The sequence below is a fragment of the Allobosea sp. RCC_152_1 genome, from assembly GCF_041360765.1.
Classification (GTDB): domain Bacteria; phylum Pseudomonadota; class Alphaproteobacteria; order Rhizobiales; family Beijerinckiaceae; genus Allobosea; species Allobosea spartocytisi.
Window position 1 is genome coordinate 318877 of sequence record NZ_JBFUPU010000006.1, and the last position, 56177, is coordinate 375053.

Consider the following 56177-nt stretch of genomic DNA (forward strand, 5'->3'; position numbering starts at 1 on the left):
TCAGCCAGGGTGTCGTCGATCCTCAGATGTGCGGGATCGGCGGGTTTGGCGCGATGCAGATCAGCATGCCGAAGCGCGGCGTGCACACGGTTCTGGAGTTCCTGGCCAGGGCTCCGTTCTCGGCCACGGCCGAGATGTGGGCGGACCGTTTCGTCGGTCAGACCCGCGACGGTTTCGTATTCCTGCTCGACGGCCACGCCAACGAATGCGGTCATCTCGCCGCCGGCACGCCCGGCAACGTCAAGGGCTACTGCGAGGCCCTGGCACGCTTTGGCACGATGAGCTGAAGGATGTCATGGCTTCGGCGATCCGCAGGCCCGTCAGGGCTTCATGGTCCGCCCCTACGTCCATCATTATTGGGCGATCGACCAGCGCGCGATGGGCCAGGTCAACACGGAGGACAAGCTGCGCCTGAGCGAGACCGGTCGTGCGATCTATTTCCACCCTGACGGATCGCTGAAGCGGCCGGGCGACATCGTCTCGAACCCCGACCTCGCGCAGACGCTCGAGCGCATCGCGGCGGCCGGCCCGGCTATTTTCTACACCGGAGAGATTGCCGAGCAGGTCGCCGCCGACATGGCGGCCCCTGGCGGTCTGATTTCGCAAGCCGATCTGGCCGCCTACCAGGTGCGTGAGAAGGCCCCCGTTTGGGGGGAGTATCGCGGCCTGCGCATTGCCGGCAACCCGCCGGCCGCGGGCGGTGTCTCGTTGATCGGTTTGATGCAGATCCTGCAAGAGGAACTTGCCTCGCTCACCCATAATTCGGCCGAGCATCTGCGGATCCTGGCGGAGGCGATGAAGTGGATGACCCGCGCCGCATGGGATCAAGGTCGAACCGTCGGGCTGGGCCGGTGGTGCCGATCCTCAGCGCGACGGCATGGCCATTCGCGTGTGAGAGGTGCTCCGGCTGGACTGCAGCCGCCCCGGCTTCGGCTCATGGAAATGGTCATTATCCCGCATTTCAGATGCGTGATAATTCTTGACATAGTAATGGTTATTGAGGAATGATCGCGCATCTGAAATGCGGGATCATTCCGTGCTCCATCTGGTCGGCGAGACGATCGACGCCAAGCGCGCCCATTTGCGGGCGCAGGCAGGCGAGCTCACTCAGTTGGTCCGCGGCATCTATGTCGACGCGACGGATGACATCGAGGCCACCGTGCTTGGCCATGCGGTGCGGATCGCCCGCTATCTCTATCCAGCTGCCTATCTGGCGTCGGCCAGTGCGAGCCTGCTGGGGCCGACGCCGGATGGGCGGTTGTTCATCAGTGGGCGGCGCAACCAGCGCACGCGTCTGCGCATGCTTGAGATCGTCCAGAACGAGGCGCCCACGCAGCCGTCGACCGTCGTCGTCGTCGTCGGTGACGACATGGGCGAATTACGCGTCGAGGCGTCGTCCCCGCGTCAGCGCTTTCTGGAAGCCTTCCGGCTGCGCAGCGAGCACGCAACCGCGATCACCGAGCCGATGCGGGCGCAGATGGCGGCGCGCCTCGTCGAGGAATACGGGACGCCCCGAGGTGCTGCAGACGCGGTCTGGGGGCTTGCTCGTGAGAATGGCTGGTATCGCGAAGGCGAGGGGGCAGAGCGCTACCTGCTGGCGCGATTAGGCGCGGACAAGATCGTCGGCAACAAGGCGGCACTGGAATTCCGCGTTGCCTGGCACGGAACGCTGCTCGGGCATCTGAGCCATGACGGCTTCGAATGGCGATGGAAGGCTTCCGGGCGAGGCGGCGGTCCACCGCTCATCCGCGAGACGATGCCGGGCAGGCTGCCGCCATTCATCGAGTCCCTCTTGCCGGAGGGGTGGCTCGCTCAGGTCCTGCATCAGCGTGACGAGCGTGGCGTGCTGCGCTCGGGCCGGCGCTATATATCCAACATTGCGATCGTCCGAAACCCTGAGGAACTTACAACGATCGCCGCGGACGTTCTGCAGGGTGAACTCGCGGCCTTCTCGACGGGTGGTTGCTTCACCGGACACTATCAGGGCCCGGGGCGGGGCGAGATCGAGGAGACCTTCGAGCAGAATCTGGCGCGGCTCTATGCTCAGACCCAAACCCCACGCCTGTCGGGCGTCCAAATCAAGGCGCCGATGTGCCTGACCACCGACGGCCTGCTGGTGCCGGCCATCGAGCGGCCGTTTACTCATATCTTCAAGCCGGCCGGCACCGCCGGCTTCGAGACGCTGCCCGTCGTCGAGTGGCTTTGTCTCGAACTCGGCAGGGCGGTGGGCTTCGAAGTGCCCGAAGCCGCTTTGGTCGAGATGCCCGACGGCATGCCGCCGGCGCTTCTTGTCGAGCGCTTCGACATCCGTCGGAGCGCCGATGACCATCGCATGCTGGCGATGGAGGACTTCTGCTCGATCTTGGAGCTCCCGGCCTCGGCGAAATATGACGGCACGATCGAGCGCATGGCACGGGGATTGCGCTCGTTATCGACCGATCCGGCCCCCGATCTCGAAATCTTGTTCCGGCGCGCCCTGTTCGCTTGGTTCATCGCCGACGGCGACATGCATTTGAAGAACCTGGCGCTGTTGAAGTGTGCCGAGCCAGGATCACGTCGGTTCGCGACCGTGAGGTTCGCGCCGCTTTATGATGCGGTCACGACCCGTGTGTTCCCGGGCCTTGCCGGCGATCGGATGGCGTTGAAACTCAATGGCAAGGACGATCGCCTGACGCGTCAGGATTTCCTGACGCTGGCTCGAACCATCGATCTGCCGGCGGCCAGGGCTGAGGCGGCGATAGGGGAACTGGCTACGCGCTTGCGTGACGCAGCACTTCGCATGGCGCTGCCGGAGCGAGTGGCGGAAGGAGCAACTAAAACTGCGGAGGATGCGATGCGTGGCATCATTATCGAACGTATCGGAGTCTTCCTATGACAGATTGTGAATCGGCGCGCCGGCAGGGGCAGAAGCTCGCCGGAGCAAGCTTGTGAGATAGGCATAGCATCACTTCCGGGGCAGAAAGAGGTTCACACTCGTGCCCCGTCCGACTTCGCTATCAATTCGGACATGTCCGCCCGATTGCGTCACGAAACCGTAGACCTGGCTCAAGCCCAGACCGGTTCCGTTGCCACTGGGTTTGGTCGTAAAAAATGGCTCGAACACCTGGGCAAGGGTTTCCTTGCTCATTCCGCAACCTGTATCTGTTACGGTCACGCGGATGAAGGGAGCCGGATTGGCGATCCCCTCCGCTCCATCGGGCGCATTGCTCGTTTCGATGGTAAGCTTGCCTTTTCCCGCCATGGCATCGCGCGCGTTTACAGCCAGATTGAGGATGGCGACTTCTAGTTGATTTGCGTCGATATGGACGTGCTCAAGAGCCGGGTCGAGATTTTTGCAAACGAAGATTCCGCTCCCGAGCGTCTGATCAAGCAGGGTGCTTAGGCCTTCGAGCCGCTCGTTCAGATCGACGGTCTCGGGCGACAACTCCTGGCGTCGCGAAAACGCCAGAAGCTGCTGGGTTAGCGCACTGCCATTCTGCGTGCGTTTCAGTAATTCGCTCAACAACAACTCCACCTTCGGACCCGAGGGGTTGTCGGCGATCTGCTTTTGAAGCAGGCGTACCCCAGCCTGGACGACAGCGAGGATGTTGTTGAAATCGTGCACGATGCCCGCCGCCAACCTGCCGATCGCCTCCATCTTTTGGGATTGACGTTGAATCTCTTGAGCGGCGCGCTGAGCCGAAACGTCGCGCAAGCTGGCAAGAAGCGCGTCGTCGCCGTCCCAGCCAATCTCAACGACCCGCATTTCAACTTCAGCGGGTGATTTACCCGGACGTCTTACCTGGATTTCTGCAATATCTCCAGAGACGACCGGCCGACCCAGCGGTACGTGTAGCAGGCTCTCCACCGGCTTTCCAAAAATGGCGGCTGCGGCAGGATTGGCGTAGAGCACGGATCCATCCAGATCGACGACGAGTATGCCATCGGCCATGTTTTCCACGAGCCTCTGAAAGGACCCCTGGCTGAATCCTGCCAACGGGGCATCCCCACCAGTCGTAGCTTTGACCCCCTGGTCGGATTGCGAAGGAGCAAAGTTCATCGCGTCTGGTCCGCTGCTGCGGCATCGCCGAATACATCCGGCGCAGTGGTAAAGTGCTCGCCCAAATGCATGCCCTTGCCGTCAATGGTGAAGCGTCGAATGTGCTTATCATGCTCGCTTCCGCGCATTTTAAGCACCATCAGACCACGGTGCATCATGTCATGCTCCTGAATATAGCGGAGCAGGATGATTGCATCGGTCAACGTAGAAATGTGCTGCTCGCTGGCACTTTGACCGCCGATTAGGGACTTGTTGGTCGCTGTACACAGACCAGCGATCTCACGCTTCTTGATGAACGAGGTCAAGCCGATGAGGAATTCGCGGAAGCCGGTCTCACCCGCAATCCGTTCGAGCGCTGATAGGCTGTCGACAGCAAGCCGATCGGGTTTGAACTCTTCGACGAGCTGCTGGATCGTGAGCAGGTGATCGGGCAGGCTCTGGGCCTCGGGATAAAGACAGATCACCTTTAGCAGGCCCTGGGCCTCCATTGCTTCGAAATCGACACCCCAGCCGCGAGCATTGCGAAAGAGCTGGCCTCGGCTTTCTTCGTAACCGACGAGCAAAGCCTTCTCGCTAGCAGCAACGCCGCCTGCGAGGAAATTTGTCACAAGCAGCGTTTTACCTGTCCCGGTCGCGCCGCTCACGAGCGAGACACTGTCGCGGAAGAAGCCGCCGTTGGTCATGCGGTCGAGCTCGGCATTGCCGCTCGTTACGCGCTTGGTGCTGGATTGCTGCTCGAGGCGTAGGGATGACAACGGAACGGCCACCAGCCCCCTGTTCTCGACGAGAGTAATCGGTACCTCGCCCTCAACATGGCGGCTGCCGCGCATTTTCAGGACTTCAATGGTTCGGCGGCGCCGCTCTTTATCGAGCGCATTGCGCAGGATAACGACATTGTCAGCAACGAACTCTTCGATCCGATGACGAGAAATGTCCCCATACTCGCTGTTCCGTTCTGCCGTCATCAGAACAGTCAAGCCCTCCTTCTTGAGCGCCCCGGCGACCCGTAACAGCTCACGCCTCACCGTCGTCTGATCGGCTACGAAGTGATCGAACAGCTGCGTCAACGAATCGAGCACGACACGCTTGGCATTAGCGCTGCGAGCCGCATGGAGGATGCGCGCCAGCAGACCGGCGAGGTCGAAGTCGCCAACAACGATCTCGTCGCGGTCCTTGGGGCTCGCGTCGACGAACACGAGTTTGTTCTGCTCGCGCCAGCGGCGGATGTTCCAACCGAAGCTCGCCATATTGACTTCGATCTCGCCAGGCGATTCTTCGAAGGTGACAAATACACCAGGCTCATGCAGATCCGTGATGCCGTGAGCCAAGAATTGGGTGGCAAACACGGTTTTGCCGCTTCCGGGCGTTCCCCCGACGATAGTGGTGCGTCCGCGCGGCAGACCACCCATTACCAAGTCGTCGAAGGCCTCGATGCCTGTCTTTACCCGTTCGAGGACGGGATCAATGACTGTTTGACCCGCTGCGATCATGAGTTTACGTCCCTGCGGTAGCCGAAATATTCCAAGACCTGAGTGATGTTGCTGATGTCGCCAACCAGCCGACGCGGCGGCGTCACCGTCTCGTCCGAAAGCGTCGGTGTCGCCAGAATGCCAGCGAGCTCGGCGTCTGCCGGTCGATCGAGAATATCGATGAGTTCGATAAAAATCTGGCCACTTGCCGCATCAATAATGCGACCTCGACTTTCGACCGCGCGTCGCGCTCCGGGGCCATCGCCCGCTATGTAGAGACGTAAATTGAGCTGACCAGGAGTTGTGCCGCCCTCAGTTGTACTCATGTTGCAACCCAGCCTCTGAACCCATTCGGTGAAGGCGTGCATGGGTGCCCCGCCCGGGGTGACATTTCGGCATTGGTCCCTCCCCAGCGGCTGGTCATTCGCTCGGGAGTCGATGCGCTACCGCGTTCGATGAGGCCCGATCGGCGCCCTGTGTTGCCTTGTAGACAGATTCAAAAATACCGTCTGCCCACTAGTGAACATTTCTCCGCTCAGCTCGTTAGAGCAGAGTTTGGATGGAGATTTCGACAAGATGGATGCAAGAGCCCCGAACGGAGATCTTATCGGCAACAACCTCTTGCGTGCTCTTCGGACCGAAGATTGGGCGATCCTTCAGCCGATGATGGAGGAATGGTCGGCTCCAACAGGCACGCTGCTGCACGACCCCGGGGACACCGTACGCTATGCCTACTTCCCCTGCGGTTCGAGCCTGATCTCCTATTTAGTCGTGCTCGGTGATGGGCGCGCGATCGAGACAGCGTTGGTTGGTCGGGAAGGAGCGATTGGAGGCATCGTCAGCCAAGGAAGGCTTCCGGCTTACGCCCGAGCCGAAGTCCAGCTGGGGGGATCGTTCTGGCGAATTGATCTTCATAAACTCGAAGCAGCAAAATCGCGCTCGCTGACGTTGCGCTACCTGTTCGCACGGTACGCCGACTGTCTGATGGCCCAGGTTTTTCAGTCGGTCGCTTGCAATGCCGCGCACTCGATCGAGCAACGGACGGCAAAATGGCTGCTGGCGGCCATCGAAAGAACCGGCGCCCTCGATGTTGCGCTGACACAGGAGCAATTGGCGGCCATGCTTGCCGTAGGGCGGAGCTACCTGAGCCGGGTCATTCAGGACTTCAAGGCAAAAGGCGTCATCCAAACCAAACGAGGCCGCATTGGCATCAACAACCTTGAGGGTTTGAGAGCCCTGGCCTGTGAATGCAACACCTGTGTGAGCCGCCATTTCGACGATGTCTTGAAAGGCGTTTACCCGGCCGAGGAAAACGGAGTCGTTTGCAAAGAGGATGCCGTTGCACCCCACCGAGGTCAGTGAATAGTGGTCGGGTTGAGCGCAGATCGCTTATTCCCTCGCGCTTGCCAGCTGATCGAACCGACGATTTTTCAGGACTCGTGCTGCACCGCCTTTCTGTCCACAAGTGGACAGACGCTGGGGCAAATGTTCACATTGAACATTGAAGCTGCCGCATTTGGGAATCCTCATCATGATTTCGCCGACCACCACCGAGATGCTCGATAATGAGCTTCTCGCGAAACTGAATGAGGATGATCGGCGGCGCTTGGCGGTTCATATGATGATGTTCGAACTCGCCCCCCAACACATCCTTCAGCCCGCCGGAGAAGAGGTTGTCGATACGTGGTTTCCGTGCGGGTCTTCGCTTGCCAGCTTCCAGTTATTGTCCGAAGACGGGTCGGGGGCGGTCGAGGTCGCGCTTGTCGGTCGCGAAGGTGCGATCGGTGGCATCGTCTCAAACGGGAGTTTGCCAGCCTACGCAAATGCGATTGTTCGAATTGGAGGCCCCTTTTTTCGCATTAAGACCGCAGCTCTTGAACAGGCAAAGCTCGAATCTATAACTTTGCGGCACTGGTTCGCTCGGTACTCAGACTGTCTTATTGCGCAGGTTTTTCAAACATCGGCCTGCAACGCAACGCATACGATCATGCAGCGCAGTGCGAAGTGGCTGCTAGCCGCAATGGCAAGAACAAGAAATCCGAGAGTGAATACAACGCAGGAACAGCTCGCGGAAACACTTGGCGTCGGTCGAACGTTCGTCACCCGGATCGTGCATCAACTCCGGAATGAGGGAATCATATTTACTAACCGTGGAGCAATCACGGTGTTAAACAAAAGCGCCCTTAAGGAAAAAGCCTGCCGCTGCACGGATCTGATCGAGAATCATTATGATATTGTGTTGCATGGCATCTACCATGACGGATGATTATCGGGTCGTGCAAACATAGATCCATCTCGACATTTGTTGGAAGCCGATTAGGATGACTGGGCGGATGCCTCTTTCGATAAGATTGCCGCGAGCCACTTCACTGTCATAGGCTTTGTTGGCCAGAAGCCCGCCGACTGGCGGTGCGGCGAGCATGACGGGCAGCATCTCTCGCAGTTGCGCAATGCGCGTGGTTCCCTGACCCGCTGTATTCACCACGAAATTCCGGGAATCGCGCGTAAGTTTCGCAGCTTGACTGCTTCAAGGGCAGCGGTCTACGTGCGCTTGTTGGGGTTTATGCCGCATTCACAACGGCGCGCGGCCGGGCGGGATTATCGGTAAGTGCCTCGCCTTTTCCCTAATGCGCCTCTTTTGAGCTAATGAGCGAGATGCTGGCGATGGTGAATAAGTCTGATACCTCCGGAGTATTAGGCATTTTAGGGGGCGGACAACTAGCTCGAATGATCACCCAGGCGGCGTCCGACTACGGTATCCGATGCCATATTTTGACGCCGGAGAGAGATAGTCCGGCTTCGCATGTCGCGGCACGAACGGTGGTAGGCGCTTACGAGGATGAAACGGCGCTGACCTCCTTCGCAAGTGAAGTCGGTGTTGTGACCTACGAATTTGAGAACGTCCCCGCGCCAACGGCACGCTACTTCGAGAACCGCGGAATCCTGCGCCCCGGCTCGCGCGCTCTTGCGATCACACAGGACCGATTGTTGGAAAAGGACTTCCTGACCTCTATTGGCCTCGCGGTGGCTCCCTACCGGCGAGTTGACACCGTTAGCGACCTGAAAGCGGCCGCGCTGGATTTGGGATTGCCCGCGATCCTGAAGACGCGCCGCTTCGGATACGACGGCAAGGGGCAAATCAGGATCACATCGGTTGAGGAGATAGCTCCGGCGTTTTCGTCCCTAGGAGAGGTGCCAGCCATCCTTGAGGGAATCGTTCCGTTTGCGATGGAGGCCTCTGTAATCGCTGCGCGCGCTTCGGATGGCGAAACTTCAATTTTTGACATCTGCGAGAACGAACATACCAATCACATCCTCGACGTCACGCGAGTTCCAGCCGGCATCTCCGCCAGCGCGTCGCTCGACGCGAAAAATGCTGCTCGCCTCGTGGCGTCCGAATTAGAGTATATCGGCGTTGTTACAGTGGAATTGTTCATCGAAAAGGACGAGGCGGGCGAGCGCGTCCTCGTGAACGAAATTGCGCCGCGGGTTCACAACTCGGGTCATTGGACGATCGAAGGTGCGGCGACCTCTCAGTTCCACCAGCACGTGCGCGCCGTTTGCGGGCTCCCACTAGGCTCCACAACCAGGCGGGGAGTGATCGAGATGAAAAACCTCATAGGCGAGGACGTGCACGACTGGCGCCGCATATTGGCAGAGGCAGGCACTTATCCCCATCTGTACGGGAAAGTGCAGGCTCGGCCGGGGCGTAAAATGGGCCATGTCACGCGAGTTATTCCAGAAGCCTAACAATGACACTTGTTAAGGGTCGTCGAAAGCTCGATCGCTCGCTTGCCGGTCGGCCTCGGCCTGTAGAACGTTTGCAAAAAATTCGGTCAAATTGGGAAATTCCGCCTCGATTTCTTGCGCCTCGATACCTTCGTGGAGTGCCGCCACAATGCACCTTCGCGCCAAATCCGATGCGCTCACAGCCGTCGCTGCGAGTTCCGTTGCCTGTACAGCTTGGTCCGCCCAGGAAACGACAAAAACGGTGGCTCTTCGGCTCATGACGAAATCACATTGGTTCGGGACCAGGGACCAGCCCTAGCGATCGGCCAACTGCCTCGCTCCATTTAGGTTCCTAAGTGTGCGGTCACGGCATTTTTTGCGAACGGCGGAAACTCTTCGCTCCCGAGATCGTTCAGCCGTCGCCTTCGTCCTGGAACGTGACATGCGACGATCTCACGAAATGCCCTTCGGCACTCGCGCTCTGCCACACGGGGTCGAATTCCGCCTTTGGGCGCCATCGACGCCCAGTGTTGGCCTTTGGACGCCGCAGGGCGAATTCGATATGGAATCCCAGGAAGGGTGGCATCGCCGCGTCCTAGAGGGCGCGAGGGCTGGGCAGGCATATCGATTCCGGGTGCGGGACGATCTCCTTGTTCCCGATCCGGCGTCCCGCTTCCAACCCGAAGACGTCGAGGGGCCAAGCCTGGTCGTCGACCCGGAAGGCTACGTTTGGGCGGACGGGGAGTGGAAAGGGCGTTCCTGGGAAGAGGCGGTGATCTACGAGACTCACCTGGGCAGCGCAACGCCCGAAGGTACCTTCGCCGCCTTTGCAGACAAGCTCGAAAGTCTGCGCGATCTCGGCTTTACCGCGATCGAGTTGATGCCGCTCGCCGATTTTCCTGGCAAACACAATTGGGGTTACGACGGGGTGCTCCCCTTCGCACCGGATCACACATACGGAACGCCAGACGATCTCAAAGCGCTGGTGGATCGAGCCCATGGCCTGGGACTCATGACCATACTCGACGTCGTCTACAACCATTTCGGACCGTCCGGAAACTATCTGCCAGCCTATGCCGGTGAATTCTTTACGAGCAGACACCAGACTCTTTGGGGCGCGGGAATCAACTACGATGGGATCGGCGCACGAACCGTCCGTGACTTCTTCATCCACAACGCGCTCTACTGGCTGGAAGAATACCATTTCGATGGACTCCGCTTCGACGCGGTTCATGCCATTGCGGACGACAGCGAGATACATTTCATCGCTGAGCTCGCGGAGAGGATCAGGTCCGCTATTGTTAGGCGGCCGGTCCATCTCATTTTGGAGAATGCCGACAATTCAGCGCGCTGGCTGGAGCGAACCAAAGGGGTTCCAAGCCTACATACAGCACAGTGGTCTGATGACGTCCACCATGCTTGGCATCGCTTGCTGACCGGCGAGGACGATGGCTACTATGCCGACTACGCCGATCCCGTCGCCCATCTGGGACGTTGCCTTGCGGAGGGGTTCGCCTATCAGGGCGAAATGTCGGCTCACGAACAGAAGGCTCGTGGCGAGCCCTCCGCTCACCTCCCGCCATCGGCCTTTGTCGCGTTTCTCCAGAACCACGACCAGATCGGCAACCGGGCGTTCGGAGAACGACTAGGGCATCTCGCCGAGCCGAACAGGCTCGCATTGGCGCGTGCTGGTTTACTGCTCAGCCCGCAAATCCCGCTCGTCTTCATGGGCGAGGAGTGGGGTGCGAGCACTCCCTTCCAGTTCTTCGTGGATTTCCCGGATGCGGAACTTTCCAAGGCCGTTAGAGAGGGGCGCCGGCGGGAATTCGAAAGCTTCGGCCGTTTCAAGGACGAGTTGGTGCAAGAGCGCATTCCCGACCCGACCGCATCCGAGACCTTCTCGATCTCATCGCTCGATTGGAGCGAGCCCGATCGTCCGCCTCACAGCGAAATCCTTGCCGAAACACGGGAGCTTCTGCGCATCCGCCGCGAGAAGGTCGTGCCGCTGACGAAAAGCGGGTTCGGGGGCGCGCGATGGTCAAGGCCCGCACCGGATGTGCTCGACGTGAACTGGCGCTTTGACGCCGGAACCTTACGGTTCGTCGCCAACTTCGGGAACGAAGCCTTCGAATTCGGCGGTGCGGAGGGCGAGGAACCGATCTGGCCGGGCGGAAAGGCGATTCAATCGGGATCTATCCGACTGGCGCCTTGGACCGGCGTGGTGCTGGCGAGGCTGTTATGAACTCCCACGACGCGTTGGTGCGGAAACTGGCCGATCTGGTTGGCGTCGGGGCATTCTACGCTGACGCTGCGGGCGTCCGCGTCGAGCTTTCATTTGAGGCGCGCCGCGCCGTGCTGCGCGGCCTCGGCATCGAGGTCGATACGGAAGCGCGTGCGCGTGAAGCCCTGGCTCTCATCGAGCAACGCCGAGCGTCGCCGGTGTCGCCGTTCTGCTTAGCTCGGGCAGGTCAAGCCGCGCGGGTGCCGTTATCCGGCCCACAGGACAAGGATGTACTCGATTACGTGCTGACCGACGAGACTGGCGCCACGCGCGAGGGTAGGGGACGAATCCAGTCGGATCGTTCCGGCCGGTTCCTCGTCCTGCCGGCGCTCGCGGCCGGTTACTGGCAACTGCGTCTCGCGGCGAAAGGCATCGAATACGAGAGTCTGCTGATCAGTTCACCGCGACGATGTTTCGAGCCCGCATCGGTCGCGCGAGGTGCAAGGCGCTGGGGCGTGACGGCGCAGGTTTATTCGCTGCGCTCGCAGGACAATTTCGGGATCGGCGACTATGGAGACCTGGCCGACCTAGCGGAGGGTGCGGCAAAGCTAGGCGCCGATTTTCTCGGCCTCAATCCCCTGCATGCGTTATTCTGTGCGGACCCAACGAAGAACTCACCGTACTCGCCGTCGTCGCGACGTTTCCTCGACGCACAATTGATCGATCCGACACGACTTGCCGGGTTCACCGAAAGCGGCGCGCGGGCGATGTTTGAAGACGCCGAGATGCAGGCCTTGCTCGCCGCACTCCGCAACACCGCACTCGTCGATCGTGCCGCAAGCTGGCGAGCCAAGCTTCCGATACTGCAGGCAGTCTGGCGAACATCCCGCAGAGACGAAGACCGGGGCTTCAAAGACTTCTGCTCTGCTGCTGGGCAGCCTCTCGTGATGCATGCTGTTTTCGAGGCGCTGTCCGAACATTTCGCCGCGGAAGGCGCGCAGAGGGTCGACGAATGGCCCGACGCCTTCCGCCGGGGGGACGGCCAAGCCGTCAAGCGGTTCATCATTTCTCACCGCGACCGCATCGATTTCCATGCCTGGCTGCAATGGCAGGCGGACCGCCAACTGGGCGAGGCGCACCAAGCCGCCAGGAATGCCGACATGGGCATAGGCCTTTTCCGCGATCTCGCGGTCGGCGTCGATCGCGGCGGCTCGGAACTCTGGTCAACCCCCGAGCATTTTGCGACCGGGCTATCGATCGGCGCGCCACCCGACCTTCTCGGTCCCGGCGGGCAAAACTGGGGCCTGCCGCCGTTCAACCCGTTCGTTATGGAGAAGACTGGTCTTGCGGCCTTCCGGGGAATGGTTTCCGCCAATATTCGCCATGCGGGAGCGATACGCATCGATCATGCATTTCAGCTGCGGCGACTTTATCTCATCCCTGAGGGCGCGCCGGCCGCTGACGGCGCCTACGTCTCGATGCCGTTCGAGGCGTTGCTTGCGGTGTTGAAGCTAGAAAGCCATCGCGCCCGATGCATGGTCGTCGCTGAGGATCTCGGGACGAGCCCCGAGGGGTTTTCGGACGCGATCATGGCAGCGGGTCTCTACAGCTACCGCGTGCTGACTTTCGAGCGCGAGGCGAGCGGGTATTTCAAGGCGCCGGAAGCTTATCCCGAACGCGCGCTCGCCGTGCTGTCCACCCACGATCTCCCCACGTTTAGAGGTTGGTGGCGAGGCCTAGATCTCGACATGCGCCACGCGGCCGGACGGATGTCGGCATCCGAGGCGGAAAGGATGCATGAGGAGAGGGCGCTGGAACGGGCCAGACTGACGGAGGCGTTCGTCTCCCAGTCCCTCCTGCCGGCCGGTGATCCGCCGGTGGATCCTCCGGTCGAAGCTGCGACCGCCTATCTCGGGCGCGCCTGCTCGGCCTTGACCGGGATTCAGCTGGAGGACGCTGTTGGAGAACTCAATCAAGCCAATTTGCCAGGCCCGAGCACGGGGCACCCCAACTGGCAACGCAAGCTCTCGCGCGACGTGCGAGAAGTCGTCGCACCAGGCGACAGCCTAGCTCGGCTGGGCGCATTGCTGGCCGACGAAGGCCGCAGCAGCCGGCAACACGGCGCGATGGCACTGGCTGCTCCGCCGCCGCGAGCCACCTACCGTCTGCAGTTCCATGCCGGTTTCACCTTCGACGACGCGATGCCGATCCTGCCTTACCTGGAGAAGCTGGGCATCAGCCATATCTACGCGTCCCCGCTTCAAAAAGCCCGGTCTGGCTCGACACATGGCTACGACATCATCGATCATGCCGAGATCAACCCTGAACTTGGCGGCATGGAGGGCTTTCTACGCTTCTCCGATGCGCTGAAGAGCCACGGCCTGGGTCTGTTGCTCGACATCGTTCCCAACCACATGGGAGTCGGCGGTGCGGACAACGCCTGGTGGCAGTCGGTGATCGAGTGGGGTCGGCTTTCTCCCCACGCGATCGCCTTCGACATCGACTGGGAGCGGCCAGGTGCCAATGGAAAACTGATCCTGCCATTTCTCGGGAGACGTTATAGCGAAGCGTTGGAGGAAGGAGAGCTCAAGTTGGCCTTCGATGGGAAGGAAGGCGGTTTCAGCATTCACCACTTCGAGCATCGCTTCCCGGTCAATCCTCTGGCATATCCCGTCGTCCTGGACCGGATCCTCATGCTAGTCGATGCATCAGAGCCTTCCTTCCGCGAGGTGCTGACAGTTTCGGTGCGGCTCAGGGCCCTCTCCGAGGTCGTGACAGCGGTGCCGGGCGTAGCGCTCATCGCGGAGTGCGAAGCTCTAAAACGCCGCCTCTCGGCAGCGTTCGCCACATCCGACGCGTTTGGGAAGGCTGCTGTGCGAGCGGTCGAGCTGATCAACGGGACGCGCGGTATCCCGGAAAGCTTCGATACCCTGCACCGATTGCTAGAGATGCAGAGCTATCGGCTGGCCTTTTGGCGGGTCGCGACAAGCGAGATCAACTACCGCCGCTTCTTTGACATCAACACGTTGGCTGGCATTCGCATCGAGGAGCCTTCCGTCTTCGACAAGACGCACGGCCTGATCTTCGATCTCGTCAAGACCGGTCGGGTGCACGGCCTTCGCATCGACCATATTGACGGGCTCGCGGACCCAGAGGCCTACCTACGCGCGTTGCAGGCGCGGGTCGGGCCGGGCTTTTACATCCTGGTAGAGAAGATCCTGGGACATGGCGAAACGCTGCGAGGCTGGCCGATATCAGGTACGACCGGCTACGATGCGCTCAACCTGATCGACGGCGTCTTGCTCGACCGCTCCGCCGCGAAGGCGCTCGAAGAGGCGTATGCGCAAGCCGCCGGCCGGCAGGAGACATACGAAGATGCTTTGCGGCGGGCGAAGCGCGAGGTCCTCGAAAGCAGCTTTGCGAGCGAGCTCGAAGTGGTCGTCTCGGATCTTGCCCGTATCGCCGCGGCCGACAGGCGTACGCGAGACTACACGATCAACGCCATGCGCCGGGCGCTTACGGAGATCGTCGTGGAGTTTCCGGTCTACCGTAGCTATGTTTCGGAAGAAGCAGCACCCGAAGACAGAACTCTGGTCGAGAAGACCGTCGCTACCTCGGCCGCCCGCAGCGCGCTACCCGACAATACCATCCACGCTTTCATTGCCGAGACGCTCCTCGGCGGCCGTCAAGTCGAAGCGGAGAGCCCACTAGCGGCTCATATTGCCAATTTCCGACGCCGATTCCAGCAACTCACCGGGCCGGTAACCGCCAAGAGTGTCGAGGACACGCTCTTCTATCGCCGCGGCCCGCTGCTCGCGCTGAACGAGGTCGGCGGCGAACCAAGCGCCTTTGGCGTCTCGCTTGACACTTTTCATGCCTCAAATATCGAACGTTCGCGGTCCTGGCCCCACGCGATGGTCGCCACCGCGACCCATGACACGAAGCGAGGCGAGGATGCGCGGGCGCGCCTGCTGGCGCTAAGCGAAATGCCATCCGAATGGGCGAACGCAGCCCACGCCTGGCAGAGGCTTTCCCGGGAGATTGCCGCGTCAGACATTCCCGATGCAAATGATCGACACTTGATCCTGCAGCAGATTCTCGCCGCCTGGCCGATGAATCTGCTAGACAGCGGCGGGACGGACGAGCTGGAAGCCTTTCGGGACCGGATGCAGGGATGGGCGGAGAAGGCGCTTCGCGAGGCCAAGCGCCATACGAGCTGGGTCAATCCTCAAGAAGGGTACGAAGCAGCCGCCAAGGACCTGATAGCGAGGGCGTTGGCGCCCGGCAGCGCGTTCTTTGAGTATTTTCGTCCGTTGGCGCAGCAACTGGCGCGCCGCGGTGTGCTGAAAAGCCTCGCCCGTACCGTTCTCAAGCTGACCTTGCCCGGCGTGCCCGATTTCTATCAGGGAACCGAGTTGTGGGACCTGTCGCTCGTCGATCCCGACAATCGCCACCCAGTCGATTACGACGCGGCGCAACGTGCGATCAGCGATCGAACTGACCTTCCGGATCTGATGGCTACCTGGCAAGACGGCCGCGTGAAGCAACGCCTTATTGAGGCGCTGCTGTCAGACCGCCGCGCGGCTCGGCGACTGTACGCCGATGGCGATTACCACCCGCTAGCCGTCGAAGGTCCTCTTGGGCGGGCGGCGCTGGCCTTCGAGCGGCGCCTTCGCTTGGAACGCCTGCTTGTCGTCGTTGCGCGACATGAGGGCAATGGCGCGGATGGAGCGCAAAATATTCTCCGGTCGCGGAACGGGTTGTGGCTGGCGAATCTGGAAGGAACGTGGCGCGACATCCTCGCCGGCGGCGAACGGACCTTCGATCGCGAGCGCACAATAATCGACGACGTTCTCGGCGAGCTACCAGTTATGGTTCTGCGCGGCACAAGACAGGCCGGTCTCGTTTCTTGAGCGAAGCGGTAAGTCACCCGCCCTCATTTTGAACGAGGACGAGTGCGGCCAGCGGCGGTAGGACGAGTTCGACTGACGCCACTTCGCCGCCGAACGGGATGTCCTGCGCATGGGCAGCGCCGCCATTCCCAAGTCCGGACCCGCCGTAGACGCCAGCATCGCTGTTGAGAACCTCCTTCCAACGACCGCCATGCGGTACGCCGATGCGATAATGCGGCCGGGGCAGGGGTGTCATGTTGATCGCGACGACGACCGGACGCCCGCCCGTCGCGTTGCGAACGAAGGCATAAACGCTGTTGTCAGAGTCGTCCTGAATCACCCACCGGAAGCCTGCCGGCTCCGCATCTGTTGCATGCAATGCCGGAAGCTCCTGATAAATGCGGTTGAGGTCCGCGACCAACGCCTGAACGCCGCGGTGGCGCGGATCGTTCAGAAGGTCCCAATCGATCTCGCTGTCGTGGTTCCATTCACGGCGCTGCGCGATCTCACCGCCCATAAACAGAAGCTTCTTGCCAGGGTGGGTCCACATGAACGCCAAATAGGCGCGAAGACCTGCGAATTTCTGCCAGTCGTCACCGGGCATCTTGCCTAGAAGCGAGCCCTTGCCGTGGACGACCTCGTCATGGGAGAGAGGCAGGATAAAGCGTTCGGAAAAGGCGTAAACAAGACCGAAGGTCATCTCGTGATGGTGATGACGCCGATGGATCGGGTCGCGCTCCAGATAGTGGAGCGTGTCGTGCATCCACCCCATATTCCATTTGAATGCGAAGCCAAGGCCGCCTTCGGAAATTGGCCGCGTCACGCCCGGCCAAGCGGTTGATTCCTCGGCAATGACGATCGCGCCGGGCTGGCGCTCCGCGATCACTGCGTTGAGATGGCGGAGGAAGTCGATCGCCTCGAGGTTCTCCCGGCCCCCGTATCTGTTCGGGATCCACTCGCCAGGCTGGCGGCTATAATCGCGATAGAGCATGGAGGCGACCGCATCGACGCGCAGACCGTCCACGTGGAAATGATCCAGCCAGTGCAAGGCGCTGGCGATCAGGAAATTCGCGACCTCGCGACGTCCGACATTGTAGATTAGCGTGTTCCAGTCTTTGTGGAGCCCCTCACGCGGGTCTTCATGTTCGTAGAGCGCGGTGCCGTCGAAGCGAGCAAGGCCGTGGGCGTCCGAAGGGAAGTGCGCCGGGACCCAGTCGACGATCACGCCGATTCCCTCGGCATGGCAGGCTTCGACGAAAATCGCGAAATCCTCCGGTTCGCCGAAGCGCCGTGTTGGTGCGAACTGCCCCAGCGGCTGGTAGCCCCAGGAGCCCGCGAAGGGGTGTTCGGCAACCGGAAGCAGTTCTACATGGGTGAAGCCCATCTCCCTGGCGTAGGGCACCAGCCTATTGGCCAAGCCGCGCCAATCCAACGTCTCGCCGTCGGCATCCCGGACCCAGGAACCGGCGTGGAGCTCGTAAATTGAAACGGGTGCCGACGCGGCCTGTCGCTCGCCGCGTCGCGCAATCCAGTCACCGTCGTTCCAAACATGCGATGGATTGCGCGGGACGACAGACGCCGTGCCGGGCGGCAATTCGGCTGCGCGCGCGACTGGGTCCGCCTTTTGGGGTAGCAAGCGGCCGTTCCGGTCAAGGAGCTCGTACTTGTAAAGCTCCCCGTGAGTGAGACGCGGCACGAACAGCTCCCAAACGCCGCTCGCGCCACGGCGGCGCATCATGTGCCGACGCCCGTCCCAGGCGTTGAAGTTCCCGACCACCGAAACGCGGCTGGCGTTGGGCGCCCAAACAGCAAAGCGGACGCCGGGCACGCCGTCGCGTTCGTCGAGATTCGCACCGAGCACGCGTGCCAGTTCGAAATGACGGCCCTCGCTGATGAGATGGAGATCGAGGTCGCCGAGGATGGGACCAAAACCGTACGAGTCTTCGGTGACCTGCTCGCCGCCCGGCCACGCGATCCTGAGCCGATACGGCCCCGCTTCAATGTCGCCGACAAACAGGCCGGCTGGTTCGACGGCGCGCAGCTGCATCATTCCCGCCCCGCTTTCGATTGCGACCGCGTTCGCACCGGGAACGAAGATCCGCAGGAAACGCCCCCGAGGGCCTTGATGGGGGCCGAGGATCGCGAAAGGATCCTGCAGACGCCCGGCTTCGAGTGCCGCCGCAGTCGCGCCGTCGAGAGGCGGGACGCGATCGACCGATGCATTATTCATCCTGTTTTCCTGTCGTCTTGGCCTGTGGCTTCAAAGTCTGGCGCGCTCGCAGGCGTTCGAGGAGGGCATTCAGCCCCGCAAGCGGAACAGCCAACCAATCAGGCCGGTTTCCGGCCTCGTAATTGATCTCGTAGGCTGCCTTCTCGATCATGAAGAGATCCAGCAGCTGGGACACGCTATCAGCCAGCGGACTGCCAGAAATCGCTTCGCGATAGCTTGCCAGCAGCGCCGCAGGCATTGCGTCGCGAAAGGCGGCCGACATCCTCTCGTACCGCTCTTCGTGCCCCGCAGCAAAGCCATGGCGTCGCGCAGCAGCCAACGCGTAATCGAGCGATCGCAGGATGCCGGCCACGTCTCGCCAGCCGCTATCCTTGGCCCGTCGTTCGGAGAGCGGCTGCGCCGGTTCACCCTCGAAATCGATGATCATCACATCGCCGCTCGCGACCAGAACCTGGCCGAGATGGAAATCACCGTGGACGCGATGGAGCAGCGCATTCTCGCCGGCCTGGCACGACCTCTCGACAAAGCTGATAAGGTCGTCTCGGGCTCCCAGAACGAGCTCCGCTAAAGCGCGATCCGCCTCTGGCAGCGAGTCGCGGCGAACGGCGAGGTTGTCGCAAGCCGCTTCCACGCGGCCGCACACGCGATCCCGCCAGCGCGCGACTTGGCCGGCATCGGCATAAACCGGTCTGAAGGCCTCATCCTCGCTCGGCCGCGACAGGACGACATGCATTTCGCCCAGGCGACGTCCCAACGTTCGCGCGAAGGCCTCGTACGGGGCAAGGAGTTCTCCAAGCTCGGCGTCCTGGCGGGACATTTCGTCCAGGACGCGATGGATCAACGCCGCTGTCCAATCCCAGGCGTCACCCTCGCCAGGGATGTAGGCCTGCACCACGACCATCGATTCCTCTCCGCCCTCCGATGGGCGATGCAAGACTTCGCCGAGCAACGTCGGCGCGTTCGCGAACCCCCGCTCCGTCAACGCGCGCGACATCTCTGCCTCGGGATGTCGGCCCGGCGCCAGTCGGCGAAACAGCTTCAGGATCAGCTTGTGATCGATAATAACCGACGAGTTGGATTGCTCGGCGGAAAGCCAGCGGATCGGATCCTCAGGCGACAGGGTGACCTCGTCGAAGGCGTCCGTTGGGCGAAAGACGATCTCGCCCGCGCTTGTTCTCACCCGCGAGCCCAATTTCAGCAGCGAAAGCAGCTCCTGAATGAAGCTTGGGAGGGTGAACGCGTCCGTGACGAAACCGGTGCGGCGGCCGCGCCGGACGCGCGCTAGGGCTAATTGCTGTGGCAGCGCGCTCGTGACCTCATCGTCCCAGCCGATGCCGATCGGAAGCAGATAGCGCTCGCTGCCGTTCCCGAGCCAGGCTTCTATCGCAACGAGCGCAACCTCGCGCCCCGCACCGATTCGAGCTGTGTAGGCAATGGAAGCGCCTTCTAGCGTTTGGTCCTTGGCCGCAAACCAGCGACGCTTGACCAGATAAGCCGGCAGAATGTTCTTCTCGAACTCCCTCCGGTACTGCGGGGTAACCATCTCGTCTGGCCCCCCGCGCAACACGAACGTCAAATAATCCGGCATAGGTTCCGGAGCCTGGGTGTGCCAGGAGGGAGCCTGCGCGTCCTTAGCCAGCACGAACCAGTAGAAGCCGTAGGGTGGCAGGGTCAGCAGATAGGTCAGCTGGCCGATGGCAGGGAAAACCGAGTTGCCGAGCATCTCGACTGGGTAACGACCGGCGAACTCCGCGAGGTCGAGTTCGAATGCCTGCGCCGAACGCGAAAGATTCGCTACGCACAGAATGGTCTCGCCATCGTATTCGCGCAGATAAGCGAAGGCCTTACGGTTTTTCGGATAGAGAAAGCGTAGCGTTCCGCGCCCGAAGGCCTTGTGCTCTTTGCGGACGGCAAGGATACGCCGAGTCCAGTTGAGGAGGGAATGAACGTCGCGCGTCTGAGCCTCGACGTTGACAGCATCGAAGCCGTATAGTGGATCCATGATGGGAGGCAGGACGAGGCTTGCAGGATCGGCTTTCGAAAAGCCGCCGTTGCGATCGGGCGACCACTGCATTGGCGTGCGGACGCCGTCCCGATCTCCCAGAAAGATGTTGTCGCCCATGCCGAGTTCGTCGCCGTAGTAGATGACTGGCGTGCCGGGCATCGAGAGAAGCAAGCTGTTCATCAGCTCGATACGGCGGCGGTCACGTTCCAGCAACGGCGTTAGCCTGCGGCGGATGCCGAGGTTGATCCGGGCGCGCCGGTCGGTCGCGTAAGTGTTCCAAAGGTAGTCACGCTCCTTGTCCGTGACCATCTCAAGCGTCAGCTCATCATGGTTGCGCAGGAAGATCGCCCACTGACAGCTATCCGGGATGTCCGGCGTTTGGCGCATGATGTCGGTGATGGGGAAACGATCCTCCTGCGCGATAGCCATGTACATCCGCGGCATCAGGGGAAAGTGGAACGCCATATGGCATTCGTCGCCATTGCCGAAGTAGGCCTGGGTGTCCTCGGGCCACATGTTTGCTTCGGCGAGCAGCATCCTGTTGGGATAGGTCCGGTCGAGCTCGGCACGGATTTTCTTCAGGACCTCGTGGGTCTCAGGCAGGTTCTCGTTCGACGTGCCGTCTCGCTCAATCAGGTAGGGTATCGCGTCGAGACGCAACCCGTCGACACCCATGTCAAGCCAGAAGCGCATGACACCCAAAACGGCCTTTAATACCGCTGGATTGTCGAAGTTGAGATCCGGCTGGTGGGAATAGAAGCGATGCCAATAATACGCGCCGGCCGTGGCATCCCAGGTCCAGTTCGAGCGTTCGGTATCGAGGAAAATGATGCGTGTGCCGGAATACAGCTGGTCGCTGTCCGACCAGACGTAGAAATTGCGATGAGCTGATCCGGGCTTGGCCAGTCGTGCCCGCTGGAACCATGGATGTTGGTCGGACGTGTGGTTGATGACGAGTTCCGTGACGACCCTCAGGCCGCGATCATGGGCGGCCTTGATGAAACGTTTAACGTCACCGACCGTGCCGTAGTCGGGGTGCACGGCCTTGTAGGCTGAGATATCGTAGCCGTCGTCAAGACGTGGCGAGGGGTAGAACGGAAGCAGCCACACGACGTTAACCCCGAGGCCGACGATATAGTCCAGCTTCGAGAGCAGGCCCGGGAAGTCTCCGATGCCATCTCCGTTCGCGTCGAAGAACGACTTCACATGGAGCTGGTAGATGATGGCATCCTTATACCAGTGCCGATCCCGATCATGCGCAGAGAATTCGGTCTGCTGTTCCGAAGGCATGGGCGCATTCACTGGCGATCTCCTCCGAACGGCGTGATGCGCCAGATCGCGAACGGCAGAGCATGCGGATCCAGATGAATCTGTTGCGTCTTGCCATGCCAGGCGAAAGAGTGTCCGTGCATCAGATCCTGCACCGATAGCGAGGCGTGATCCGGGAGGCCAAATTCCCAAAGCGGAACCTCGATCTGCGTCGATCGGGCGCTGTGCGGATTGAGGTTAACTGCGACGAGAATGATCTCGTCGGCATCCCCGGCTCGTTTGCCGAAGTACAGGATGTCGTCGCTAAAGGCGTTATAGAAGGTTAGGCCAAGGTGGCTGTGCAGGGCAGGGTGGTTGCGCCTGATCCGGTTAAGGGAAGTAATTTCCAGGACGATGTTGCCAGGGCTTTGCCAGTCGCGCGGCTTAATCTCGTATTTCTCGCTGTCGAGATATTCTTCCTTGCCGGGGATCGCTGCGCTTTCACAAAGTTCGAAGCCCGAATAGACGCCCCAAAGACCGGAAAGGGTCGCCGCCAGCGCGGCGCGGATCAAAAAGCCGGGCCGTCCCGAGCTTTGCAAGAAAACCGGGTTGATGTCGGGCGTGTTGACGAAGAAATGCGGGCGATAAACGTCCCGGGCTGGCGCCTCGTTGAGCTCGGTGAGATACTGCGTAAGCTCGGCCTTCGTGTTGCGCCAGGTGAAGTACGTGTATGACTGGGAAAATCCCACCTTGCCCAAGCGATACATGACTTTGGGTCGGGTAAAGGCCTCAGCAAGGAAGAGGACGCGTGGGTCGCGTGACCGGATGTCGGCGATCAACCACTCCCAAAAGGGGAAGGGCTTGGTATGCGGGTTGTCAACGCGAAAGATGCGTACGCCCCGATTGACCCAGAATTGGACCGAATTGCGCAGGGCCAACCAAAGATCGGGAATTGCACCGGGCGCATAAAAGTCGACGTTGACGATGTCCTGATATTTTTTTGGCGGGTTCTCTGCATACCGCATCGAGCCGTCAGGCCGCCAACTGAACCAATCCGGATGGTCTCGCAGCCATGGATGGTCGGGCGAGCACTGAATGGCGAAATCAAGCGCGATCTCCAGGCCGTGACGACCTGCTTCCCCGACGAGCCGTTCGAAGTCATCGAGAGTACCAAGACGCGGGTGGATGGCATCATGACCCCCTTCCTCCGACCCGATCGCATAAGGGCTGCCGGGATCATCTGGACCTGGCGTCAGCGTATTGTTGCGACCCTTCCGGTTCGTGCGCCCGATCGGGTGGATCGGAGGGAAGTAGAGTACGTCGAAGCCCATGTCCCGGATGGATGACAGCCGGCTGATGACGTCCCGGAACGTTCCGTGGCGGCTGGGGCTGTCTGTTATCGACCGGGGGAACAGTTCATACCAACTCGCGAAGACTGCCGCTTCCCGATCCGCTTCGATCTCGTAGCTGCGATCACGTCCCGTTGCATGGGGCCTCGGATCTGCTGCGGACATCCCCGCGGCCAACTTCAGCGACAACAGGACATCGCAGCATTCATCCTGGTCGGCCGATAGTCGGCCAAGATGCGCTTCGATCACCGGCCGCGCTTCGGCGTCGGCCAACGAGGCGAACTTTTCGAGCAGCAAACGGCCTTCCTGGATCTCCAATGTGAGGTCCAGGCCCGCTTCGCGCTTCTTCGCGAAGTCGCGTCGAAAGGTTCCGAATTCGCTCCACCATGCTTCGATCGCGAACACGTGTCGGCCTGTCTCCAAGATCGGAAAAGTCGCCTGCCACCGATCGTTTGATAGGTGCTGCATGGTCTTACGGCTCCATTCCGAGTCCTGTGAAGGTCGCCAGAGAAGCTCGACCTCGATAACGTCATGCCCGTCGCCGAATATGTCGGCCGACACCGTCACCTGATCGCCGGCGACACGCTTCACTGGAAACCGGCCGTTATCCACGACCGGGCTCACGTTTTCGATCGCAATGCGGCTGGCGGCGAGTTCCTCACGATCCCCGAGGGGCACTTGGCGCTCTCTCGCACCCATTCGATCGGTGCTCAGGATAATGACGCGGCCCGATCCAGGCGGGATCGGCGTCGTTTCCAGACCGCTTGGGAACACGGCCGCGAGCCTGGCAGCGTATTCAGACGATTGGATCGCGGTGTATTCGACAGGATTGCGGTTGATCTCAACAAGATGCGCGGCGTCCCGTCCGAACTGGCGCAGCATTACGGTGGATCTAGCATCCAGCGCGAGCGGGCGCATCGAAGGCCACCCAGCCCGGCGACTGCCCAACGCCTCGGCTTGCTCATTTACGGTGCGAATTGACGATTGCAAATTCCACGGCTGAGCTTGCGCGGCCAAGTAGTCCTCCCGCCTCGCGGAGACGAAGGGAGTATCCATGCCGTATTCGTAGCCCATTGGAAGGAGCCACCCGTCGGCGAGCAAAGCCGCATCTGCGATCCGCACCGTACCGTCTCTAGCGCCGTCCACCGCTGCGCGCGCAGGCAGCCGGTTTGCGAAAGGGTTCGCTGGGAACCCGATCAAACGCCCCTCGGGTGCGATTGCATTGTATTCGTCGACGAGCCAGGTCTCGACCCCTGTCCACCAAGCTACCGAGGAGGGCACGAAACCGAAGACCCGACCCGCTTCGGCTTTTTCCTCCCAAGACGCATTCAGTAACCAGCCGAACGACTGGAACTGAGGGTCGTTGGCGCGCGCCGATTTAATGATCTCGTCCCAGACCTTTAGCGGGACGGCCGAGGCGTTGTGGCAGCGCACTCCCGAAATCCCGAAAGACTGCCAGCGCTGCAGAGCCTCTTGCCAAAAGGGCACAAAACCCGGGTCCTCTGTCGCCGCGAAGAGCGAGCCGGACGCCACGATCTTCCGCGGGTCGAGGAACCGCTGCACGGCCGGACGATACATGGCGGCCGATTGTGAGACGAGTTCCCCCCGAGCAGCGATCCGGTCCACCGACAGGTCGAGCCAGAAATCCATTGATCTCGCGGAGCATGCCTCCGCTAGCGAGAGCAATGCTCCGTTGATCTCCATACCGCCGGCCCGATCGAACCGCCGAGTTCCGAAAAGATCGGTGGCGGAGCCGAATGGCCACCCCAACAGCAAATGCGTAAAACCGAGTGCGGAAGCTCGAATCGCGGCCGCAGGCCATGAGTGGGCCTCCTCCAGCCAAGGATGTAGATAATAAATCCGTGGGGGGAGCGAAGGGTCGAGGGAACGGTGCGGATCCGTATCGATCGATGCACCGATTTCCATGGCAGCTGTCCCTCGAACGTTCAGATGGGTTCGTTGGAACAACGGGCGCCGAACGGTGGGGTTCCTCGATCAAATCGGGCTTCGCCGGCATGGAGGGGGAGAAGCCACGCGGCAGCTCTTGGCAGCTCATTCAATTGGTGCTGGAACACGTCTCCTTGCCTCTCCGGACACCGCGAAGTGGGCGAAATCGGCCAGAAGGTGCTTGCCTCCACTTTGCGCGATCTGGAGGAGAACGGGCTCGTCTCGCGGACGGTGACGCCCGTCAACCCGCCCCAGGTCGAATATGCGCTCACCGATCTCGGCCGCGATTTCCTGCGTCCGATCCGGGGGCTTGCAGAGCGGGTGCTTGATAACGCCGCCCTTATCGAGGCGGCTCGCGCAGAGTATGCCGCCCGCGCATCAACCTGAACGACGCGGGTAGCCTGCGGGCGCCCCGGCAAGGCGGCTGATCGACAATGGCTCGGCCGGGTTCGGCACAGACTAGCTGGCGATCGGCGGGGGATCGGGGCGTGCAAATATCGCCAAGAGCGGCGACCGGCATTCTCCGACCTAGGGGTTGGTGTGATCCGCCCCACCAGCCTCCTTGATGAAGGCGAGCAGGAGCCTGCCAAGCCGGTCCGGCTGCTCCTGTTGGACCCAGTGACCGGCGCCGTCGATGAGCTCGACGCCCGCCACCCGCGTCGCCGCCTTCGTCGTCATGAGCTCGAGCGCGCCCGGTGCCGCATAGGTGCCCCAATCGCTCTTCCCGCCGACAAAGAGCGACGGGACGTCGATCGTCCTGCCCGAAAACAGGCGCAGCTCGGCGTTCAGCTCAGGATCGGAAAAGACGCGATAAGCCTGCAGGGCGCCCTGGAATCCGGTCCGGTCATACTCCTCCACGTACACGCCAAGTTCCGGCTCGGTGAGCCATTTGCAGGCTGCGATCTCGGCGGCGGAAGGATGGAACGGGCCGACGGTCTGCGACATCGTCTTGCCGAGCTCCATGACGTAGTAGGTGGGCATCTGTGCAAATTCTGTAGCGGTTCGCGCCTTCAACGGGTGCGGCTTGTTGCCCGGCCAGTCGCCGCTCTTGACGTAGAAGAAGGCGCGCAGGAACGCGTGCAGACCCTGAGGGGGATGCCACAGGTCATCGTTCGCCTCCCGGGTGCTCAAATATTGCTGATAGTATTCCCTCGGCGGGTCGAGCGCCGCCAGCGCGGCTGCCAACTTCTGGCTGTCGTTGTTCGGCTGAGCCGGCGCTGTTTCGCTGTCCGCGGTGTTGAACGGAAATGCCGGCGGACCGGGGAAGGGTGCGCTCATCAGCACCACCGAGGGGAACACGTCGGGTCGGGCGAGTGCGCAATAGGCCGCTACGGGTGAGCCGAAGTCGTGCCCGACGAGCATCGTCGTGCGCCGATAACCCAGCGCCGAAACCAGTCCGAGGGCGTCGCGCGTCATATTCAACAGGCGGAAGGGCGCGAGCGGGACGTCATAGCCGTTCACCCAACCGGTGGTGCGGCCAAAACCCCGCTGGTCGGGTGCGACGACGTGATATCCGGCGTCCGCCAGGATCGGGATCAGGTGCCGCCAGCCATAGGCCAGATCCGGGAAGCCGTGCAGAAGCAGCGCGAGCGGCCGGCCGGGGCTCTTGTAACCGGCCTCGAGAATGTGGACGTCGAGGCCGTTGACCCCGTGGATCATGCGCGAGCGGACCCCGTTGGGAAGCATTCCTCCGCCATATGGTGTTGTGGTCAAATCAGTTCCTCCCATGGGGTTCGCGCGGGCCGGTCGAAGTGAAGCCGCGATCGCGCCGACTGCGCCCATCGCCAGCACGGCCCGCCGCGACATCGACAGCTTGAAACTAACGGGATCAGTCATGCGCGGACCTCAATCTATGGCGATCACCATAGTATGGCGGTCGCCATAGCGGCGTCAAGCCGGCCGTGTTACATTCACGGCATGCCACGTAAGACCGACGCCCGCTCCAGCGCGATTGCCACGGCCCAACGCCTGTTTCGCATCCAAGGCTACACCGCGACTGGATTGACCCAGATCCTTGAAGAAAGCGGCGCGCCCAAAGGGTCGTTCTACTTCCACTTTCCGCGTGGCAAGGCACAGCTCGCCGAAGAAGCGATCGATCATTACATTGCTGCTAGACTCGCCGTGTTGCGGAATATCTCGGCGGCCACATCGAGTGACGCTCTGACTTTTGTTCGTCAGATTTTCCGTGCATTCGCCGACGAAATGGTCGCTTCCGATTTCCAGTATGGATGTCTCATGCAGAATCTGGCGAATGAGCTGCCCGCGCTCGACGCTGAGCTGACGGAACGGGTCGCACGCGGATTTGCTGCTTCGACCGAGATCATCGTGGAGCATTTCAAGGGGTGCGGTTTCACGTCCGCACGCGCATCCGCTTGCGCAGCCGCGTTGGTAGCGGCCCTCGAAGGCGCGCGAACGATCGCCCGCCTGGAGCGCACGCCGGCTGTATTCGAGGCGCTGGCGGAGGTCAGCATCCAGGGATGGGCGTCATCCGAGGATCGAGCCGTCGCGGGCACATTGGCGCGTTGACGGATAGCTGCAATTTCGGCGGTGGCTCAATCCTTATGCCGCATGTGCCGGTGCTGACGTCGCGTAGGCACTTGAACCGGCTTCTGCGACAAGCCAGTCGACGAAGCCTGTTACTAAGCTTCCGGCATCGGCGTGACGTGGGATGACCGCGACATAGCCGGTTCGCGGAACCCGGATATCCGGCAACGGTGTCATCAGTCTGCCATTGGCGACATCGATCTCCAACATCGGCAGCGGACCGATCCCAATGCCGAGCCCGTCCTCCACCGCCTGGCGCGCCACGTGGAAGTGATCGAAGATCTGGCGAGGGAGGCCGGCCAGGTGGTGGAGCCCTGCCGCTTCGAGCCAGTCCGTCCAATCGCCACCGCGCGTCTCGGCTGCAAACAGCGTATGTCCCTCGATGTCAGCCGGCTTCCGGATCGGGCGTTCGGCAAACAGTGCGGGGCTGATGATCAGCGTGTCGATATCGTCCAGCACGGGGACGACACGATGCTGAGGCCATGCATCCGCCCGGGCGGCGCCGCGCCGGATCGCCACATCGACGCCGCCGCGCAAGTCGTCGAGCACGCACGAAACCGTCGCCACCGCGACTTCGACATGCAGATGATCGGCGTGATAGCGATTGAGCCGCGGGATCAGCCAGCGCATCGCGAAGCTTGTCGGAGCGCTCACGCGCAGGATGCGGCGCGCGCCGGGCCGGCCGCAAGCCTCCGCCGCGAGCGCCAGGCGATCGAATGAAAGACCGACCTCCGCGGCGAAGATCTTCGCCATCGGCGTCGCCACCATGCGGCGGCCTTCTCTCGTAAAGAGCCGCTGCCCGAGCCAGCCTTCGAGCGCCGAAATCTGCCGGCTGACCGCGCCATGGGTGAGGCCGAGCTCGGCTCCGGCGTCGGCATAGCTCCCCGTCCGGGCAGCGACTTCGAAGATGCGCAGGGCGTTCAGAGGAGGAAGGCGTCGCATGTGGACCCGTGAGGAAAACGAACGATATCCGTGACTAGAGATAGTCTAGTCGATGAAAGCTCACATGTATACCTTGCAGTGGCTAATGAGGTCTCCTGAACGATGCGAATTGGGTATTCCGAAGATCCGTCGACAATGAACGAGAAAAGCGCACGGACGGTGCAAAGGCGCGGCCTTGTCGGCGCAAGTCTCACCCACGCGCTTCATGACGGCTATACCGACGCACTCTATGCCTTCCTGCCGATATGGCAGGCGCAGTTCGGTCTTTCCTATGCGGCGCTCGCCGTCGTTCGCGCCCTCTATTACGCCACGATGGGAGGCCTCCAGATCCCGGCCGACCATGCCCTTCGCGCGGTGTCGCCGCGTGCAGCGCTGATCCTGTCGACCATCCTCGCCTCGGCGGGCCTGGCGGTCATGGCGCTGCCGTTCGGCTTTGTGGGTCTTTGCGCGGGCCTCATCGTCGCCGGCATCGGATCGAGCATCCAGCATCCACGCGGCTCGATGCTCGTCACCGACAGCTATGGGAAGGCTGCGCGCGGACCGCTTGGCATCTACAATTTCGCGGGCGACCTCGGAAAAGCGGTATTGCCGGCGCTTGTCGCGGTGCTGCTGCCGATCCTCGCCTGGCGGCCGGTGCTCGGCATGATGGCGGTGCTTGGTGTCGTGATGTCGGTTGCGCTGGTGTCGCTGGCGCCGGCAGCGCGGGTAACCAGCATGGCCAAAGAAGAGACGGCTGCTGGCCGTGGCCGCGGCGGCTTTGGCATCCTGACCGTGATCGGCGCGCTCGATACGGCAACCCGCATGGGTTATCTGCTGTTTCTGCCCTTCCTCATCCACGGACAGGGTGGAGGCTCGCCAACGGTTGGGATCGCGCTCGCCCTGCTGTTCATCGGTGGCGCGCTTGGGAAGGCGACCTGCGGCTGGCTCGGGGAGCGGCTGGGTGTCGTCGGCAGCGTCATCGTGACCGAGGCCGCGACTTCCTTGCTGATCGTGGCGACGCTGTTCACGCCTCTCACATCAACGCTCATCCTGCTGCCGCTGCTTGGCATCGTGCTCAACGGCACGTCCTCCGTGCTCTACGGCACCGTGCCGGAGCTGTCAGACGGCGACACCGGCCGAGCCTTCGCAATCTTCTATACGAGCGTGATCGGCTCCGGTGGGATCGCGCCAATCCTTTACGGCGCGATTGCCGATCACAGCAGCAGAACGATCGGTGTGCTGGCCTCGGCGGCGACCGCCATCCTGATCATTCCGCTCGTCCTGACGCTGAGACCCCATCTGCGCGTCGCAACTGTGGGTTCGGGCGAGAGCTCCGCCTGATCTCACCACCGCAACCGGTGCGTTCGGCAGAGCTGCCCTGAGAGGCAGCATTCCGGCCGTGCCAGCCACAATCAATATCTCACAACACATGAAAGATTGGACAAATGGACACTGTCTCACAAGCGCCGGTCATCCTGATAACGGGGGGAAGTCGTGGCGTAGGCGCAGCGACCGCGCGGCTTGCCGCCGCGCAGGGTTACGATGTCGCGATCAGCTTCGTCTCCAATGAGGGGGCCGCCCTTGCGGTGGCGGCCGATGTGGAAGCGGCGGGGCGGCGGGCTTTGCCGGTGCGCGCCGACAGCGCGGACCCAGATGAGGTCGCCCAGCTATTCGCTGCGATCGATCGGAAATTTGGCCGGATCGATGTGCTGGTGAACAATGCCGCGATCATCGCGCAGCAGTCCCGGATAGAGGATCTCGCATTCGAGCGGATGCAGCGTATCTTCGCGATCAACGCGATCGGTCCCATCCTTTGTGCGCAGCAGGCGGTGAAGCGGATGTCGCATCGTCACAATGGGCGGGGCGGCGTGGTGATCAACATCTCGTCGGCATCGGCTCGCCTCGGCAGCCCCAACGAATATGTCGACTACGCCGCGTCGAAGGGCGCCCTCGAGACGTTCACCACTGGGCTTGCGAAAGAAGTCGCGCGGGATGGCATCCGCGTCTGCTGCATTCGTCCCGGGCACATCTACACCGAGATGCACGCCAGCGGCGGAGAGCCGGGACGGGTGGACCGCGTCAAGGAGTCGATCCCGATGGGACGAGGCGGTCAGCCCGAAGAGGTGGCGCGGGCGATCCTGTGGCTGGCAAGCGCCGAGGCGTCCTTCATCACCGGCACGTTCCTTGATGTCACTGGCGGCAAGTAAGCGACCCGGCGGGCTGGGGGCGCCACCATCGCCTGCCGTTCGCCGTGTTCAGCTCAACAGCGAACCATCGTTCGAGAGGGCGATCACGGACATCGCGTGATCGATGTGTTCAGGTCCGCCCTTCGGCGGCCAGGTGCCGGCGGCGTAGTGCCGCTCGCGCAGCTCGCTTCGCTGCTGGAGGCTCTCAAAACCCCAGATGTGGAGGATACGAGGGCGGCCATCGAGTGCGAACATGTTGATGACGAGGTGATCGGTATAGTCCTTGGCGGGTTCGATCGCCGCTTCCCAGCCCTCAAGCGTTGGCGGAAGACCTCCGACTGTCAGGAAATAGGTTCGAAACTCGTATATGCCGCCTGCCCGACGCGGTGCGGCCGGGGCCAGAAACGGAAAGCCCTCGTAGCTCTCCTGAGCAACGGAGATCGCAAGTCCGCCGACCCTGAAGGGATCGCGATCCAGCAGCGCGCGGCGGCGTTCTTCGCTGAGGTATTTCCAGCTGTCGAACTGCCGCAGAAGCAGCACTTGCCCGAGCTGGCCGATATCGGTTCGCCACCGGCCGAGAACGGTTCCCGCAGCGGCGTCAGCCAGCCACGCCGACGACACGCCACAGGAATAAGAATATTTGTGATTTTTGCTTATTATTGATATGATGATGGTATAGGAGGTGCCCCATGGCGACCATGACGATTTCCCTGCCTGATCCGATGAAGGACTGGATCGAGGCGCAGATCAAGGAAGGCGAGTACGCCAGCACGAGCGACTACGTTCGCGACCTCGTTCGCCGGGATCGTGAGCGCCGCGCCCATCCAGAACTCTCGCTCGACGACCTTCGCCGCATCGTCGATGAATCCCGCGCGAGCGGCATCAGCAAAAATTCCGTGTCCGACATCGTCGCCCGCGCCAAGAAGCAGGCCAAGGCCGACGGGTTCCTGAGTGAGTAGCTATAGCCTCACCGAACGCGCCGACGCCGACCTGTTCGACCTGACCCTCTACGGCATGAAGCAATTCGGAGCGCGGCAAGCTGAGGCCTATGCCGCCGACCTTGAGCGCATATTCCAATTGATCGCCGACACGCCCCGCATGGCCGCAAGGCTGACATCATCCGCCCTGGCGTGAGACGCCACGAGCACGGATCACACGTCATCCTCTATGAAGAAGCACCGAGCGGCATCACCGTTTTGGCTATCGTCCATCAGAGCAGCGTGAAGCGCCTGGCCCTGTAAGAGCGCTGGCATGACCCGCCGTACATCATCCCCGATTTGAGATCCGCAGAGCGATAAGGCAGAAGGCAAGATGTGCGGTGTAGTACCGCAATCTTGGCAGGGGGCCGCTGTGCGCCCCCGTGCACCCCCAAGCCTTTGGCGCATTCCGGCATCGAGCCAGCATCCGCCAAGCGAAACGTCCGCCGTTTCATCGCGCTCAGGGAAAGGCCTCCGTGCCCCTCCCCGAGAACCCACCCAGAACAACGCGCCGCCGTTGAATTCGGATCAGTGAGCGTTCCAGCTCCCCCGACACCCCCATGACCAAGGGCGACTCCGCTCCCCCTTGGAACCCATCGGCGAAGGGGCGTTCCTGCCCCTTCGATCCCTGATAACGGGCTTTCGCGCCCCTTGACCCACAACCGCCGTTCCGCTCCGGCATCCGACACGAGAGAATACGGCTCTACCCGTGGCCCCATGGCCAAGCCTCGCGTTAAGCATCTGCGCGCTTCAAGGCGCGGGCCAGTGTCCATCGGCCCACTTGATATGACGCCCGGATAATGCGGCAGCATGCGCCGTTCTCGTTTTTATTTCATCGAGTGTGCCAGCTTCCCGTCAGACGCCTACGGCGACCTGGTGCATTGCATGCCCTGCGGCAGGTCAACCGCGAGGGTTGACCTTCTTCCGTGAAAGGCCGTCTTCGCTCCGACGGCCGCGATCCAGTCCCGAACCGCTTTGGCGACGCTTGGGGATTCCTATGCAATCCGCCTTCAATGCGATTTCGCCGGCTACCTTCCTCAGATCGCCAACGTATACGGATGCTAAGTTCACATTCAGGTCGCCGTCCGTGAATGCTACTGCGGCAGCCGTTCGTCGCGGTGACGTCGGCAAACGACCGCTAGGCTCTCAGACCATCCCATTCCCGCAGTCGCATATTCGCAGAGGAGCGGATGCGATCAAGCAGCCACCGGGCGGCCGGGCCAGGAAGACTATCGGCCTTATAAATGGCCTGCATCGGCAAGAGCCCGGGTCCAGGCCCTTCCAGCATGATCTGGACAAGCTGTCCCGCCGCTAGATCGTCGGCAACCATCGGCAACGGCATATGTCCCCAGCCAAGGCCAGCGACCAGAAAGGCGTGCTTGGCGCCGAGATCGGAAAGACGCCATGTGTTGCTGCTCTGGACGCCGAGATCGACGCCCTTTGTCAACGCAGAGCGATCCGTAAGAACGAGTTGTGTCTCCGTTTCCGCCTGATCCAGCGGCACTGGTCCACGCCATCTGGCCAAAGCATGGTTCGGCGCCACCACGGTGACCATTTCGACCGACAGCAGGCGTTCTGACGAAAGAGACGGCGGGATCATCGGGTAGGTTCCCATGATGCCGACGCTGCACCGCCCGTCCACGACCAATTCGGCAACGGCGCCGAGTGCCTCGACGTGGAGGCGGAGCGGCGTGCTGGGATAGACCGATGCGAACGCGCTCACGGCTTCGGTTAGCAATCGCTGCGGGAACATGACATCGACCACGATCGACAGGACCGCCTCCAGGCCTGCCGAAAGGCTGCGCGCCTGGGCCTTCAATCTGTCCGCATCACGGACGATCTGCCGAGCTGACGGCAGCAGACTCTTTGCGCCGGCAGTGAGTTGTGGAAAGCGAGCGGTCCGCTCGAACAGCGTCAATCCCAATTGTGCTTCCAGGTTTGCGATCGTCTGGCTGACGACAGACTGCGCACGGCCCAGTTTGCGTCCCGCGGCTGAAAAGCTGCCCTCGTCGGCGGCGGCCACGAAGGTGCGAAGGTGATCCAGCGAAACGCCATCCAGCATGTATCGCCCAAACAGATATCAAACATCGGGTAAGATAGGCTTATCACATGGAGAGACGTCCGTATATTCCCATCCACGATAGGACGGGTCATGAAACAGCACATTTTGATATTCGGAGCAGGTGGGTTCGTAGGTGGCGGGGTATCCCGCCATCTCTCGGCAACAGGGCACGTCGTGCGCGGCGTCACGCGTTCGCCCGAGAGCGCGGAACGGCTTCGGGCCGCATCGATCACGCCGATTGTCGGCGATCTGGAAACCGGCCTGAATGCCTTGGCTGCGGCAACCAGGGATGCGGACGCAATCATATACGCCGCCCAACTCCACCCCGACGCTGAGCAACGCGCCGTCTCAGTACTGCTCGATACTATCGCCGGGACGAACAAGCGCTTCATCTTCACGTCGGGCACCGGCGTCTTCCTTCAGCGGACAGGCGGAGCCTGGAGCCAGGACAGCTTCTCCGAGGAGGATGTTTTTACGCCCGAGCCTTTGGCCGCACGCCGTATCGAGGTCGAAGCCCTCGTGCGTGCCGCCCCAAAGCGCGGCATCCATGGAATGGTCATTCGGCCGCCGCTGATCTGGGGTCCGGCCGATCATGGCCACGTCGCGATGACCTATCGCTCGGTCGCTGCGACGGGCGCCGCCTGCTACGTCGGCGAAGGGCTGGCCAGCTATTCGAACGTCCATATCGACGATATCGCCCGGCTCTATGCGCTGGCGATCGAACGCGGCGAAGCGGGCGCTCTCTATCATGGAGTCGGCGGAGAGATCCCGAACCGATGGATCGCGGAAGCTGTGGCGCGGGATCTCGGCTGTGAGGCGCGCAGCGTTACCCCGGAAGAAGCGAACGATGTTTGGGGCGAGTTCGGCGCCCTGATCATGGCCTCGTCAAGCCGGTCGCGTTCGCCGAGAGCCCGCGACGAACTCGGCTGGACGGCTGAAAGGACGGACATGCTTTCCACGATCGGCGAGCCGCGCCTGAAGGCTTTGGCCGAGAGCGCTTAGCCACTCAACTGACGGCACGTGCCGCCATCGAAACTCCGCCTCCGGCGGCCACTCGGCCACCGGCGAGGGCAGAGCTTTGTCACCAACAACGAAGGAAAACAGCCATGAGTACACATCAGGACAAGGTCGCGATCATCACTGGCGGCAAGCAGGGCATCGGGCGCGGCATCGCCAATCTTTTGGCACAGCGCGGCGCGAAAATCGTCCTCGTCAATCGCCAGGATGCCGCGAAGGAAGCGTCCGAAATCGGCAATGGCGCGGTCGCCATCGCCGCTGACGTGACGAATGAGGCCGACTGGGCGCGGGTTGCCGCCGAGGTGGAGCAGAAGTTAGGCCGTGCCGACATCCTCGTGCATGCGGCCGGCATCTACCCCATCACCGGACTTGATCAGATGACGCAGGACGAGTGGCGCCGCGTCATGGCCGTGAACCTCGATGCGCATGTGATCGGTGCCCGGGCGATCGTGCCGCTGATGCGAAAGGCCGGTGGTGGATCGATCGTCGCCGTGGGCTCCGACGCGGTGGGCATGGTGACACCGCCCGGAATGGGCTTCTCCCATTACATCACCTCGAAGATGGGCGTGGTCGGTCTCGTCCGCGCTCTCGCCAACGAACTCGCCGCTGACAACATCATCGTCAACGCCGTTCACCCCGGCATCACCGACACGGAAGGCGCGAGCGGCATGCCGAACGAGCAGAAGGCGCAGGTCTACATGATGCAGGCGATCAAGCGGCTCGGCACGCCGGCCGACATCGCCGGCCCGGTCGCCTTCCTCACCAGCGAGGACGCGCGTTTCGTCACCGGGCAAACGCTTGTGGTCGATGGCGGCCTGATGCGGCTCTGACCGGAAGTCGAGAACCCGCCAGCACGTCGGGTGAAACGGACGCGCTGGCGACCAGGAGGCGACGATGAAACGCTTCTACCATGCTGGGACCTGTTCGCTCGCGCCCCAAACCTCGTCGCGTTCTCAAATGGCGTTGACGCCGGCCAGCTTCGCCGACAGCTCCCAAAGCCGTTCGGCTTCGTCCGCGTCCGTCGCGTAGGCTTTGACCCCCACAAAGGCATCAGTGGCTGTCTCGGCGCGGATCGCCACGTCGCAATCTTCGCAATAGAGGCCGCCAAGAGCGTCAAGTTGCGGCGAGGTCGCTGCCCATAGCTGCGTCGCCGCGCCCTGCGCCGCGGTTTTGAAGGTCGGATCGGCGGGCGCTCCAGTCTCGTCGAGCCAGCCTTCTGCGGTCATCTCGATCTGTGTCAGATGACGCTGAAGCGGCGTAAAAATCTTGCCGGGATGAAGCGAGAACGCCCGCACGCCCCGATCTCGGCCGAGCCGATCGAGCTGGGCCGCAAACAATGCGTTGGCGGTCTTCGACTGCCCATAGGCAAGCCATTTGTCGTAGCCCTTTGTGAACTGCACGTCGTTCCATCGCATCGGCGAATTATGGTGGCCGGCGGAGGACACCGACACGACGCGCGCACCGCCCTGGAGCAAAGGCCAGAGAAGATTGGTCAGCGCAAAATGGCCAAGGTGATTGGTCGCGAACTGCGCCTCCCAACCGGGTCCCACCCGCGTTTCCGGGCAGGCCATGACGCCGGCGCTGTTGATGAGCATGTCGATGTGCCGACCGGATGCCAGAACGCGCTCGGCGAAGAGACGGACGCTGGCGAGGTCCGACAGATCGAGCGCGCCGATCGCGACACCGGGGATATCCTGTGTCGCTGCCTGCGCGGCTTCGGGATTGCGCGCGCCGACGAGCACGTCGACGCCGGCTGCGGCGAGCGCCTTCGTGGTTTCCAATCCGAGACCGGAATGACCGCCGGTGACGACGGCGTGTCTTCCTTTCAAGGCCAGTCCGAACAGGACGTCCGGAGCGGTGGTGCTGGCGCCAAAGCCCGAGCCGAGAGGGCATTGATGATCGGTCATATCTGTCTCCGAATTTGGCGGCAAAGCCGCTGACGTGTTTCGAAGAAGATCAGCCATCGCGGTCGAACGATCCATATTGTATAGTTCGGCGTTCTTTCGCGATCGTACGGAATTGCCGCCATGGACCCCTTATCCGATGTTCTCTCCCTGCTCAGGCCTCGGACCGCGATCAGCGCGGGCCTCGACGCGGGCGGGGAATGGGCGATCCGCTTCCCGGCGCACGACGGGATCAAGTTCAACGCGGTGATGAAGGGCGCGTGCTGGGTGAGCGTCGATGGCGAAACTGAACCTTTGCGTATCGAGGCCGGCGATAGCTTCCTGTTGACGCGCGGGCGTCCGTTCCACTTCGCGACTGACATGGCGCTTCCGGCGATCGACTCGGCGACAATCTATGACAAGGCGGTGGACGGCGTCGCGACCTGCAACGGCGGAGGGGACTTCTCGCTGATCGGTGGGCGTTTCTCGTTCGAGGGCGACCAAGCTGGATTGCTGTTCCACGCGCTGCCGGCCATCGTCCATGTCCGCGACGCGTCGAACCAGGCGGCGGTGCTCCGCTGGGCGCTGGAGCAACTGGCCGGGGAACTGAAGCAAGGCTCGCCCGGCGGCGCGTTGATGGCCGACCACCTCGCGCAGATCATGCTCCTCCAGGTGCTCAGGTTGTGGCTTGCGTCCGGCAAACCTTCCGGCTGGCTGGGAGCCATGGCCGACCCACGATTGACGCGGGCTATCGGCGCGATGCACGCCGACGCCGCGCGGCGTTGGAAATTGGCGGATCTGGCTGGGCTCGCCGGCATGTCGCGCACCACTTTCGCGGAACGGTTTCGCGAGGTTGTCGGGCAAACCCCGCTCGACTACCTCGCCGGCTGGCGCATGCGGCTCGCCGCCGATCGGCTCCATCGCAGCAGCGACAGTATCGCCAGTATCGGCTTCTCGGTCGGCTATGAGTCCGAGGCTGCGTTCAGCACGGCCTTTCGCCGTTTGATCGGGTGCACGCCAATGCAGCATCGGCGGATGTTGTCAGCCTGATCCTCTCGGGGTGCGGAGCCGGGACCGCTCGTCTCATGTCTGGCGTGCCAACGCTTTGTTCGTTCCAAAGACCACTCCGCCCAGGGAAATGGATAATATCGCGATGATGCTCCACGCAAACGAACCCGGTCCGGCTTGATCGAGCAGAACACCGCCCGAAATCCCGGCGGCGGCAACCGCGGTGTTCCAGGCGGTCGTGTACATGGACAGAGCGACATCGACGGAGTCGTCGGCCAACCGCGACAAGGCCGCTTGCGTCATCGCGGCAAATCCGCCGAAAGCCACCCCCCAGACAGAGACCGCCGCATAAACCATCACCGGCATCGAACCCCAGACCCCGAGCAACAGCGCTGCCACGGCAAAGACGAGGATGCCCGCAACGATGAGGAGCGGTAGGTGACGATCGACGGTGGCTCCCACGAGCCACAAGCCGACGAGGGAGGCCAGGCCGAACACAAGGAGGACGGCGCTCACGTTCGCCGCCATGCCGGCAGGCGCCAGGAACGGCTCAATATAAACATACAGAATGCTGTGAGCGGCGACGAACGTAACAACGACAAGGAGCACGGATCGGATGCCTGGCTTCCACAAGACCTCCGCAAGATTCGGCCGTTGATCCTTCGTCTGACCCGGAAAGTCCGGTAAGTTTGCAAGCGCGCATCCGACAAGCAGGCAGGCCATCGCGGACAGAACGCCGAACGCGCCATGCCAGCCGACTATGCGACCGAGCCACGCGCCGGCCGGAGCGCCCAGCGCCAGCGCCACGGTTGCTCCGGCACCCGAGATCGCAATCGCCCGCCCATGCAGATGCAGTGGCGTCATGCGGACCGCATAGCCTGCAAGCAGCGACCAGACGACGCCACCAAACACGCCGGCGACAAACCGCGCGCCCAACGAGATCCTGTAATCGCCGGAAAGCGCGGTGATAAGATTCACAACGGCGAAGCCGGCAATCGCTGCGACCAGCAGGCGCTGTCGGCGCATACCCTGCGTAAAAGCCGTCACCGGAATGGCGGCGATCAGTGCTCCGCAGGCATAAGCCGTGATGAACTGCCCAGCCGTGCTCTCGGATATGCTCAAGCCTTTCGCCATCGACACGAGCAATCCGGCAGGCATGATCTCGGTCATCAGCATGATGAAGGCTGCCATAGCGAGCGTCAGTAGGCCGGGGAGGGGGAGCACGCCTGCTACGTTGGCGCTGGAAGGCAATGCGACCTCGGCATCCGTGCCAGCCTGATTTCGGGATGTCATTTGGGCGTCTCCTCGATCTGTTCGCGAGACAGCACCAACCTTCCAACCTGCCCTTGCCCGAGAATGATGAAGCGGCTCGCCTGCTCGGCCTTGCAATGTAAGCATTTAACTCGGCAGAAAAATCAGCGATAATTCAACTCACTTGTGAATATTTGTCGTTCATGGAGCGGTGATGGATCGACTGGGTGCACTGAGCGCGTTCATGGAGGCGGCGGACGCCGGAGGGTTTACAGAGGCCAGCCGCCGGCTTGGCATATCGCCTTCCGCCGTCAGCAAGGCGGTGATTCGACTGGAGGAACGACTGCGCACGCGGCTCTTTCACCGGTCGACGCGCAGCATCACGTTGACGCCCGAGGGCCGGCTATTCCTCGAGCGCTGCCGGCGCATTGCAGCGGAAATGGAAGCCGCCGAGCTTGATCTCGCGCAGATTCACGAGGCCCCGCGTGGAAAGCTCAGGTTCAGCCTGCCATCCGCCGGCATGCCGTTCATGCCGATGCTGGCGGAGTTTCAGAAACGCTATCCTGAAATCGAACTCGATATCGACTGCTCCGACCGGCTGGTCGACGTGATCGAGGAAGGGTTCGATGCGGTGCTTCGAACCGGCGATGCCGCGGACTCTCGGCTGATGTCGCGGGTGATCGGTGGCTATCGCCAGGTCGTCGTCGTATCGCCGGATTATCTCAAGCGCAGGGCTATCCCCGAAACGCCCGACGATCTGAAAGAGCACGCCTGCATAATGTATCGGCAAGCCGCAACGGGGAAAGCTCTCCGATGGCCCTTCCGCCTCGGTGGCAAAGCAATCGATTTCGAGCCGCATGCGGCGACGATCACCAATCTACTCGAACCGCAACTGGTCTTCGCACGGCAAGGCGCTGGGCTCGCCTGCCTGCCGGCTTTTGCCGTTCAGGATGATCTGGAATGTGGAAGACTGGAAACGGTGCTCGATCGGTATCTTGAAGGCATTACGACGTTCCGCCTGCTATGGCCGTCGAGCCGGCATTTATCGCCGAAAGTCCGCGTCTTTGTGGACTTCATCGCTGAGCATCTGCCTTCGAAATTGCAGATGTAGGCCAGGGCTTTGCCATATCGACGGAGGCCCGCAGCTTGCGCTGAGTCCCGCTGCGAGCAGGGGAATATAGGGAAAGGTCGTCTGGCGGCGGCGCAAAGGTTTCCGGAACAGGCGCCAGGACTCCCTGCGCAAGCTCCACTTTAGCCGCACGGTCGGATGTGTAGATCAACCCCACACACGACTGGGAATTCGTCCGCGAGGGTCGTCCATCGTCCCATTGGCGCACCCGACCCAACGAAACGCCGACGACACCCCCGATGATTGTCAGATCGTTCGCGATAGATGCTCCCATGCGGGTGCCTGCGTCATAGCCACCAGGACAGTTCGACGTTCATCGCGAGCTCGGACTGAACTCCCCGACCAGTTCGCGGATCAGCGCCTGGATCCGCGCGGTCTTGTAGAGATCGGCATGGGCGACGAGCCAGACGTCAAAATCGGCCGAGCGCTCGGGCATGATCCGCACCAGCTCCGGCTCGGTGTCGGCGCGGTAGCAGGGCAGTTCGGCGATGCCGATGCCGGCTGCTGTCGCCTCGACGAGGGTAACGGATGAAGATGTTCGGAATACCACCTTGCCGCTGCCGGTCGGCTCCCCGCAGAAGGCGGAAGGCGTCGTCGGCGCCACTGACTGCTGATACGCGACGAGATCGTGGCCCGCGAACCCGTCGCCCGGGGGTGGCGTGCCACGCGCGGCGAGATAAGCGCGAGAGGCATAGATCCCAGTTTTGAGCGTAGCGAGGCGACGCACGATCAGGTCGGGCGCGTCCGGCCGGACAGTGCGAATGGCGATATCGGCCTCGCGCCTGGTCAGGTTGGCGACGTCCTGCGAGATCAGGCAGACGACCTCGATGCCGGGATGTTCGGCGCGCATGCGGACGATGGCCGGAATGACGAACCGCTTGCCAAGCGAGTCGGTCGTTGCCACCCGCACCGAGCCGGTTAGCCGCTCGTCAAGTCCCATCACCCGTCGCTCCATCTGCGCGACGGACCGTTCGATCGCTTCGACCGGTTCGATCAGCGCTTCACCGGCCGGCGTCAGCACATAGAGGGACGGCGTGCGAAGGAACAGCCGCGCGCCGAGTTCTTCCTCCAATGCCGCCAGCCTTCGGCCGACCGTCGCCTGATCGACGCGCATCTGCCGGGCGGCGCCACGCAACGTGCCCGCACGCGCAATGGCCAGAAAGAAGCGCGCATTGTCCCAGTTCATCGTGACCTTTCCCCGCGATGCAAAGCAGCTGATGCAATTTTGCGTCATCGAGGAGCAGATATACTGCTTTATCGCATCATGTGCATTCCTAGAATTGGACCTTGCAGGAGGTGTCCGATGACAGGATGCGACATATTGGAAGACAGTCATGCCTGCGCCACCGCTCTCGACGACGGCGCAATTTCGGCGAGGCGGCGCAGGCTTACCCTATGGCTCGTGGCCGGCGGTATGTTCATGGCGGTGCTCGACGCCACGATCGTCAACGTCGCACTACCGGCGATACGCGCCGATCTTGATGCGACGGTCGGCGGCCTCGCCTGGATTGTCGATGCCTACACACTGAGCATGGCGGCGCTCATCCTTGCTGGAGGCGTTCTTGCGGATCGCTGGGGCGCGAAGCGCATCTATCTCGCAGGGCTGGCACTGTTTGTCCTCGCTTCCGCTCTGTGTGGAGCGGCAGGCACCGTCGCGTGGCTTGTCGCGGCCCGACTGGTGCAGGGCGTCGGAGCCGCGCTGTTCCTACCCGCCTCACTGGCCGTCGTGCGGGGCACCTTCGACGATCCTGATGAACGAGCGAGCGCGATCGCGACGTGGGCCGGCATCGCCTCCGTCGCGGCGGCGATCGGACCCGTGGTCGGCGGGTTGCTGGTCAGCGGTCTCGGGTGGCGCAGCGTCTTCTTCGTCAACGTACCGACCGGCCTGCTGGCGTTCTGTCTGTCGGCATGGATCGTGCGGCTCCCCCTGACGCAACAGGTGAAGCGGTTCGACCGGGGCGGCCAACTCACCAGCATCGTCATGCTCGGCGCCCTCTGCTTCGCCGCAATCGAATTGCCGGAACGCGGCGCAGGCTCGCCCCTAGTCTGGCTGGCGGCGACCGTCGCGATCGGCGCCGCGTTGGGCTGGTTTCTGATCGAGCACCGCACGCGCGATCCGATGGTGCCGCTTATGTGGTTCCGCAACCTGACCTTTCTCGCGGCCAACCTCGTGGGTTGTCTCGTCTATATCGGCTATTTCGGAATGCTGTTCATCCTGAGCCTTTATCTGCACGGCGACTATGGGTTCGACGCCCGCGAGACCGGCCTTGCCCTGCTGCCTGTCGCGGCGAGCCTCTCGGTCGGCAATGTGATTGCTGGCAGGCTTCAGGCGCATGTGTCACAGCGCCGCCTTATCGCGGGCAGCCTGATCTTCGCGGCTCTTTCCGCGCCCTTGGCCGCCGGGCTGCTGGTCGCTCATGCATCCTGGCCGGCTATAGTAGGGGCGCTTGCCGTCTTCGGTGTGGGCACGTCCGCTTCTGTCCCGCCGATGATCGCTACCGTGCTCGAACAGGTTCCCGAGGCCGCCTCGGGCGTGGCGTCCGGTCTGCTGAACGCGCTGCGCCAGACCGGGAGCCTGCTCGGCGTTGCTGCTGCGAGCGCCGCCTCGGCGCTGGCGCCGAGCCCACCCGCGGCGTTGTCGATAGTCGCAGGAATGGCTGCCGCCGTTTACGCCATCGCCGCAGGCCTGGCGATTGGCTGGATCCGCGCGCCCGCCTACGCCACATCCAATCTCACCGAACATGGTTAGTTCGTCGAAACCGTCGCCTGGCGTTTCAACGCGGAAGTGGCGAGCAGGCTAACGAGGATGCCGATGGCGGCGAGCCAGAAAGCGAGTTGAGCGCCTTTCGCGACGGCGATGCGCAGGGCATCGCCGGTCAACCCGCTGACGTGCCGGTTAGCGATGGCGATCAGGACCGCCAGACCGATGGCGTTACCAACACTGAGCGCCGTGGATGCCATCCCGGAAGCCACGCCCTGCTCGTCATGATGGACGCCTGATGCGGCCGCAATCCACATACCCGTCCAGACGATGCCCTGTCCGACGCCGGAGACGATCAAGCCCGGCACGATGGCGAGGTAGCTGCTGTCCGCACTCGCGCCGGGCACGAGCAGCGCCGTGCCAACGGCACCAACCACCATGCCGGTGATCAAGGTCGCGCGGGTGGAAAGCTGGGTCGCCAGCCGCTCACCGATCTGCGTACCCGCAGCAATGGCAATAGACGGGATCAGGAAGGCAACGCCGGTCTGGAGCGCCGTGAACCCGTGGACGTTCTGGAACAAAACCGTCTGGAAGTAGGGCAGCGCGCCGAAAGTGCCCATGTAGAGGAAGGTGATCGTCATGGCGGCGACGAGACTCTTATTGCGGAACAGCCGCAACGGCATCAACGGATCGGCAGCGCGCGCCTCGATCGTGGCGAAGGCGACGAGAAAGATCGCCGAGAGCGCGAACGCCCACAAAATCGTCGACGAGGTCCAGCCGAACTCCGGTCCCTGCACCAGGGCGAAGACCAGCAGCGTCGCGCCGGCCGAGACCGTCAGCGCTCCGGCCAAGTCGAAGCTACGATGCACATGCCGCGTTGGGTCGCGCGGGATCACAAAGAAGGCCGCGAGGATGGCGAGGCCGGCCAGCGCAACATTGACATAGAATACGGCCGGCCAGCCCCAGGCGGCAGTCAGGAAGCCGCCCGCCAGAGCGCCGATGGTCAGCCCGCTCGCGCCGGCGCCGCCCCACACAGCAAGCGCACGGTTGCGCTCCGGCCCCTCGGCGAACAGGCGGTTAAGGAGCGAGAGTGTCGCTGGAAACAGGAAGGCGGCGCCGATCCCCTGCACGGCGCGCGCGCCGACGATCACTGCCGGCGACCAGGCCAGACCGCCTGCAAGCGAGGACAGGGCATAGAGCCAGAGCGCGAAGATGAACATGCGCCGCTGGCCGACGAGGTCAGCGGCCCGGCCGCCGAACAGGAGAAAGCCGCCGCAAAGAACCATATAGGCGCTGACCACCCATTGCAGCGTCTGGCCGGAGAAGCCGAGACCCGCGCCGATCTCTGGCAACGCGACGAAAACGATGTTGATATCGAGCGAATAGATCAGTTGGGCGAAGGCGAGCAGCGCCAGTGCCGCCGCTCGCCTCCCTCCGATCCCTCTCGCCTGTCCTGCCTGATCCGATGTGCTCATGCCGATCTCCATTCCAATGATTCTTTGTTGATCATCAAAGAATGAAGGCTTGCGCCGAGCAGTCAAGCGAATTATTTGTTACTCGATCAAGAATGGAGATTCGCATGGCGGGACGCCCGCGGGAGTTCGACCGGGACGAGGCTTTGGCCAAGGCGCGCGATGCCTTCTGGTCGCGCGGCTATGAAGGCGTGTCGATGGCGGATCTGGTTTCGACGCTGGGCCTTGCCTCGGCCCGCATCTATGCAGCCTTCGGCTCGAAAGAGGCGCTCTTCCGGGAAGCTGTGGCGCTCTACGATGCCGACGAGGGGGGCTTTGCGACGCGGGCGCTTGCAGAGGAGCCATCCGCCCTTCAGGCTATCGAGCGGATTCTGCGCGAGGCGGTCAAAACCTACACGGCCAAGGATCGGCCGCAGGGCTGTATGGTGGTGTCAGCGGCGACCAACTGCACCAGCGACAATGAAAGCGTACGCGAGTGGCTGGCGGACTATCGCCGGCGGCGCACGACGTCATTGGTCGAGCGGTTGGAGCGCGCGGTCGCAGAGGGCGAGTTGAAGCCCGGCACCGATCCCCGGATGCTCGGCGACTATTATGCCACCGTCCTGCATGGCCTTTCCGTGCAGGCACGCGACGGCGTTCCGAAGAAGCGCCTATTGGCGATAATCCCGACCGTGATGCAGGCCGTCGATGCAGTTAGCGCACGGGAAAGTTAGCAATCGCCATGCAATTCGCGCCGCCGCCAAACAGAATACTGCGCCTATTCCTGCCGAGCCAAAGCGATAAATTCTGGATCGAGGCGGAGCGACTGTTCGCAACAAGGCTTCAGCCTTTCGCCAACGGCCAAGCCATGATTGCGGCGATCATGGCTGGGACCGCGAACACCGCAGCGAGGATCGGCAGTTCCTGGTAAATCGTATAGCCTGCACGCATCACGCCCACAGTCAGGTTGACGACCGCGATCGCGAGCCAGACGGGAAGGAAAACTTTCGCGGCAATCGCGACTCCGGAGATGTCGCCGCCCCACAGTTTTCCGAATAGCGCGAAGACGGCTAACTGAGCGATTCCGCCGATAATCACAAGCAGCATATGCATGCTCGTCCCCTCATTCGACCCTTAGTCGGGATGTGCTGCCGGCCAACCGGCAGCACAGCATGTTCAGTGCGCACCGGGGAAGCGGCCTTGCAGCCGTTGCGGGGGATTCGGAAAGACCGGAGCGCGAAGCTCCGGTCTTCATCGGGCGCTGCTCAAGCCTTGACGCGTGGGTGGAGCAGGTCTTCCAGGCCGATGTTGCGGTACATCTCACGACGCATGCGGTCGGCGACGCCATTGACGATCTCGGCGCCGTCCTGCGAGGGATCGACATGAACCCGGAACGGGCGCTTGCCGAAGGGGGTGTCGACGACGCGGACGATCTCGCGAGCGACCTCGGCCGGCTCCAGGCCTGCCAGGCCCTTCAGGGCCTTGTCGACGATGCCGGCGTAGGGACCGGCTTCGTACTCGGCGGCGCGGGCGGTGTCCGCCGGAGAGCCGGAGTGGGCGAAATGGTTCCTACCCTTGGTGAAGGCGCCCGGGACCATGATCGTCGTCTCGATGCCCCACAGGGCGAGCTCGGTCGAATAGGAAACTGCCAGGGCGTCCATCGCCGCCTTGGCCGCGAAATAGGGCGCCAGGAAGGGTGGGGTGCCGCCTCGTGTCGAAGACGATCCGACCCAGATCATCAGGGCCTTGCCCTGGCCGCGCAGGTGCGGAAGCGCGGCACGGTTCACCCGCTGGGCGCCCAGGACGTTGACATCGTACTGCTGGATGAACTGGTCCGGGGTGAATGCCTCGGCCGGTCCGAACATCATGTGCCCGGCATTGTGGACGATGACGTCGAGACGGCCGGCGTCCTTCAGGATGTAGGCGACGCCCGCTTCAGCCGAGGCGTCGGACTGGACGTCGAGCTCCGTGGTGCGCAGATCGACGCCTTCGGCCCTGGACCATTCAGCAACCTCGATCACGCGGGGGGCGTTCTTGCCCTCGGTTTCGCGCATGGTGGCGTAGACGGTGTGGCCGGCCTGGGCGAGCGCCTTGGCGGTCATGAGGCCGAAGCCCGAAGAAGCGCCGGTGACGAGGATGACTTGCTTGGACATGACGATATTCCTTGTTCTGGAAGCCCTCCCGCACCGCTCTCGGGCGATGCGGCCCAGGCCGTGGGATTGGTGAGGTTCAGTCGGAAAGGTCGGAGAAGGTTCAGACGATGCCGCCATTGGCGCGCAGGGTCTGGCCGTTGATCCAGGCGCCATCCGGTCCGACCAGGAAGGCGACGGCGGCGGCAATGTCCTCGGGCTGGCCCAGGCGTTCCAGCGGTGCCATCTTCGACAGGCGGTCGATGACCTCCTGCGGCTTGCCGTCGAGGAAAAGCTTGGTGGCGGTCGGTCCAGGGGCAATGGCGTTGACGGTGATGGCCCGGCCCCGCAGTTCCTTGGTCAGGATGCTGGTCATGGCCTCGACCGCGGCCTTGGTGGCCGCATAGACGCCATAGCTCGGCTGAAGCATGGTCGTGACGCTGGACGAGAAGTTGACGATCCGGCCGCCGTCACGCAGGCGCTTGGCCGCTTCGCCCAGGGTGTTGAACGTGCCCTTCAGATTGGTCGCGATCTGGCGATCGAACAGCGCGTCGTCGCTGTCGGTGATCGTCGCCAGCGTCATGATGCCGGCATTGTTGATCAGCACGTCGACGCCGCCAAAGGCGGTCTCGGCGGAGTCGAACATGCGGCGCACGGCTTGCGCATCGGAGATATCGGCCTGTGCGGTGACCGCGCGCCCGCCGGCGGCTTCGATCCGGGCAACCACGGCCTCAGCCGAGGCGGCGTTGCCAGCGTACTTCACGACGACAGTGAAGCCGTCTTTGCCGAGGCGTTCGGCGACGGCCGCGCCGATGCCGCATGTTCTGTCTCCTTTCAATCCGGTCGAACCGAACGGGGCCGCTATTCAGCGGCCTCCCTGATTGTCCCGACGATCCATTCATTCAGGCTCTTGCCCGATGCTGCGGCGGCAATGACTGCTGCGGCATGGTCGTCAGGCGTGAGGCGGACATTGAACTTGCCAGAGAACTTCCGGCGCGGCTCGATGCCCTTCTCCCGGCACATTTCGAGATACACGGCCAGCGACTTACGGCCTTCCTCGATCAGATCGTGGACGCTTTCGGCATAGAAGTCGGCCCCACCATTCAGGCCGACAAACTCGCCGCGCAGCATTTGAATCTCGGGGTCGAAAGCGATGACCGCCTTCTCACCATTGATTTCAACGACATTGTTCATGGCTTTACTCCGTGTTCGTCCAGCCATTTACGGATGCTGGCAACCGCACCTTTGTCCGTATCCGGTGATGGATGCGGGCGATGAAAGACGCGCACTTCACCGAACAGGAATACGCCGACGCGCGAACCTTCGCGCTCGCTGACTTCTGCCCCGAGAGCTGCAAACAGCGCCTCTATGTCGGCCCAGCGGATCGAACCGTTGACCGGGCGGGCGTAGATCAGTTCCAGCGTGGCTCTGTGACGCTTTTTCATGAAGTAGCAGTATCAGTTTTCAGTACTGCTTTCAAGGTCGATTTTGACCCCGGCATCGGTCGATCCGCCGTCAGGGTCAAAGAGTTCATCGAACACGTCGCCGAACGCTCGAATACCTCGATCTCGGCTTCTGTGACCGGCACGGGATCGGGCCAGTCGTCGGTCACGGTCCATGTGCTGAGGTCATGCTTGGGCGCCTGCCGGGGAAAGGCCACGGATAGCCCAGCAATTCCCTCAAGCTGCTCCGACGCCGTAGGCGGTTGTGAACTGATGGGGGTGGATGCCCGCCTCCGCGTGGCGTCGTAAGGTGCCGCCCAGCGCCATGGTGGCGCGTCGCAGGAGGAGTCCATGTCGGACGTTCATATTCTGACGATCGATCTCGCCAAGCGAAGCTTTCAGGTGTGAAGCGGCACGCGCTTTGACCCCACCATCGGCGCGTAGACTGACCACTGCGCTCACCAGATTGTGGCAATCTTCTCAGCGTCTTGCGACGAATTTTGCGGGGGGGCGCCTTGGACGCCTAACGGGGGGTCAAACGGCGCGCCGATTCACACCGATTTCCGGCTGCCGCTCGGCGGTGATCGCGGCGAGATGGCCACGATAGCGCTCGAGGAAGGCACGGGGTACGATCGACGTCGCCCGCCAGAAAAGTCATGGAGATGCGATGCTAACAAGGGCCGCCCGGCATCACGGCCGGCAACGTCTTCCGCCATCGACGATCAGTTCAGATCCCGGGACACTTCTGCCTCGTCCGAGGCGAAATTGGCCGCAGGCCAAGCGATATCCTCCGGCTCGATTTTCCTGACAACTCGTTCGACTGCCATCTCGGCGTCACGTCTCGTCTGGAAGCGTCCCCGTAAAGTCGCACCCTTGTCTGCCGTCCTCGTGGCTCGTGGCAAAGAAGCTAACCCATCGTCCCGCTCGAAAGTTCGTTAGCGTTGGCCGCGACCAGATCGTAGGGCCATCGAACGCCAAAACCTCCATGGTCCGTGGTCAAGAGACCGCGCGAGCCGGCCGAACGACGCGCGCCCGTTCGACTCTGCAGCGCTAGCTTCCCGCTCTGTTGCCGAGGCGCATGACTGGGACCACCGAAAATTGGTTAGGGCCGAGCGACGGACCTAACGCCGCGGCTCACGCGCTTGCTGACGCCGCCCTGCGCGTCTGTGTCGTTTGCGACATCCCCCTCGATCGTGTTTCGGCCTTGCGACGCCTCGAGATCGTCGGCCGTCGCGCCCGCGCGCGTCACACCCTTGCTGCCGCCGATCATCGGGTTGCCCTTCAGATTTGCGTCTGTCGGGTTCGCTGTCTTGTGATGCTTCGTCATGGTTCGCCTACCCCGTCCTGATGCGCCGGCCGCGATCCACCACCCTTTCGCTCCGCCTCATGGTGGTGGTGACGATCCCGTTCGCCGCCGCCACCCGAGATCTTACTGCGGCGGGGACCGTCAGCAGCTGGCGGCGGCTTCCCGACCTCCAGAGGGGCCTTCGCGTTCTCGTGGGACGCGCCGGGACCGCCTTGCCTGATGCTGGCCGGTGTCTTCGTCGATGTGGACATGGTCGACCTCCCTCAGCGATCCTGCTGATAGCCCTGATGCGTCGTGTTCTGCTTGATGTTCGCGTGTCGGCCCTCTTGCTCGGGCTTCCGCGAGCGCTGCTGATCTGCCGCCTCGGTAACCTGCGCGGACCTGTCGCCGCCGGTTCCCTTGTCGCTGCGGTTCGCCGGCGGCACCGGCAATACCTTCTTGCTCATCGAAACCTCCTGATACGACTGTCTACCGCTGCGATTGATCAACTGGCGAGATCGCCTGACGTTCCCAATCTCGAAAGGCAGCGGCTCTGGTTCCCGCCATCGAGACGCCGGTCACTTGGGGTGAACCGGCTTCGATCCGCGGTGCGCATTCCCTGTCGAAACTGCGCTTGCCTGCTGTGAAAATCCGGCGAGATCCTCCTTCAGCAGTTCGTTATTGATGGCAAAGGCCGCCGCCGCGCCTTCACCAGCCGCGACGATCGCGAATTGCACATGGCGAGAGGCATCCCCGGCGACGAACACGCCGGGCACACCAGTCTTGCCGTAACGACCGGTCCTCACCGCTTTGGCTTTGCCTCCGGTCACGCCAAGCTGACGGACGATCTCGACATTGGCCTTGCCATCCGATCGGAAGAAGAGCGCGTCGACAGACAGGGTCTCGCCTGATGTGAAGACGATATGCTCCAAATCTCCAGCTCTACCCTCCAGCCGCGCGATCGGCTCCTCGCGAAGTGCGATATTGCTCCTGGCCAGGCGACGACGCTCGACTGGCCGCAATTCACAAGGACCGTCGCTGACGAGAACTAGTTCCGACGTCCAACCGGTGAGTTCGAGGGCAAGACCCAAGGCAACATTCGAGCGGCCGTAGACCCCCACGCGTCGATCCCTCTGTTCGTAGCCGTCGCAATAGGGGCAGTGCCACACGCTGTGGCCGTAGAATGCGTCGATGCCTGGAATCGGCGGCAACGCATCGGTAACGCCAGTGGCGACCAACAATTTGCGACCGACGAAGGCCTCGCCTTTTGCACTGCCCAGCTGGAAGCCAGATTCGCAGCGCGCAGCATTGACGACTTCCGTATTCCCGCGCAGCTCGACCCTCTCGTAGGACCGCAACTCGTCACGCGCGATCTGCAGGAACTCTGCAGGATTTGCGCCATCGCGCGTGAGATAGCCGCCGATCCTGCTCGACCTTCGATTGCGCTGCTTGCCCGCATCACACACGAGAACTCGGCGGCGCGCCCGTGCCAGAATCAGCGCCGCCGACAGGCCGGCCGGCCCTCCTCCCACGATAAGAACATCATGATGCATCTTCTATGCTCCGCGAGCCTCAGCGACCCATCGTTGCCATCGAGCGCTCGTCACAGTTCGGTCTCGCCGTGCTATGGGCCGCATTGGCCTTTGGCGACGCCGCGGGTACCTGAGTGCGCTTGGTCATTCTTTTGTATCGCGTCGGCCGCCCGCAGAATTTCCGTCGTCGGAATTCGATCTTCCCGAAGATGCAATTCGACAAAGTCACGGCTCGATCGGGACAGATGGGCAAGTTCGGCGATCCAGTCGTGGCCGGCAAAGCGGTCTCCAAAGGAGATCGCCAGCTGCCGGCCAGTCAGCAAAGTGACATCGGCCATGTCGGTGCTCCCTTTCGGCACGCAACGCCGGGAAGCAGATGGCGTTCCAAAGAAAGTCAGACGATCGGAGGCCGCATTCCGCCCATGCGCACTCGTGCTCGATCTCCAACGTCGTCGTCGTCGCGATGGCGTCGCCTAGCTCAGGCGGCGCTCTCGGCCAAGCTGCTGCCCGAGAGCCGGCCGCTAGATTCTCTCCTCCGGAAAAACGGGTTGCGCTGCTGACAGCAACGCCGCGACCCGCCCGCAGCCTTACCTTCTTCCAGCAACCAGGGAGTTGCCGCCTTGGTGCTTTCGCCGCGGCGCGATTCCATGGCTGGCGGAGTTGCATCTCTTTGGAGGTGGTGTTTCGCTTCGCGAGGAGATCAGAGATCAGACTGGCCAAGCGGGCGGTCGAGCGCTCACGCCTCTTTGCAGATCCGTCATGCATCGTTTGGCGTCGCTAGCCGTTCGAAGTCGTAGATCTTTGACGTACGACCTGGGGGCCGACGGTTCTCCGCAACGGAGATTGCCTGATGCAGGAGACCACGCGCGCCCACCCGCAGCCCACGCTCTTTCTGTTCGACGGCATCGTCATCATGGTCGGGATCGTCGTTGGCATCGGCATCTTCAAGACGCCGGCGCTGGTTGCGGCCAATGTCTCCTCGGAATTCGCATTCATCGCGGTCTGGGTCGCGGGCGGTCTCATCACGCTGATCGGCGCCCTGTGCTACGCTGAGCTGGCGTCCGCACATCCCCATGCCGGCGGCGAAGCTTCGGCAGTTCCGCCGGCCCTTCGCGGTGCCGCGCGACGGTATCGATCCTGAAGGCCTCGTGCGCTACCGGGCGATCAAGCGCGACTGCGACGCCTGTTCCCTGAAGCCGCAGTGCTGTCCGAAAGATCCTGCTCGCAAGATTCTCCGCTCCATCCACGAAGGCGCCCGCGACATGGCGCGACATCGCCGCCACCGATGCCTACGTCACCTCACGACGCGAGCGGAAGAAGGTCGAGATGCTGTTCGCGCATCTCAAGCGCATCCTCGGGCTCGACCGCCTGCGCCTGCGGGGACCATGCGGCGCCCGCGACGAGTCCTCCTCGCAGCCACCGCCCAGAACCTCAGGAGAATGGCGAAGCTGACGCCGGTCGGAGCACAGCCCCTGGCGGCATGAGGGCGAACGCCCTCAGCGATCCGTTCAGCCTCAATCGGCAGCAGACCCAGCGCCGACTTCTTCAACACAATCGGCCAATTCGGGAAGCAGGGCGGCCGCTCGCTGACTAGTCGATCTCCATGTCACGTTCGCCTTGCCGATTTCGTCAGTCATGGCATGTTGGCGTCTCTGATGATGGAAAGGTATGAAATGGCGACTGGCACAGTGAAGTGGTTCAATGCGACCAAGGGCTTTGGCTTCATCCAGCCGGACGATGGCGGCCAGGATGTCTTCGTTCACATCAGCGCGGTCGAGCGGGCCGGTCTGCGCGACCTCCGGGACGGCCAGAAGATCTCCTACGAGCTCGTTCAGGATAAGCGGTCGGGCAAGGCGTCGGCGGACAATTTGCGCGCCGAGTGAGGCCTGGCGCCGGGCGGCATGCAGCCGCGGCGCTTGCCGATCAAGGCTCCAGCCCGTCCGTGGCCTCCGATTCGTCGGCGGCGTCCCGGGAACCCTTGTCATCCTCCTCGCCGATGGTGATCTGAGCCCTTAAAACTGGATCGCTTTGAGCCAGAGTTTCCGCGTCGTGTCCCATATGTGTGAATCGGCAGGCGCTTTGACCCCACCATCGGCGCGCAAGCGGGCCACACCACTCACCAGATTACGGCAATCTTCTCAGCGCCTTCCGACGAATTTGGCGGCGTCCGGGCTCGGGCGCCTAACGGGGGTCAAACGGCGCGCCGATTCACATCTATCTCGCGCTGACCGATCCGGCCCTGCTCGAACGCCGCATGAAGGCCGGGCCGGCTGCCGAGATCCGGCCGGCGCAGAAGATCATCATCACGCTGGCCTTCATCGCCCTCGTCCTGATGCCGGTGGTCTCCGCCTTCGATCACCGCTTCGGCTGGTCGCAAGTCCCGGCCTGGCTCTCCGTCCTCGGCAACGCGCTCGTCGCCTTGGGGCTGATGATCGATCGGAGCCTTTCGTTGCCCTCTTATAGCACGAAGCAGGATTGCATCCCTTCTGAGATGGATCGAGAATCTCGCGCTGCTCTGGGGTTATGCCATGGGCCAAAGCCTAATCGGGCTCGCGCTGACGCACGGCTTCCCGCGGCTGGCGGGCACGTCATGACGAGCGTCGCAAAAGTGGCGAGGCGCTCCTTTGGCTGGCTCGCCGGGCCGGCCGCCTGGGCGGCCTTCTTCCTCGTCGCCTATGCTTCGGAATCGCTCATCTGCACGCGCCTGGGCGAGCTCGGCTGGCATGGCGCGATTGTCGTTATGGCTGCGTCCATCACCGTTCTGCTGATTGCAGGCCGGCTCTGCCTAAGCGTGAGCAAGCACGTAGCGCCACGGAGCGTTTTCGGGCGCGCGCCGGCCTCGCGCTCGGCTGGTTGAGCCTGCTCGCGATCGGCTGCACGGTGCTGGATGTACTCATCCTCCCGGCCTTCACCTGACGAAACCGGAAGGAACCACCGCAGAGACGGCATCGTTGACTGAGAATGTTGAGATTTCTCAGAAGGATTGATGCCATGCTGCGGACGATCAGCCGCTCCTACCGGAGCTTCGAAGATGCCCGAAATGTCGTCGTCCGACTGTCGAAGGCCGGCATTCCCGCTGCCCGGATCGGTCTCGTCGGCCGGCAGGAAGGCGGTGACGACAACACGGCGGCGGGCGCCGGCATCGGTGGTGCGGCCGGAGCCGCGACAGGTTTCGCCCTCGGCATTGGCGCCCTCAGCCTGCCGGGCGTCGGTGCCGTGATCGCCGCAGGGTGGTTCCTGACTTCGGCAGCGGCCGGAGCCTTGGCCGGTGGTATTTTGGGGGCCTTGATGGATGCCGGCGTCACCGAGCAACAGGCGAGCCAGCATGGACAGGAACTGGAGCGCGGCTCGGCTCTCGTCGTCGTTCAGGCAGAGCCCGAGGAGGCGGGCCGAGCCGAAGCGATCATGGATGCCGGCATGCCGGCATCGAGCCGCGCGACCTGTCCAGGGTCGTGTCCTCAGCTTCGCCCTGGCAACAAGGTTGTCAACACCGAGCGCGCCGTCTTTGCCAGCACGCTGCGCGCGGCAGGATCGCCGGCAGCAAGCGCGCCGCAAAGCCGCGCGCCTGCTCGAAGGTGATATGGGGCGGCAACGGCGGAATGTCGGGATCGGTCACCATATCGAGCACGAAGGGGCGTTTGGCAGCGAGCGCGCGGTCCCAGGCTGGGCCGACCTCGCTCGGCTCAGTGACGCGCTCGCCATCGATGCCCATGAGCCGGGCGATGTCGGCATAGGGCAGGTCCGGTAAATGCTGGCTGCTCGGCCATTTCGGGTCTCCAGCCTGCACGCGTCCTCCCAGGTCACATAGGCAAGCTCGCGGTTGTTGAGCACCATGACGATGACGCGAGGATCGCTCCAGTCGCGCCAATACTTGGCGATGGTGATGAGCTCGCCAAGACCGTTCATCTGCATGGCCCCGTCGCCGACCAGTGCGATGACGGGGCGCTCTGGATGGGCGAACTTTGCAGCGATCGCATAAGGGACGGCGCAGCCCATAGTCGCGAGCGTGCCGGAGACGGAACCCATCATTCCGGCACGGAAGCGCAGATTGCGCGCGTGCCAGACCGTGGTCGTGCCGCTGTCGGCCGTGACGATGCTCGCTTCCGGCAGCCGCGCGGAGAGCTCCTGCGCGACTTGCTGCGGGTTGATCGGGTGGGCTTCGATCGCAGCCAGCTCGGCAAGCTCAGCCCAGGTTTCGCGGGTATTCTCTTCGATCTCAAAAAATCCATGCGACGCTTAATCGGGCTACATCGCGCGATTATATGGGCTAAACGACGGCCAATCGGGCTACACGACAGAGACCGGTGACCTCTCTAACGGCTGTGAGTTCTCGCTGAAGCGCGACTTGCGGCTGGGCGATCCTATCCGACGGCCCGCATCTGGGCGAGGAGCTTCTGCCGGAAGACTTCCGCCGGCGTCTTGTAGCCAAGGCACTTTCGCGGCGTGGTGTTCAATCGCTCGCAGATGTCCTTCAGCTCCTGGTCGGTGATGGAGAGGGGATCGACGTCTCTCGATAGCCATTTCCTGGCTCGTGCGTTCATGTTCTCGACGGTGCCCTTCTGCCAGGGCGATTGCGGGTCGCAGAACCAGGTCTGGGCCCCGATCCCGGCTTGGAGATAGGGCCAGTCGGTGAACTCCGTGCCGCGGTCGAAGGTGATCGAGCGGCGTGCGCGATGGGGCAGGGCGCGCATCACGCTGATGAGCCGCTCCATGATGGGCCGCGATTGCCGATCGTTGTTGCGTAGCAGAACGGTGAAGCGGCTGACCCGTTCGACCAGCGATGTCACATTCGCCTTGCCGAACTTCTGACGGAACTGGATGAGATCGCACTCCCAGTGCCCAAACTGCTTTCGGTCGGCGACGACGTCCGGGCGGCGCAGGATGTTCAGCTCCGGGCTGAAGCGCTGCCCATGCCGGCGCCTGGCATGCCGCAGGCGGCGGCGCGCGCGGTGTTCCGGCAGATGCCGCCAGAGCTTGATGGCCTGACCGTCCGCCGAATAGGCGAACTTGTAGATCGTCTCGTGGCTGACCGAGATCGGATGACGCTCGAGCCGCATCCGGCCCGCGATCTGCTGCGGCGACCAGCCGTGCTGAATCCGTTCGATGACCGATTGGCGCACATGGGAGAAGCGCGTGAGCTTCCTGAGCCTGGTGCGCCGCTCGCGGGCCATGTCATGCGCCGTTACGCAATGGTAGCCGTTGAGCTCCGGCCATTCCTTGTCAATGAAGGCGTTGCGCCGCAGCTCCCGGAAAATCGTCGAGCGATGCCGGCCGAGCTTCTCCGCAATGACATCGACGCTCAATCCCATGTCGCGCCATCGGGCGAGCTTGCGACGGTCGTTCAGGTCCATCTGGGAGTAGGTGCGTTGCATCGCTGCGTTCCTGCGGCTGATAACCCATTGGGATCATTCGCAAGTCGCACTTCAAACTTGAACCCACCTGCCTACACCCCGTGTCAGAACCCGATAGACAAGTCTCTTCTTGCGCTCATTAGAGATGTCACTGGATGAATACTTCAATGTCATCTGAA

The 56177-nt window shown here is 62.6% G+C and carries 49 protein-coding genes and 4 pseudogenes (1 of these 53 running past the window's edge); 25 read left to right on the forward strand and 28 right to left on the reverse strand.

Going from position 1 to position 56177, the window contains the following annotated elements; genetic code table 11:
• The 3 genes and pseudogenes from AB6806_RS20985 to AB6806_RS20995 all read left to right on the forward strand — a co-directional run.
• Positions 1 to 287, forward strand: partial view of a gamma-glutamyltransferase gene (locus AB6806_RS20985; protein ID WP_370955472.1) — the 3' portion only. Its footprint begins 49 nt before the window's first position; 287 of the gene's 336 nt are visible here — the last part of the coding sequence; its start codon lies off the left edge, out of view; the stop codon is at positions 285 to 287.
• 40 nt (positions 288 to 327) lie between these two features.
• Positions 328 to 1008 (forward strand): annotated as a pseudogene (locus tag AB6806_RS20990) (gamma-glutamyltransferase); the annotation flags it as partial.
• Positions 1009 to 1021: 13 nt separating this feature from the next.
• The gene (locus AB6806_RS20995; protein WP_370955473.1) at positions 1022 to 2875 is read left to right on the forward strand and encodes a type II toxin-antitoxin system HipA family toxin; all 1854 of its coding nucleotides are present in this window, start codon (positions 1022 to 1024) and stop codon (positions 2873 to 2875) included.
• Positions 2876 to 2944: 69 nt separating this feature from the next.
• Here AB6806_RS20995 and AB6806_RS21000 read toward each other — a convergent pair whose 3' ends face one another.
• From AB6806_RS21000 to AB6806_RS21010, 3 genes are read right to left on the reverse strand one after another with little or no spacing between them, the layout of a single operon-like run.
• Positions 2945 to 4039, reverse strand: a complete 1095-nt coding sequence (locus tag AB6806_RS21000) for a two-component system sensor histidine kinase NtrB (RefSeq protein WP_370955474.1) — start codon at positions 4037 to 4039, stop codon at positions 2945 to 2947.
• Positions 4036 to 5529, reverse strand: coding sequence for a circadian clock protein KaiC (gene kaiC, locus AB6806_RS21005; protein ID WP_370955475.1), 1494 nt, complete (start codon positions 5527 to 5529; stop codon positions 4036 to 4038). Before kaiC ends, AB6806_RS21000 begins: the two co-directional genes overlap by 4 nt.
• Positions 5526 to 5876, reverse strand: coding sequence for a circadian clock KaiB family protein (locus AB6806_RS21010; protein ID WP_370955476.1), 351 nt, complete (start codon positions 5874 to 5876; stop codon positions 5526 to 5528). Before AB6806_RS21010 ends, kaiC begins: the two co-directional genes overlap by 4 nt.
• Before the next feature lie 208 nt (positions 5877 to 6084).
• Between AB6806_RS21010 and AB6806_RS21015 the strand changes: the two genes are divergently transcribed.
• The 5 genes from AB6806_RS21015 to treY all read left to right on the forward strand — a co-directional run bounded on the left by AB6806_RS21015 (position 6085) and on the right by treY (position 16371).
• Complete coding sequence (locus tag AB6806_RS21015) at positions 6085 to 6870, forward strand: Crp/Fnr family transcriptional regulator (RefSeq protein ID WP_370955532.1); 786 nt, start codon at positions 6085 to 6087, stop codon at positions 6868 to 6870.
• 169 nt (positions 6871 to 7039) lie between these two features.
• On the forward strand, positions 7040 to 7774 hold the full coding sequence (locus AB6806_RS21020; protein ID WP_370955477.1) for a Crp/Fnr family transcriptional regulator: 735 nt from the start codon (positions 7040 to 7042) through the stop codon (positions 7772 to 7774).
• Positions 7775 to 8154: 380 nt separating this feature from the next.
• The gene (locus tag AB6806_RS21025) at positions 8155 to 9258 is read left to right on the forward strand and encodes a 5-(carboxyamino)imidazole ribonucleotide synthase (protein ID WP_370955478.1); all 1104 of its coding nucleotides are present in this window, start codon (positions 8155 to 8157) and stop codon (positions 9256 to 9258) included.
• A gap of 421 nt (positions 9259 to 9679) precedes the next feature.
• Positions 9680 to 11479, forward strand: a complete 1800-nt coding sequence (gene treZ, locus AB6806_RS21030) for a malto-oligosyltrehalose trehalohydrolase (protein ID WP_370955479.1) — start codon at positions 9680 to 9682, stop codon at positions 11477 to 11479.
• Positions 11476 to 16371: a malto-oligosyltrehalose synthase gene (gene treY / locus AB6806_RS21035; protein WP_370955480.1), complete on the forward strand. Its 4896-nt coding sequence runs from the start codon at positions 11476 to 11478 to the stop codon at positions 16369 to 16371. The genes treZ and treY overlap by 4 nt, the downstream gene beginning before the upstream one ends.
• 13 nt (positions 16372 to 16384) lie before the next feature.
• Here the strand turns inward: treY and glgB are convergent, their stop codons facing one another.
• Genes glgB through AB6806_RS21050 form a run of 3 tightly spaced genes read right to left on the reverse strand, consistent with a single transcriptional unit; the run spans position 16385 to position 24832 of the window.
• Complete coding sequence (gene glgB / locus AB6806_RS21040) at positions 16385 to 18580, reverse strand: 1,4-alpha-glucan branching protein GlgB (protein WP_370955481.1); 2196 nt, start codon at positions 18578 to 18580, stop codon at positions 16385 to 16387.
• Positions 18573 to 21875 (reverse strand): maltose alpha-D-glucosyltransferase, encoded by a 3303-nt coding sequence (gene treS / locus AB6806_RS21045; protein WP_370955533.1) that lies wholly within the window; start codon positions 21873 to 21875, stop codon positions 18573 to 18575. The genes glgB and treS overlap by 8 nt, the downstream gene beginning before the upstream one ends.
• Positions 21876 to 21883: 8 nt before the next feature.
• Complete coding sequence (locus tag AB6806_RS21050) at positions 21884 to 24832, reverse strand: alpha-1,4-glucan--maltose-1-phosphate maltosyltransferase (protein WP_370955482.1); 2949 nt, start codon at positions 24830 to 24832, stop codon at positions 21884 to 21886.
• Positions 24833 to 25285: 453 nt separating this feature from the next.
• On the opposite strand from AB6806_RS21050, the gene AB6806_RS21055 reads away from it, so the two are divergent.
• A complete protein-coding gene (locus AB6806_RS21055; RefSeq protein ID WP_370955483.1) occupies positions 25286 to 25516 on the forward strand; it encodes a winged helix-turn-helix transcriptional regulator in 231 nt (76 codons plus the stop codon).
• A 141-nt stretch (positions 25517 to 25657) separates the two neighbouring features.
• Here AB6806_RS21055 and AB6806_RS21060 read toward each other — a convergent pair whose 3' ends face one another.
• Positions 25658 to 26788, reverse strand: coding sequence for an alpha/beta fold hydrolase (locus tag AB6806_RS21060; RefSeq protein ID WP_370955534.1), 1131 nt, complete (start codon positions 26786 to 26788; stop codon positions 25658 to 25660).
• Positions 26789 to 27046: 258 nt separating this feature from the next.
• Here AB6806_RS21060 and AB6806_RS21065 point away from each other — a divergent pair, with 258 nt between their 5' ends.
• A complete protein-coding gene (locus AB6806_RS21065) occupies positions 27047 to 27655 on the forward strand; it encodes a TetR/AcrR family transcriptional regulator (protein WP_370955484.1) in 609 nt (202 codons plus the stop codon).
• A 33-nt stretch (positions 27656 to 27688) separates the two neighbouring features.
• Here AB6806_RS21065 and AB6806_RS21070 read toward each other — a convergent pair whose 3' ends face one another.
• Positions 27689 to 28426: a LysR substrate-binding domain-containing protein gene (locus AB6806_RS21070; RefSeq protein ID WP_370955535.1), complete on the reverse strand. Its 738-nt coding sequence runs from the start codon at positions 28424 to 28426 to the stop codon at positions 27689 to 27691.
• Positions 28427 to 28432: 6 nt separating this feature from the next.
• A pseudogene (locus tag AB6806_RS21075) lies at positions 28433 to 28615 on the reverse strand (LysR family transcriptional regulator); the annotation flags it as partial.
• Positions 28616 to 28750: 135 nt separating this feature from the next.
• On the opposite strand from AB6806_RS21075, the gene AB6806_RS21080 reads away from it, so the two are divergent.
• Both AB6806_RS21080 and AB6806_RS21085 read left to right on the forward strand, forming a co-directional pair.
• Entirely contained in the window at positions 28751 to 29935 is a 1185-nt protein-coding gene (locus AB6806_RS21080) for an MFS transporter (protein WP_370955485.1), read from the forward strand.
• A 104-nt stretch (positions 29936 to 30039) separates the two neighbouring features.
• Complete coding sequence (locus AB6806_RS21085; RefSeq protein WP_370955486.1) at positions 30040 to 30801, forward strand: SDR family oxidoreductase; 762 nt, start codon at positions 30040 to 30042, stop codon at positions 30799 to 30801.
• 48 nt (positions 30802 to 30849) lie between these two features.
• Here the strand turns inward: AB6806_RS21085 and AB6806_RS21090 are convergent, their stop codons facing one another.
• Positions 30850 to 31401, reverse strand: a complete 552-nt coding sequence (locus tag AB6806_RS21090; RefSeq protein ID WP_370955487.1) for an NIPSNAP family protein — start codon at positions 31399 to 31401, stop codon at positions 30850 to 30852.
• Between the two features lie 68 nt (positions 31402 to 31469).
• Here AB6806_RS21090 and AB6806_RS21095 point away from each other — a divergent pair, with 68 nt between their 5' ends.
• The gene (locus AB6806_RS21095; RefSeq protein ID WP_305680200.1) at positions 31470 to 31739 is read left to right on the forward strand and encodes a type II toxin-antitoxin system ParD family antitoxin; all 270 of its coding nucleotides are present in this window, start codon (positions 31470 to 31472) and stop codon (positions 31737 to 31739) included.
• Between the two features lie 55 nt (positions 31740 to 31794).
• Positions 31795 to 32021: pseudogene (locus AB6806_RS21100) on the forward strand (type II toxin-antitoxin system RelE/ParE family toxin).
• An 874-nt stretch (positions 32022 to 32895) separates the two neighbouring features.
• On the opposite strand, the gene AB6806_RS21105 reads toward AB6806_RS21100, so the two are convergent.
• Positions 32896 to 33819 (reverse strand): LysR family transcriptional regulator, encoded by a 924-nt coding sequence (locus tag AB6806_RS21105; RefSeq protein ID WP_370955488.1) that lies wholly within the window; start codon positions 33817 to 33819, stop codon positions 32896 to 32898.
• 90 nt (positions 33820 to 33909) lie between these two features.
• On the opposite strand from AB6806_RS21105, the gene AB6806_RS21110 reads away from it, so the two are divergent.
• Both AB6806_RS21110 and AB6806_RS21115 read left to right on the forward strand, forming a co-directional pair.
• Positions 33910 to 34821, forward strand: a complete 912-nt coding sequence (locus tag AB6806_RS21110) for an NAD-dependent epimerase/dehydratase family protein (protein ID WP_370955489.1) — start codon at positions 33910 to 33912, stop codon at positions 34819 to 34821.
• 104 nt (positions 34822 to 34925) lie between these two features.
• Positions 34926 to 35666, forward strand: coding sequence for an SDR family NAD(P)-dependent oxidoreductase (locus AB6806_RS21115; RefSeq protein WP_370955490.1), 741 nt, complete (start codon positions 34926 to 34928; stop codon positions 35664 to 35666).
• Between the two features lie 123 nt (positions 35667 to 35789).
• Here AB6806_RS21115 and AB6806_RS21120 read toward each other — a convergent pair whose 3' ends face one another.
• Positions 35790 to 36743: an SDR family NAD(P)-dependent oxidoreductase gene (locus tag AB6806_RS21120; RefSeq protein ID WP_370955491.1), complete on the reverse strand. Its 954-nt coding sequence runs from the start codon at positions 36741 to 36743 to the stop codon at positions 35790 to 35792.
• 120 nt (positions 36744 to 36863) lie between these two features.
• Between AB6806_RS21120 and AB6806_RS21125 the strand changes: the two genes are divergently transcribed.
• Complete coding sequence (locus AB6806_RS21125) at positions 36864 to 37769, forward strand: AraC family transcriptional regulator (RefSeq protein ID WP_370955492.1); 906 nt, start codon at positions 36864 to 36866, stop codon at positions 37767 to 37769.
• A gap of 33 nt (positions 37770 to 37802) precedes the next feature.
• On the opposite strand, the gene AB6806_RS21130 is transcribed toward AB6806_RS21125, so the two are convergent.
• Positions 37803 to 39020, reverse strand: coding sequence for an MFS transporter (locus AB6806_RS21130; protein WP_370955493.1), 1218 nt, complete (start codon positions 39018 to 39020; stop codon positions 37803 to 37805).
• Between the two features lie 172 nt (positions 39021 to 39192).
• On the opposite strand from AB6806_RS21130, the gene AB6806_RS21135 reads away from it, so the two are divergent.
• Positions 39193 to 40089 carry a LysR family transcriptional regulator gene (locus tag AB6806_RS21135; protein WP_370955494.1) on the forward strand — a complete coding sequence of 299 codons (897 nt, stop codon included), beginning with the start codon at positions 39193 to 39195 and terminating at the stop codon, positions 40087 to 40089.
• Between the two features lie 331 nt (positions 40090 to 40420).
• Here AB6806_RS21135 and AB6806_RS21140 read toward each other — a convergent pair whose 3' ends face one another.
• Positions 40421 to 41293: a LysR family transcriptional regulator gene (locus tag AB6806_RS21140; protein ID WP_370955495.1), complete on the reverse strand. Its 873-nt coding sequence runs from the start codon at positions 41291 to 41293 to the stop codon at positions 40421 to 40423.
• Positions 41294 to 41410: 117 nt separating this feature from the next.
• Here AB6806_RS21140 and AB6806_RS21145 point away from each other — a divergent pair, with 117 nt between their 5' ends.
• On the forward strand, positions 41411 to 42856 hold the full coding sequence (locus AB6806_RS21145; RefSeq protein WP_370955496.1) for an MFS transporter: 1446 nt from the start codon (positions 41411 to 41413) through the stop codon (positions 42854 to 42856).
• Here AB6806_RS21145 and AB6806_RS21150 read toward each other — a convergent pair.
• Positions 42853 to 44349, reverse strand: coding sequence for an MFS transporter (locus AB6806_RS21150; RefSeq protein ID WP_370955497.1), 1497 nt, complete (start codon positions 44347 to 44349; stop codon positions 42853 to 42855). The genes AB6806_RS21145 and AB6806_RS21150 overlap by 4 nt on opposite strands.
• Before the next feature lie 77 nt (positions 44350 to 44426).
• Between AB6806_RS21150 and AB6806_RS21155 the strand changes: the two genes are divergently transcribed.
• The gene (locus AB6806_RS21155) at positions 44427 to 44993 is read left to right on the forward strand and encodes a TetR/AcrR family transcriptional regulator (RefSeq protein WP_370955498.1); all 567 of its coding nucleotides are present in this window, start codon (positions 44427 to 44429) and stop codon (positions 44991 to 44993) included.
• Positions 44994 to 45102: 109 nt separating this feature from the next.
• Here AB6806_RS21155 and AB6806_RS21160 read toward each other — a convergent pair whose 3' ends face one another.
• The 11 genes from AB6806_RS21160 to AB6806_RS21210 form a co-directional block, all read right to left on the reverse strand.
• On the reverse strand, positions 45103 to 45372 hold the full coding sequence (locus tag AB6806_RS21160) for a hypothetical protein (RefSeq protein WP_370955499.1): 270 nt from the start codon (positions 45370 to 45372) through the stop codon (positions 45103 to 45105).
• 152 nt (positions 45373 to 45524) lie between these two features.
• Complete coding sequence (locus AB6806_RS21165; RefSeq protein WP_370955500.1) at positions 45525 to 46412, reverse strand: SDR family NAD(P)-dependent oxidoreductase; 888 nt, start codon at positions 46410 to 46412, stop codon at positions 45525 to 45527.
• A 100-nt stretch (positions 46413 to 46512) separates the two neighbouring features.
• Positions 46513 to 47226 (reverse strand): SDR family oxidoreductase, encoded by a 714-nt coding sequence (locus AB6806_RS21170; RefSeq protein WP_370955501.1) that lies wholly within the window; start codon positions 47224 to 47226, stop codon positions 46513 to 46515.
• A 23-nt stretch (positions 47227 to 47249) separates the two neighbouring features.
• Entirely contained in the window at positions 47250 to 47582 is a 333-nt protein-coding gene (locus tag AB6806_RS21175; protein WP_012090880.1) for a type II toxin-antitoxin system HicB family antitoxin, read from the reverse strand.
• Positions 47579 to 47833, reverse strand: coding sequence for a type II toxin-antitoxin system HicA family toxin (locus AB6806_RS21180; protein ID WP_370955502.1), 255 nt, complete (start codon positions 47831 to 47833; stop codon positions 47579 to 47581). Before AB6806_RS21180 ends, AB6806_RS21175 begins: the two co-directional genes overlap by 4 nt.
• The gene (locus tag AB6806_RS21185; RefSeq protein ID WP_370955503.1) at positions 47830 to 48000 is read right to left on the reverse strand and encodes a hypothetical protein; all 171 of its coding nucleotides are present in this window, start codon (positions 47998 to 48000) and stop codon (positions 47830 to 47832) included. Before AB6806_RS21185 ends, AB6806_RS21180 begins: the two co-directional genes overlap by 4 nt.
• A gap of 932 nt (positions 48001 to 48932) precedes the next feature.
• Entirely contained in the window at positions 48933 to 49157 is a 225-nt protein-coding gene (locus tag AB6806_RS21190; RefSeq protein ID WP_370955504.1) for a hypothetical protein, read from the reverse strand.
• A complete protein-coding gene (locus tag AB6806_RS21195) occupies positions 49154 to 49387 on the reverse strand; it encodes a hypothetical protein (protein WP_370955505.1) in 234 nt (77 codons plus the stop codon). Before AB6806_RS21195 ends, AB6806_RS21190 begins: the two co-directional genes overlap by 4 nt.
• A gap of 12 nt (positions 49388 to 49399) precedes the next feature.
• Positions 49400 to 49582: a hypothetical protein gene (locus tag AB6806_RS21200; RefSeq protein WP_370955506.1), complete on the reverse strand. Its 183-nt coding sequence runs from the start codon at positions 49580 to 49582 to the stop codon at positions 49400 to 49402.
• 111 nt (positions 49583 to 49693) lie between these two features.
• The gene (locus AB6806_RS21205; RefSeq protein WP_370955507.1) at positions 49694 to 50668 is read right to left on the reverse strand and encodes an NAD(P)/FAD-dependent oxidoreductase; all 975 of its coding nucleotides are present in this window, start codon (positions 50666 to 50668) and stop codon (positions 49694 to 49696) included.
• 71 nt (positions 50669 to 50739) lie between these two features.
• Positions 50740 to 50985, reverse strand: coding sequence for a hypothetical protein (locus AB6806_RS21210; protein WP_370955508.1), 246 nt, complete (start codon positions 50983 to 50985; stop codon positions 50740 to 50742).
• Between the two features lie 575 nt (positions 50986 to 51560).
• Here AB6806_RS21210 and AB6806_RS21215 point away from each other — a divergent pair.
• The 5 genes and pseudogenes from AB6806_RS21215 to AB6806_RS21235 all read left to right on the forward strand — a co-directional run bounded on the left by AB6806_RS21215 (position 51561) and on the right by AB6806_RS21235 (position 54226).
• The gene (locus tag AB6806_RS21215) at positions 51561 to 51788 is read left to right on the forward strand and encodes an amino acid permease (protein ID WP_370955536.1); all 228 of its coding nucleotides are present in this window, start codon (positions 51561 to 51563) and stop codon (positions 51786 to 51788) included.
• Positions 51733 to 52131: pseudogene (locus AB6806_RS21220) on the forward strand (transposase); the annotation flags it as partial. The gene AB6806_RS21215 and the pseudogene AB6806_RS21220, both read left to right, overlap by 56 nt.
• A 189-nt stretch (positions 52132 to 52320) precedes the next feature.
• Complete coding sequence (locus tag AB6806_RS21225) at positions 52321 to 52530, forward strand: cold-shock protein (protein ID WP_370955509.1); 210 nt, start codon at positions 52321 to 52323, stop codon at positions 52528 to 52530.
• A gap of 371 nt (positions 52531 to 52901) precedes the next feature.
• Positions 52902 to 53504 carry a hypothetical protein gene (locus AB6806_RS21230; RefSeq protein ID WP_370955510.1) on the forward strand — a complete coding sequence of 201 codons (603 nt, stop codon included), beginning with the start codon at positions 52902 to 52904 and terminating at the stop codon, positions 53502 to 53504.
• Positions 53505 to 53638: 134 nt separating this feature from the next.
• On the forward strand, positions 53639 to 54226 hold the full coding sequence (locus tag AB6806_RS21235) for a hypothetical protein (protein ID WP_370955511.1): 588 nt from the start codon (positions 53639 to 53641) through the stop codon (positions 54224 to 54226).
• 33 nt (positions 54227 to 54259) lie between these two features.
• Here the strand turns inward: AB6806_RS21235 and AB6806_RS21240 are convergent, their stop codons facing one another.
• On the reverse strand, positions 54260 to 54676 hold the full coding sequence (locus tag AB6806_RS21240) for a thiamine pyrophosphate-dependent enzyme (protein ID WP_370955512.1): 417 nt from the start codon (positions 54674 to 54676) through the stop codon (positions 54260 to 54262).
• A gap of 332 nt (positions 54677 to 55008) precedes the next feature.
• Positions 55009 to 56019: an IS30 family transposase gene (locus AB6806_RS21245; RefSeq protein ID WP_370955513.1), complete on the reverse strand. Its 1011-nt coding sequence runs from the start codon at positions 56017 to 56019 to the stop codon at positions 55009 to 55011.
• Positions 56020 to 56177: the final 158 nt, after the last annotated feature.

What these genes read in the sequence shown, in the direction of transcription:
- AB6806_RS21015 (WP_370955532.1), top strand. Translation starts at nt 6,085, where the DNA reads ATGGATGCAAGAGCCCCGAACGGAGATCTTATCGGCAACAACCTCTTG.
- AB6806_RS21070 (WP_370955535.1), bottom strand. Translation starts at nt 28,426, where the DNA reads ATGGCGAAGATCTTCGCCGCGGAGGTCGGTCTTTCATTCGATCGCCTG.
- AB6806_RS21060 (WP_370955534.1), bottom strand. Translation starts at nt 26,788, where the DNA reads ATGATCCACGGGGTCAACGGCCTCGACGTCCACATTCTCGAGGCCGGT.
- glgB (WP_370955481.1), bottom strand. Translation starts at nt 18,580, where the DNA reads ATGAATAATGCATCGGTCGATCGCGTCCCGCCTCTCGACGGCGCGACT.
- AB6806_RS21080 (WP_370955485.1), top strand. Translation starts at nt 28,751, where the DNA reads ATGAACGAGAAAAGCGCACGGACGGTGCAAAGGCGCGGCCTTGTCGGC.
- AB6806_RS21215 (WP_370955536.1), top strand. Translation starts at nt 51,561, where the DNA reads ATGGTCGGGATCGTCGTTGGCATCGGCATCTTCAAGACGCCGGCGCTG.
- AB6806_RS21225 (WP_370955509.1), top strand. Translation starts at nt 52,321, where the DNA reads ATGGCGACTGGCACAGTGAAGTGGTTCAATGCGACCAAGGGCTTTGGC.
- AB6806_RS21235 (WP_370955511.1), top strand. Translation starts at nt 53,639, where the DNA reads ATGCTGCGGACGATCAGCCGCTCCTACCGGAGCTTCGAAGATGCCCGA.
- AB6806_RS21160 (WP_370955499.1), bottom strand. Translation starts at nt 45,372, where the DNA reads ATGCATATGCTGCTTGTGATTATCGGCGGAATCGCTCAGTTAGCCGTC.
- AB6806_RS21210 (WP_370955508.1), bottom strand. Translation starts at nt 50,985, where the DNA reads ATGGCCGATGTCACTTTGCTGACTGGCCGGCAGCTGGCGATCTCCTTT.
- AB6806_RS21000 (WP_370955474.1), bottom strand. Translation starts at nt 4,039, where the DNA reads ATGAACTTTGCTCCTTCGCAATCCGACCAGGGGGTCAAAGCTACGACT.
- AB6806_RS21095 (WP_305680200.1), top strand. Translation starts at nt 31,470, where the DNA reads ATGGCGACCATGACGATTTCCCTGCCTGATCCGATGAAGGACTGGATC.
- AB6806_RS21115 (WP_370955490.1), top strand. Translation starts at nt 34,926, where the DNA reads ATGAGTACACATCAGGACAAGGTCGCGATCATCACTGGCGGCAAGCAG.
- treY (WP_370955480.1), top strand. Translation starts at nt 11,476, where the DNA reads ATGAACTCCCACGACGCGTTGGTGCGGAAACTGGCCGATCTGGTTGGC.
- AB6806_RS21175 (WP_012090880.1), bottom strand. Translation starts at nt 47,582, where the DNA reads ATGAACAATGTCGTTGAAATCAATGGTGAGAAGGCGGTCATCGCTTTC.
- AB6806_RS21200 (WP_370955506.1), bottom strand. Translation starts at nt 49,582, where the DNA reads ATGAGCAAGAAGGTATTGCCGGTGCCGCCGGCGAACCGCAGCGACAAG.
- AB6806_RS21145 (WP_370955496.1), top strand. Translation starts at nt 41,411, where the DNA reads ATGACAGGATGCGACATATTGGAAGACAGTCATGCCTGCGCCACCGCT.
- AB6806_RS21135 (WP_370955494.1), top strand. Translation starts at nt 39,193, where the DNA reads ATGGATCGACTGGGTGCACTGAGCGCGTTCATGGAGGCGGCGGACGCC.
- AB6806_RS21085 (WP_370955486.1), top strand. Translation starts at nt 30,040, where the DNA reads ATGGACACTGTCTCACAAGCGCCGGTCATCCTGATAACGGGGGGAAGT.
- AB6806_RS21065 (WP_370955484.1), top strand. Translation starts at nt 27,047, where the DNA reads ATGCCACGTAAGACCGACGCCCGCTCCAGCGCGATTGCCACGGCCCAA.
- AB6806_RS21125 (WP_370955492.1), top strand. Translation starts at nt 36,864, where the DNA reads ATGGACCCCTTATCCGATGTTCTCTCCCTGCTCAGGCCTCGGACCGCG.
- AB6806_RS21050 (WP_370955482.1), bottom strand. Translation starts at nt 24,832, where the DNA reads ATGGATTTCTGGCTCGACCTGTCGGTGGACCGGATCGCTGCTCGGGGG.
- AB6806_RS21105 (WP_370955488.1), bottom strand. Translation starts at nt 33,819, where the DNA reads ATGCTGGATGGCGTTTCGCTGGATCACCTTCGCACCTTCGTGGCCGCC.
- AB6806_RS21195 (WP_370955505.1), bottom strand. Translation starts at nt 49,387, where the DNA reads ATGTCCACATCGACGAAGACACCGGCCAGCATCAGGCAAGGCGGTCCC.
- AB6806_RS21190 (WP_370955504.1), bottom strand. Translation starts at nt 49,157, where the DNA reads ATGACGAAGCATCACAAGACAGCGAACCCGACAGACGCAAATCTGAAG.
- AB6806_RS21120 (WP_370955491.1), bottom strand. Translation starts at nt 36,743, where the DNA reads ATGACCGATCATCAATGCCCTCTCGGCTCGGGCTTTGGCGCCAGCACC.
- AB6806_RS21205 (WP_370955507.1), bottom strand. Translation starts at nt 50,668, where the DNA reads ATGCATCATGATGTTCTTATCGTGGGAGGAGGGCCGGCCGGCCTGTCG.
- AB6806_RS21165 (WP_370955500.1), bottom strand. Translation starts at nt 46,412, where the DNA reads ATGTCCAAGCAAGTCATCCTCGTCACCGGCGCTTCTTCGGGCTTCGGC.
- treS (WP_370955533.1), bottom strand. Translation starts at nt 21,875, where the DNA reads ATGCCTTCGGAACAGCAGACCGAATTCTCTGCGCATGATCGGGATCGG.
- AB6806_RS21010 (WP_370955476.1), bottom strand. Translation starts at nt 5,876, where the DNA reads ATGCACGCCTTCACCGAATGGGTTCAGAGGCTGGGTTGCAACATGAGT.
- AB6806_RS21240 (WP_370955512.1), bottom strand. Translation starts at nt 54,676, where the DNA reads ATGATGGGTTCCGTCTCCGGCACGCTCGCGACTATGGGCTGCGCCGTC.
- AB6806_RS21180 (WP_370955502.1), bottom strand. Translation starts at nt 47,833, where the DNA reads ATGAAAAAGCGTCACAGAGCCACGCTGGAACTGATCTACGCCCGCCCG.
- AB6806_RS21230 (WP_370955510.1), top strand. Translation starts at nt 52,902, where the DNA reads ATGAAGGCCGGGCCGGCTGCCGAGATCCGGCCGGCGCAGAAGATCATC.
- AB6806_RS21020 (WP_370955477.1), top strand. Translation starts at nt 7,040, where the DNA reads ATGATTTCGCCGACCACCACCGAGATGCTCGATAATGAGCTTCTCGCG.
- AB6806_RS21130 (WP_370955493.1), bottom strand. Translation starts at nt 39,020, where the DNA reads ATGACATCCCGAAATCAGGCTGGCACGGATGCCGAGGTCGCATTGCCT.
- AB6806_RS21110 (WP_370955489.1), top strand. Translation starts at nt 33,910, where the DNA reads ATGAAACAGCACATTTTGATATTCGGAGCAGGTGGGTTCGTAGGTGGC.
- AB6806_RS20995 (WP_370955473.1), top strand. Translation starts at nt 1,022, where the DNA reads ATGCGGGATCATTCCGTGCTCCATCTGGTCGGCGAGACGATCGACGCC.
- treZ (WP_370955479.1), top strand. Translation starts at nt 9,680, where the DNA reads ATGCGACGATCTCACGAAATGCCCTTCGGCACTCGCGCTCTGCCACAC.
- AB6806_RS21245 (WP_370955513.1), bottom strand. Translation starts at nt 56,019, where the DNA reads ATGCAACGCACCTACTCCCAGATGGACCTGAACGACCGTCGCAAGCTC.
- AB6806_RS21140 (WP_370955495.1), bottom strand. Translation starts at nt 41,293, where the DNA reads ATGAACTGGGACAATGCGCGCTTCTTTCTGGCCATTGCGCGTGCGGGC.
- AB6806_RS21025 (WP_370955478.1), top strand. Translation starts at nt 8,155, where the DNA reads ATGAGCGAGATGCTGGCGATGGTGAATAAGTCTGATACCTCCGGAGTA.
- kaiC (WP_370955475.1), bottom strand. Translation starts at nt 5,529, where the DNA reads ATGATCGCAGCGGGTCAAACAGTCATTGATCCCGTCCTCGAACGGGTA.